General features: G+C 72.3%; 50 protein-coding genes and 2 tRNA genes (2 of these 52 running past the window's edge). 23 read left to right on the top strand and 29 right to left on the bottom strand.

The genetic code is table 11. The features are described 5' to 3' along the window. A protein-coding gene (locus DS079_RS10145; RefSeq protein ID WP_126987138.1) for a hypothetical protein crosses the window boundary here: on the top strand, positions 1-547 show its 3' portion. Its footprint begins 440 nt before the window's first position; the window shows 547 of its 987 coding nt (coding positions 441-987); the start codon falls outside the window, past its left edge; the stop codon is at positions 545-547. A 51-nt stretch (positions 548-598) separates the two neighbouring features. Further along, the gene (locus tag DS079_RS10140) at positions 599-1,735 is read left to right on the top strand and encodes a WD40 repeat domain-containing protein (RefSeq protein ID WP_126987135.1); all 1,137 of its coding nucleotides are present in this window, start codon (positions 599-601) and stop codon (positions 1,733-1,735) included. 46 nt (positions 1,736-1,781) lie between these two features. Here the strand turns inward: DS079_RS10140 and DS079_RS10135 are convergent, their stop codons facing one another. Then, a complete protein-coding gene (locus DS079_RS10135; RefSeq protein WP_241237623.1) occupies positions 1,782-3,464 on the bottom strand; it encodes an HNH endonuclease in 1,683 nt (560 codons plus the stop codon). A gap of 336 nt (positions 3,465-3,800) precedes the next feature. Between DS079_RS10135 and DS079_RS10130 the strand changes: the two genes are divergently transcribed. Next, a tRNA-Met gene (locus DS079_RS10130) sits at positions 3,801-3,874 on the top strand. Positions 3,875-3,928: 54 nt separating this feature from the next. After that, positions 3,929-4,591 carry a pentapeptide repeat-containing protein gene (locus tag DS079_RS10125; protein WP_126987133.1) on the top strand — a complete coding sequence of 221 codons (663 nt, stop codon included), beginning with the start codon at positions 3,929-3,931 and terminating at the stop codon, positions 4,589-4,591. Between the two features lie 136 nt (positions 4,592-4,727). Here DS079_RS10125 and DS079_RS10120 read toward each other — a convergent pair whose 3' ends face one another. From DS079_RS10120 to DS079_RS10090, 7 genes are read right to left on the bottom strand one after another with little or no spacing between them, the layout of a single operon-like run. Beyond that, complete coding sequence (locus DS079_RS10120; RefSeq protein WP_126987130.1) at positions 4,728-5,240, bottom strand: CoA-binding protein; 513 nt, start codon at positions 5,238-5,240, stop codon at positions 4,728-4,730. Beyond that, entirely contained in the window at positions 5,237-6,637 is a 1,401-nt protein-coding gene (locus tag DS079_RS10115; RefSeq protein WP_259813470.1) for an O-acetylhomoserine aminocarboxypropyltransferase/cysteine synthase family protein, read from the bottom strand. The genes DS079_RS10120 and DS079_RS10115 overlap by 4 nt, the downstream gene beginning before the upstream one ends. Then, on the bottom strand, positions 6,634-7,872 hold the full coding sequence (gene sfnG, locus DS079_RS10110; protein WP_126987127.1) for a dimethylsulfone monooxygenase SfnG: 1,239 nt from the start codon (positions 7,870-7,872) through the stop codon (positions 6,634-6,636). The genes DS079_RS10115 and sfnG overlap by 4 nt, the downstream gene beginning before the upstream one ends. Positions 7,873-7,925: 53 nt before the next feature. Then, positions 7,926-10,013, bottom strand: a complete 2,088-nt coding sequence (gene acs / locus DS079_RS10105) for an acetate--CoA ligase (RefSeq protein ID WP_126987124.1) — start codon at positions 10,011-10,013, stop codon at positions 7,926-7,928. Next, a complete protein-coding gene (locus DS079_RS10100; RefSeq protein WP_126987121.1) occupies positions 10,010-10,861 on the bottom strand; it encodes an ABC transporter permease in 852 nt (283 codons plus the stop codon). The genes acs and DS079_RS10100 overlap by 4 nt, the downstream gene beginning before the upstream one ends. Next, positions 10,858-11,913, bottom strand: a complete 1,056-nt coding sequence (locus DS079_RS10095; protein ID WP_126987118.1) for an aliphatic sulfonate ABC transporter substrate-binding protein — start codon at positions 11,911-11,913, stop codon at positions 10,858-10,860. The genes DS079_RS10100 and DS079_RS10095 overlap by 4 nt, the downstream gene beginning before the upstream one ends. Beyond that, the gene (locus DS079_RS10090) at positions 11,913-12,809 is read right to left on the bottom strand and encodes an ABC transporter ATP-binding protein (RefSeq protein ID WP_206516158.1); all 897 of its coding nucleotides are present in this window, start codon (positions 12,807-12,809) and stop codon (positions 11,913-11,915) included. Before DS079_RS10090 ends, DS079_RS10095 begins: the two co-directional genes overlap by 1 nt. A gap of 206 nt (positions 12,810-13,015) precedes the next feature. Here DS079_RS10090 and DS079_RS10085 point away from each other — a divergent pair, with 206 nt between their 5' ends. The 3 genes from DS079_RS10085 (at position 13,016) to DS079_RS10075 (ending at position 15,681) form a co-directional block, all read left to right on the top strand. After that, positions 13,016-13,948 carry a WXG100 family type VII secretion target gene (locus DS079_RS10085; protein ID WP_126987115.1) on the top strand — a complete coding sequence of 311 codons (933 nt, stop codon included), beginning with the start codon at positions 13,016-13,018 and terminating at the stop codon, positions 13,946-13,948. 131 nt (positions 13,949-14,079) lie between these two features. Beyond that, complete coding sequence (locus DS079_RS10080; protein WP_010549465.1) at positions 14,080-15,150, top strand: WD40 repeat domain-containing protein; 1,071 nt, start codon at positions 14,080-14,082, stop codon at positions 15,148-15,150. 30 nt (positions 15,151-15,180) lie between these two features. After that, positions 15,181-15,681 carry a hypothetical protein gene (locus DS079_RS10075; RefSeq protein ID WP_126987112.1) on the top strand — a complete coding sequence of 167 codons (501 nt, stop codon included), beginning with the start codon at positions 15,181-15,183 and terminating at the stop codon, positions 15,679-15,681. 87 nt (positions 15,682-15,768) lie between these two features. On the opposite strand, the gene DS079_RS10070 is transcribed toward DS079_RS10075, so the two are convergent. Genes DS079_RS10070 through DS079_RS10045 form a run of 6 tightly spaced genes read right to left on the bottom strand, consistent with a single transcriptional unit; the run spans position 15,769 to position 22,705 of the window. Continuing rightward, entirely contained in the window at positions 15,769-16,761 is a 993-nt protein-coding gene (locus tag DS079_RS10070; protein ID WP_126987110.1) for a GNAT family N-acetyltransferase, read from the bottom strand. Between the two features lie 51 nt (positions 16,762-16,812). Further along, a complete protein-coding gene (locus DS079_RS10065; RefSeq protein WP_126987107.1) occupies positions 16,813-17,847 on the bottom strand; it encodes a LacI family DNA-binding transcriptional regulator in 1,035 nt (344 codons plus the stop codon). Positions 17,848-17,875: 28 nt separating this feature from the next. After that, positions 17,876-18,784, bottom strand: a complete 909-nt coding sequence (locus DS079_RS10060; RefSeq protein WP_126987104.1) for a glycerophosphodiester phosphodiesterase family protein — start codon at positions 18,782-18,784, stop codon at positions 17,876-17,878. Positions 18,785-18,819: 35 nt separating this feature from the next. Beyond that, positions 18,820-20,601 (bottom strand): ABC transporter permease, encoded by a 1,782-nt coding sequence (locus DS079_RS10055; protein ID WP_241237622.1) that lies wholly within the window; start codon positions 20,599-20,601, stop codon positions 18,820-18,822. Then, positions 20,598-21,644 (bottom strand): ABC transporter ATP-binding protein, encoded by a 1,047-nt coding sequence (locus DS079_RS10050; RefSeq protein WP_126987102.1) that lies wholly within the window; start codon positions 21,642-21,644, stop codon positions 20,598-20,600. The genes DS079_RS10055 and DS079_RS10050 overlap by 4 nt, the downstream gene beginning before the upstream one ends. A gap of 2 nt (positions 21,645-21,646) precedes the next feature. Continuing rightward, positions 21,647-22,705, bottom strand: coding sequence for an extracellular solute-binding protein (locus DS079_RS10045; protein ID WP_126987099.1), 1,059 nt, complete (start codon positions 22,703-22,705; stop codon positions 21,647-21,649). Between the two features lie 505 nt (positions 22,706-23,210). On the opposite strand from DS079_RS10045, the gene DS079_RS10040 reads away from it, so the two are divergent. Next, complete coding sequence (locus DS079_RS10040) at positions 23,211-24,443, top strand: glycerophosphodiester phosphodiesterase family protein (RefSeq protein ID WP_164736192.1); 1,233 nt, start codon at positions 23,211-23,213, stop codon at positions 24,441-24,443. Positions 24,444-24,541: 98 nt separating this feature from the next. On the opposite strand, the gene DS079_RS10035 is transcribed toward DS079_RS10040, so the two are convergent. Both DS079_RS10035 and DS079_RS10030 read right to left on the bottom strand, forming a co-directional pair. Further along, positions 24,542-25,204, bottom strand: coding sequence for a GNAT family N-acetyltransferase (locus tag DS079_RS10035; protein WP_126987093.1), 663 nt, complete (start codon positions 25,202-25,204; stop codon positions 24,542-24,544). Continuing rightward, a complete protein-coding gene (locus tag DS079_RS10030) occupies positions 25,197-26,327 on the bottom strand; it encodes a glycosyltransferase (RefSeq protein WP_126987090.1) in 1,131 nt (376 codons plus the stop codon). Before DS079_RS10030 ends, DS079_RS10035 begins: the two co-directional genes overlap by 8 nt. Positions 26,328-26,574: 247 nt before the next feature. Between DS079_RS10030 and DS079_RS10025 the strand changes: the two genes are divergently transcribed. Beyond that, positions 26,575-27,543 carry an amino acid oxidase gene (locus tag DS079_RS10025; RefSeq protein WP_126987087.1) on the top strand — a complete coding sequence of 323 codons (969 nt, stop codon included), beginning with the start codon at positions 26,575-26,577 and terminating at the stop codon, positions 27,541-27,543. A 67-nt stretch (positions 27,544-27,610) separates the two neighbouring features. On the opposite strand, the gene DS079_RS10020 is transcribed toward DS079_RS10025, so the two are convergent. Then, positions 27,611-28,759 (bottom strand): NAD-dependent epimerase/dehydratase family protein, encoded by a 1,149-nt coding sequence (locus DS079_RS10020; RefSeq protein ID WP_126987084.1) that lies wholly within the window; start codon positions 28,757-28,759, stop codon positions 27,611-27,613. 147 nt (positions 28,760-28,906) lie between these two features. On the opposite strand from DS079_RS10020, the gene folP reads away from it, so the two are divergent. Continuing rightward, complete coding sequence (folP, locus tag DS079_RS10015; protein WP_126987081.1) at positions 28,907-29,854, top strand: dihydropteroate synthase; 948 nt, start codon at positions 28,907-28,909, stop codon at positions 29,852-29,854. A gap of 20 nt (positions 29,855-29,874) precedes the next feature. On the opposite strand, the gene DS079_RS10010 is transcribed toward folP, so the two are convergent. From DS079_RS10010 to DS079_RS09995, 4 genes are all read right to left on the bottom strand, one after another. Continuing rightward, on the bottom strand, positions 29,875-30,255 hold the full coding sequence (locus tag DS079_RS10010) for a DUF3817 domain-containing protein (protein WP_126987078.1): 381 nt from the start codon (positions 30,253-30,255) through the stop codon (positions 29,875-29,877). Between the two features lie 136 nt (positions 30,256-30,391). Further along, entirely contained in the window at positions 30,392-33,538 is a 3,147-nt protein-coding gene (locus DS079_RS10005) for an alpha-mannosidase (RefSeq protein WP_126987076.1), read from the bottom strand. Positions 33,539-33,622: 84 nt separating this feature from the next. Next, entirely contained in the window at positions 33,623-34,429 is an 807-nt protein-coding gene (locus DS079_RS10000; RefSeq protein ID WP_126987073.1) for a serine hydrolase domain-containing protein, read from the bottom strand. After that, the gene (locus DS079_RS09995) at positions 34,426-35,259 is read right to left on the bottom strand and encodes a serine hydrolase domain-containing protein (RefSeq protein WP_164736191.1); all 834 of its coding nucleotides are present in this window, start codon (positions 35,257-35,259) and stop codon (positions 34,426-34,428) included. The genes DS079_RS10000 and DS079_RS09995 overlap by 4 nt, the downstream gene beginning before the upstream one ends. Before the next feature lie 316 nt (positions 35,260-35,575). Here DS079_RS09995 and DS079_RS09990 point away from each other — a divergent pair, with 316 nt between their 5' ends. The 9 genes from DS079_RS09990 to DS079_RS09950 all read left to right on the top strand — a co-directional run bounded on the left by DS079_RS09990 (position 35,576) and on the right by DS079_RS09950 (position 46,382). After that, a complete protein-coding gene (locus tag DS079_RS09990) occupies positions 35,576-36,334 on the top strand; it encodes a L,D-transpeptidase family protein (protein WP_126987070.1) in 759 nt (252 codons plus the stop codon). A 232-nt stretch (positions 36,335-36,566) separates the two neighbouring features. After that, positions 36,567-37,280: an FhaA domain-containing protein gene (locus DS079_RS09985; protein ID WP_053916044.1), complete on the top strand. Its 714-nt coding sequence runs from the start codon at positions 36,567-36,569 to the stop codon at positions 37,278-37,280. Positions 37,281-37,287: 7 nt separating this feature from the next. Beyond that, positions 37,288-37,815: an FHA domain-containing protein FhaB/FipA gene (locus DS079_RS09980; protein WP_053916043.1), complete on the top strand. Its 528-nt coding sequence runs from the start codon at positions 37,288-37,290 to the stop codon at positions 37,813-37,815. Next, positions 37,812-39,161, top strand: a complete 1,350-nt coding sequence (locus tag DS079_RS09975; RefSeq protein ID WP_126987067.1) for a PP2C family protein-serine/threonine phosphatase — start codon at positions 37,812-37,814, stop codon at positions 39,159-39,161. The genes DS079_RS09980 and DS079_RS09975 overlap by 4 nt, the downstream gene beginning before the upstream one ends. Next, the gene (locus tag DS079_RS09970; protein WP_126987065.1) at positions 39,161-40,552 is read left to right on the top strand and encodes an FtsW/RodA/SpoVE family cell cycle protein; all 1,392 of its coding nucleotides are present in this window, start codon (positions 39,161-39,163) and stop codon (positions 40,550-40,552) included. The genes DS079_RS09975 and DS079_RS09970 overlap by 1 nt, the downstream gene beginning before the upstream one ends. Then, positions 40,549-41,994, top strand: coding sequence for a peptidoglycan D,D-transpeptidase FtsI family protein (locus DS079_RS09965; protein ID WP_126987062.1), 1,446 nt, complete (start codon positions 40,549-40,551; stop codon positions 41,992-41,994). Before DS079_RS09970 ends, DS079_RS09965 begins: the two co-directional genes overlap by 4 nt. After that, on the top strand, positions 41,991-43,505 hold the full coding sequence (locus tag DS079_RS09960; protein WP_126987059.1) for a serine/threonine-protein kinase: 1,515 nt from the start codon (positions 41,991-41,993) through the stop codon (positions 43,503-43,505). Before DS079_RS09965 ends, DS079_RS09960 begins: the two co-directional genes overlap by 4 nt. Then, entirely contained in the window at positions 43,502-45,733 is a 2,232-nt protein-coding gene (gene pknB / locus DS079_RS09955) for a Stk1 family PASTA domain-containing Ser/Thr kinase (RefSeq protein ID WP_126987056.1), read from the top strand. Before DS079_RS09960 ends, pknB begins: the two co-directional genes overlap by 4 nt. Further along, positions 45,726-46,382 (top strand): anthranilate synthase component II, encoded by a 657-nt coding sequence (locus tag DS079_RS09950; RefSeq protein ID WP_126987053.1) that lies wholly within the window; start codon positions 45,726-45,728, stop codon positions 46,380-46,382. The genes pknB and DS079_RS09950 overlap by 8 nt, the downstream gene beginning before the upstream one ends. A 22-nt stretch (positions 46,383-46,404) precedes the next feature. Here DS079_RS09950 and DS079_RS09945 read toward each other — a convergent pair whose 3' ends face one another. Genes DS079_RS09945 through DS079_RS09935 form a run of 3 tightly spaced genes read right to left on the bottom strand, consistent with a single transcriptional unit; the run spans position 46,405 to position 48,067 of the window. After that, entirely contained in the window at positions 46,405-46,578 is a 174-nt protein-coding gene (locus DS079_RS09945) for a hypothetical protein (protein ID WP_126987050.1), read from the bottom strand. After that, complete coding sequence (locus tag DS079_RS09940; protein WP_126987046.1) at positions 46,578-47,333, bottom strand: class E sortase; 756 nt, start codon at positions 47,331-47,333, stop codon at positions 46,578-46,580. Before DS079_RS09940 ends, DS079_RS09945 begins: the two co-directional genes overlap by 1 nt. Further along, positions 47,330-48,067, bottom strand: coding sequence for a DUF881 domain-containing protein (locus DS079_RS09935; protein ID WP_010549444.1), 738 nt, complete (start codon positions 48,065-48,067; stop codon positions 47,330-47,332). Before DS079_RS09935 ends, DS079_RS09940 begins: the two co-directional genes overlap by 4 nt. 114 nt (positions 48,068-48,181) lie before the next feature. Here DS079_RS09935 and DS079_RS09930 point away from each other — a divergent pair, with 114 nt between their 5' ends. From DS079_RS09930 to DS079_RS09920, 3 genes are all read left to right on the top strand, one after another. Continuing rightward, positions 48,182-48,784 carry a cell division protein CrgA gene (locus tag DS079_RS09930; RefSeq protein WP_241237621.1) on the top strand — a complete coding sequence of 201 codons (603 nt, stop codon included), beginning with the start codon at positions 48,182-48,184 and terminating at the stop codon, positions 48,782-48,784. A 180-nt stretch (positions 48,785-48,964) separates the two neighbouring features. Further along, complete coding sequence (locus tag DS079_RS09925) at positions 48,965-50,026, top strand: LppM family (lipo)protein (protein ID WP_126987044.1); 1,062 nt, start codon at positions 48,965-48,967, stop codon at positions 50,024-50,026. A gap of 104 nt (positions 50,027-50,130) precedes the next feature. After that, positions 50,131-50,203, top strand: a tRNA-Arg gene (locus DS079_RS09920). Between the two features lie 115 nt (positions 50,204-50,318). Here the strand turns inward: DS079_RS09920 and DS079_RS09915 are convergent. Further along, positions 50,319-51,530 (bottom strand): Gfo/Idh/MocA family protein, encoded by a 1,212-nt coding sequence (locus tag DS079_RS09915; RefSeq protein WP_164736190.1) that lies wholly within the window; start codon positions 51,528-51,530, stop codon positions 50,319-50,321. Next, positions 51,520-52,293 (bottom strand): ThuA domain-containing protein, encoded by a 774-nt coding sequence (locus tag DS079_RS09910; protein ID WP_126987041.1) that lies wholly within the window; start codon positions 52,291-52,293, stop codon positions 51,520-51,522. The genes DS079_RS09915 and DS079_RS09910 overlap by 11 nt, the downstream gene beginning before the upstream one ends. A gap of 404 nt (positions 52,294-52,697) precedes the next feature. On the opposite strand from DS079_RS09910, the gene DS079_RS09905 reads away from it, so the two are divergent. Then, positions 52,698-53,783 carry an alpha/beta hydrolase gene (locus DS079_RS09905; RefSeq protein ID WP_126987038.1) on the top strand — a complete coding sequence of 362 codons (1,086 nt, stop codon included), beginning with the start codon at positions 52,698-52,700 and terminating at the stop codon, positions 53,781-53,783. A 96-nt stretch (positions 53,784-53,879) separates the two neighbouring features. Here DS079_RS09905 and DS079_RS09900 read toward each other — a convergent pair whose 3' ends face one another. The 3 genes in view from DS079_RS09900 to DS079_RS09890 are tightly spaced (at most 14 nt apart) and all read right to left on the bottom strand, a layout consistent with a single transcriptional unit that may run on beyond the window. Next, complete coding sequence (locus DS079_RS09900) at positions 53,880-54,275, bottom strand: hypothetical protein (protein ID WP_126987035.1); 396 nt, start codon at positions 54,273-54,275, stop codon at positions 53,880-53,882. Beyond that, a complete protein-coding gene (locus DS079_RS09895; RefSeq protein WP_126987032.1) occupies positions 54,269-54,877 on the bottom strand; it encodes a histidine phosphatase family protein in 609 nt (202 codons plus the stop codon). The genes DS079_RS09900 and DS079_RS09895 overlap by 7 nt, the downstream gene beginning before the upstream one ends. A 14-nt stretch (positions 54,878-54,891) precedes the next feature. Then, a protein-coding gene (locus tag DS079_RS09890; RefSeq protein ID WP_126987029.1) for an FAD-binding oxidoreductase crosses the window boundary here: on the bottom strand, positions 54,892-55,891 show its 3' portion. 707 nt of this gene lie beyond the right edge of the window; 1,000 of the gene's 1,707 nt are visible here — the last part of the coding sequence; its start codon lies off the right edge, out of view; it ends in the stop codon at positions 54,892-54,894.

Here is a 55,891-nt window from a genome sequence, read left to right as displayed (position 1 = left end):
CGCCCAGGAGCTCGAGCGTCAGGGTGTCGACGACGTGCCCGTCTACTTCGACGATCTGTCGCAAGACGGATCGCTCGGCATCTGGTACGAGTTCGACGTCTGGCATCCCCTGCGCGGGGAGCACATCCAGATCGACAGCACGTCCCTCGAGGACCCGGACTCCCTCAACACCGCCGTCCACGAGGCCCGCCATGCCGCACAGGACAACTGGGTCGAGGAGACCGACGGACCTCCCGCATGGCAGTTCTGGCGGAAGGACCACAGCGCCGCGGAGTATGAGCGGATCGAGGAGGAGTACGGGGTCACCAAGGAGGAGATCGAGGCCTGGCGCGAGAACGACAAGGACTACACGGAATTCCCGGAGGACCAGCCGGGCGAGGACGCCCCGCAGTCGGAGAAGGACGCCTGGAACGAGGAGTACGAGGCGTACCGGGAGCAGCCGCTCGAGGAGGATGCCTTCGACGAGGGGGATGAGTTCGCCGAGGACATCACTCTCGAGGAGCTCCGGCAGTACCAGCTCGATGCCGGCGTCCCGGTCATCTCGTGAGCGTCCCTGCGCTGAGACCGCTCCCCGGTTCCCCTTCGAGGCGGTGATGCCATGATCCTCTCCCGTCGCAGGCTCGCGCTGCCGCGACGCCGCTGGCTGCTCGGGGCTGCGGCCCTGCCGGCGGCGCTGCTGCTGCCCGGCTGCGGGAGCAGCCCCGAGGTGGGCAGCTGCCTCGGACCGGACGAGGAGGTGCCGGAGCCGGAGCCGCCCCGCCTGCCACGAGGTGCCCGCGTCCGGCCCAAGATGCCGCGGGAGGGGCGCTATTTCGAGGACCAGAGTCCCGCCGTCTCCCCCGACGGCACGCTGATCGCCGCCTGCGAGGCCCCGGACCGCTACCAGCTCGACCTCGCCGACACCCACGGCGTGCTGCTGTGGGACACGCGCACCGGGGAGATCGTGCGCCGGCTGAAGCCCCGCGCCATCGGGCCGCTGGCCTGGCACCCGAACGGATCGCGCCTCGCGGTCGGCGACGCCCTCCACGTCGCGGAGGTGGATGTCGAAGGCTCGCTGCTGCGGAACCTCGTGGGCAGTGCGGAGCCTCGTGGGACTGCCGCGCGGATCCTCGACGTCGCCTACAGCCCGGACGGATCGCTGCTGGCGGCCTCGGCGAGCGACGGCGCCGTCCGGCTGTACTCGACCTCCGCGGACAGCTGCACCGGCACCCGGGTCCTCACCCCGGGAACTCGTCGACAGAGGACCGTGGAGTTCTCGCCCGACGGCAGCCGCCTTGCCACGGGCGGCGTCGAGCTGACGGACGCCGACGAGGGCGGGGAGCCGACCTGCCTGTGGGTTCCGCACAGCGGCCGGCGGGAGGAGGTCCTCGACAGGGTCGACGGGGTGGTGCTCGGGCTCGGGTACAGCGGGGACGGCGCCCTGATACAGGTGCTCGACGATCCGTCCTCGCTCACCGTGCAAGCGCCCGACGGCGCGACGAGCACGGGCCCGCCGGTGGACGCGGCACGGTTCAGGGACCTGGCCGTCGGTGCGGGATCCCGGGTCGCGGTGCTCAGTGCGTCGGGCACCCTCCAGCTGTGGGATCGGGACAGCGACGAGCAGGAGACGCTCGAGATGTCGCTCCTGGAGAGGATCTGCTGGTCCCCGGACGAGGCGACGCTCTACACGCTGAGCGAGTCGGAAGGGATCTCTGCCTGGGACGGGACGGAGTGGCGGCAGTTCGAGCTGCCGTGAGCACATCCGCCGTGACATGCTGCGGTGGTGTCACTGCGGTGACGAGCTAGCTCCCCGTCGGCTTCCGCGGCGACATCGGCCACGTCGGGTCGGCCGATTCCGGGGAGTCGATCGGTCCCGTCGGCCCGGCCGGTCCCCCAGGGCATGCCGCTCCTGTCGGTCCGTCAGGTTCTCGAGCGCACGCCCGTCCCGGGGCATCGGCCGGCTCCTGCGGTGCTGTCCCGTCCGTCGGCAGCTGCGCAGCCTGTTCCCTCGGCCCTGGATCTGGGGGCTCCACACGATGAGTCAGCGCCGCCGAGCGGGTCCGTCGGGTGGTGCCGAGCCGCGTCGTCCACTCCACCACGTGCCCGTCGACCGCCGGGACCCCGACCCGCTCCACGCTCGCCAGCTGCTGCTCCTTGTCGTTGCAGTAGGCGCAGACCCCCTGCCCGTTCTCCAGGCAGGTGCATCCCCCGGCAGCGTGGGGCCGGATGTGGTCGATGTGGCGGATCGGGGCATCGCAGTGCGGGCCGCGGCAGGTCCGGTCGCGCAGGCGGATGAAGCGGGCGAGCGCAGGCGGGAAGGCCCGCGCCCGGGATTCGACGGCGACCAGCTCCTCGGCCCTCGGATGCTCGTACAGGCGTCGCAGCACGGCGCGCAGCGCCGGACCGTCGGGGCCGAGCGGGTCCTCGTCCGTGCCCGCGATCGCGTCGAGCGGGTCCCGCAGGCTCTCCCGCACCGCCTCGGCGGGAACCGTGCCGTAGCCCTCGATCTGGGCGAGGTCGCCCGTGCCGGGATCGAGCAGCACGTGGTCGGTGATGATCACGCCGATGTCCAGCGTCACCGGCTCCATGCTCCCGCTGCGGCCGATCAGGGTGTCCACGAAGGTGTCGGCCTGGATGGCCTGGTGCCTGCGGCGATCACCGGAGGCGCGCAGGCGCTCGGCCTCGAGGGAGAGACGCTTGCGGATCAGAGCCGCGTCCAGCGCGGTGACGTGCGCCGTCACCGTGGCCATGCCGTGCTCGCCGCGGCGCACCGTCACGTGCCGGTCGTGCTTCGCGTGCTGGTGGCGGCGGGCCTCGCCGTCCGGGTCTGCGAGGGAGATCGCGGCGGCGCGGGCGTCAGACCATTCCTCGGAGCCGGCGCCGTCGAGATAGGGCAGGCGCTCCCCGAGCAGCCGGTCCGCCTCGCGCCGCTGGGCGGGGGTGAGCGGGGCGAAGGAGCGGGCGGTGCGATAGGCATCCTCCGTCGTGACCCGGGAGTCCGCAAGGGCGGAGAGCATCACCGGCATGTCCGCGACGAGCCGTCGCCGGGCGGCGAGCGAGTGGGAGGCGGACGCCGGGGAGCGGCGGGTGAGCATCGAGACCTCACGGGCCGCCTCACGGGACGCCGCGCGCAGCAGCTGTGCGGGCGGGGTCTCCTCCCCCGCCTCCTGCGCGGCGTGCGCCCGCGCCTCGGCCTGCCTGCGCAGGGTGAGGGAGTCGGCGAGCGCGACGACGGCGCGGGTCTCGAGCGCGTCGATCGCGCTGCGCAGGGAATGCAGGCTGCCGATCACGTCGCGGAACGCCTCGGCCGACGGATCCGCGGGGGCGAACAGCTCCTGCGGGAACCCGGTGAGGGCGCTCAGCACATGAGCGCGGTCGCCGAGCTCCTCGGCGAGCGCTCCGGGACCTCCCGCACGCACGGCCTCGATCAGCTGCTGGTGGGGATCACCAGCAGCCGCGCCGAGGTCCTGCACTGCGAGAGTCATGGCCCTATTCTTCCGGCCGCCACCGACAAAGGAAAGGCCCGCAGAAGAATGTGGATAACGCCGAGCAGGGAGAAGCCGTCACACACACACCTGCCCGCCGATCCGAACATATGTGCAGGCCAAAGACATTCCACTCGGACCCGAGCGTCACGTCCTGAAATGCATCCACACACCACTCGGACACTCCACCGAATTCGACACGAAAATGTGGATAACCACCCTCTGTGGAGGAAAGGTCGCGGGTGCCGCACCTCGAATGCGACGGCAGATGACAGCGCGCTCGACACCGCCGGACCGGTCCCGCAGGCTGGGCCCACAGCACCCGTTCGACACCACCGCTTCGTAGCTCAGCCCGGAAGAGCAGCTCCCTCATGAGGAGTGGGTCGCAGGTTCGAATCCTGCCGGAGCGTCTCCCCCTCCCCGTACCCTCGAGGACGACCTCACGCCGCCGACCCGAGGACCCCATGCGCCGTCGCACCACCACCCGCCCGTCCGTCCTCGAGCGCCTGGTCCTTCCCGACCTCGAGGAGGCGGACGCCGCACAGCTGAACGCCCAGGACCGGCACGACGGCCTGCGCCTCGTCGGCGCCGATCTCACCGGGGCGGACCTCACCGGCGCGACCTTCACCGAGTGCGAGCTGGTCGACGTCACCGCGCACACCACCGTGCTCCAGCACGCCCGGCTGCTCGAGACCCGGATCGAGCGCCTGAACGCCCCGGTGCTGGATGCGACCCGCTCCATCTGGCGCGACGTCGAGCTGGCCGGCTCGCGGATCGGGGCGCTGGACGTCTACGACGCCGAGATCCGCTCCACCCGCATCACCGGCACGAAGTTCGACTGGATCAACCTGCGCTCCTCGACGCTGGAGGACGTGCTCTTCGAGGACTGCACGATCGACGAGCTCGACCTCGGCGCCGTCACCGCCGCCCGCGTCGCCTTCGTGAACTGCCGCGCCGGCTCCGTCGCCCTGCCCCACGCCCGGCTCGAGGACGTGGACCTGCGCGGGCTGGAGATGGGGTCGATCGCGAACCTCGAGGGCCTGTCGGGCGCGACGCTCGACGCCGCGCAGGTCACCGCGCTCGCGCCCCTCCTCGCCGCGCATCTGGGACTCCGCATCGAGGGGTGAGCGGTGCCGGTGCGCCCCGGATCACCGGACCCGCAGGACCGGCCCGAGCGGCGCCGGGCCCCAGTGCTCATACCCCCGGACAGCAGAACGCGGGCCGAGGTGCTCCCCGGCCCGCGCCTGATCTCCGAGCGTACGCTCAGCGCCGCGCGCTGACCCTCTGCTTGCGGGAGGTGATCTCGCCGGTGTTGAACCCGGCCAGGTGCAGCCCGCCGTGGAAGCGGGCGTGCTCGATCTTCACGCAGCGGTCCATCACCACGTCAAGGCCGCCGGCCTCGGCGATCGCGGCGGCCTCCTCGTTCCAGGAGCCGAGCTGCAGCCACAGCGCCTTCGCGCCGACCTCGACGGCTTCGCGGGCGACGCCCGGCAGGTCGGCGTCCCGGCGGAAGACGTCGACGATGTCGGGCACGACGGGCAGGTCCGCGAGCGAGGCGTAGGCCGGCTGCCCGAGGATCGTCGTCGCGCGGGGGTTGACGAAATAGACCTCGTAGGGCGCGCTCGAGAGCAGGTAGGTGCTCACGAAGTAGCTGGCCCGGGCGGGGTTCGTCGAGGCGCCGACGATCGCGATCGCGCGCGCCTGGCGCAGGATCGCGAGCCGCTCGGGGGCCGACGGCCCCTGCCACGTCCGTGCGGTGAGCGTCTGCTCGCTCATGCCTGCTCCTCCCTGCTGCGGCCGGTCGCCGCGGTGATCGCCTGGTCGAGGTCCCAGAGGATGTCCTCCACGTCCTCGAGGCCCACCGAGATGCGGATGAGGTCGGGCCGGACGCCGCCGGCGACGAGCTGCTCCGCGGTGAGCTGGCGGTGCGTGGTCGAGGCCGGGTGCAGGACGAGGGTGCGCGCGTCCCCGATGTTCGCCAGGTGCGAGGCGAGCTGCAGGTTCTCGATCACCCGCTCGCCCGCGGCGCGGGCCGCGGCCGCCTCGTCCTCGGCGCTCGCGTGCTCCCCCGTCGGCCGGACGCCGAAGGCGAAGACGGAGCCGGGGCCGAGCGGCAGGTACTTCGAAGCGCGCTCGTGGTGCGGATGGGACTCGAGCCCCGCCCAGGTCACGAACGAGACCCGCGGATCCGCGTCGAGCCACTCGGCGACCGCGCGCGCTCCGGCCAGGTGCGCATCGATCCGCTGCGGGAGCGTCTCCACGCCCTGCAGCAGCTGGAACGCCGCCTGCGCGGAGAGGGAGGGGCCGATGTCGCGCAGCTGCTCGGAGCGCAGCTTGGTGAGGAAGCCGTACTCGCCGAAGTTGTCCCACCAGCGCAGCCCGCCGTAGGACTCGACCGGCTCGGTCATCGAGGGGAACTTCCCGTTGCCCCAGTCGAAGCGGCCCGACTCGACGACGACGCCGCCGAGGGTGGTGCCGTGCCCGCCGAGGAACTTCGTGGCCGAGTGGATGACGATGTCCGCGCCGTGCTCGAGCGGCCGCACCAGGTACGGGGTGGCGAGGGTCGCGTCGACCACCAGCGGGACGCCGTGCTCGTGGGCGAGCTCGGCCAGGCCCTCGAGATCGGCGATCTCGCCGGAGGGGTTGCCGATCATCTCGACGTACAGCACCTTCGTCTCCGGCCGGAACGCGGCGCGGTAGTCCTCCGGGTCGGAGGAGGCGACGAAGGTGGTCTCCACGCCGAAGCGGCGGAGGGTGACGTCGAGCTGGGTGACGGTGCCGCCGTAGAGCTGCGCGGAGGAGACCACGTGGTCCCCGGCGCCGACGAGCGCCGCGAAGGTGATGAACTCGGCGCTCATCCCCGAGGCGGTCGCGACCGCCCCGATCCCGCCCTCGAGCGAGGCGATGCGCTCCTCGAAGGCGGCGACGGTGGGGTTGCCGATGCGGGAGTAGATGTTGCCGTACTTCTGCAGCGCGAACAGGGTCCCGGCGTCGTCCGCGTCGTCGAAGACGAACGAGGTCGTCTGGTAGATCGGGACGGCGCGCGCGCCGTGCTGGGCGTCGGGGGTGCCGCCGGCGTGCAGCGCACGGGTGCGGAACCCGAAGCCGCCCTCCGGGGCCGACGGGGACTCCGGGGCCGACGGGACCTGGTTCTCGAGGGTCTCCTGGCTCACGCGGCGGCCCCAGCCTTCGCCGGGTGGTCGGCGGGGAGGGTCTCGGCGGTCGCGGCGGCGGCCTCCTCGGCGGAGACGCCGGGGGCGACCGGCAGCAGGTCGGTGTTCAGCTCGGTGCCGTGGGCGCGGGCGAGGTCCTTCTCCTTCTCGCGCACGATCGGCATCACGTCCCGGCCGAAGGCGGCGACCTCCTCCTGGAAGTGGAGGTAGCAGGTCAGCAGGAGGTTCACGCCGATCTTCTTGTACTCGATGATGCGGTCGGCGATCTCCTCGGGCGTGCCGATGAGACGGGTCTTGAAACCGTCGTTGTACTGGACGAGGTCCTCGAAGGAGGAGTCCGCCCACATGCCCTTGCCGTCCTTGGTGGAGGCGCCGGCCTCCTGCACGGACTGCCTGAAGCCCTCGACGGCGGGGCGGTGCGCCTTGGAGACGATCTCGCGCAGCGTGTCCTCGGCCTCCTGGCGGGACTCGCGGGCGATGACGAAGCCGTTCAGCCCGAATCTCGGGGAGCGGCCGGCCTCGGCGGCGGAGGCGAGGACGCCGGCGACGTTCTCCTCGTAGCCCTCGAGGGTGCGGCCGTTGGAGAAGTACCAGTCGGCGACGCGGCCGGCGGTGGCCTGCGCGGCGGTGGAGTTGCCGCCGAAGAAGATCTCGGGGTGGGGGCGGCCGGGGACGTCGACGGGCTTCGGGTTCAGGGTGAAGCCGTCGATCGAGTAGTACTTCCCGTCCTGGGTGTACCCGTCCTCGGTGAGCAGGCCGCGCAGCGCGCGGATGAACTCCTCGGTGCGCACGTAGCGCTCGTCGTGCTCGAGCCACTCGAGGCCGAAGTTCACGAACTCGTCCTTCAGCCAGCCGGAGACGATGTTGACCGCGGCGCGGCCGCCGGAGAGGTGGTCGGCGGTGATCAGCCACTTGGCGAGCACGCCCGGGTGCCACATGCCGGGGTGGAAGGCGGCGATGACGCGCAGTCGCTCGGTCGCGCCCAGCAGGGCGAGGGAGAAGGCGGAGGCCTCGTGCTGCTTGTCCGCGCCGTAGCTGGCGGCGTAGCGGGTCTGGGTCAGCGCGTACTCGAAGCCGGAGTCCTCGGCGATCTTCGCCAGGCGTGAGTTGTAGGGCAGCTGCCAGTCGGTGCGCTGCTCGATCGTGGAGACGACGAGGCCGCCGGACACGTTCGGCACCCAGTACGCGAACTTCAGCGGCGTCTCGAAGCTCGAGGCGGGGACGGTGGTGGTCATGGGTCCTCCTTGGTCGGCGGGGCCGACGGTCGGTGCGGGCGGTGGGAAGTGTGTCAGTCCTGCGGTGAGACGGTCGGGTCGTCCGCGGGGAGGGCCGCGAGCACGTCCGCGACCGAGGCGACGGCCTCCGGGTTCTGCAGGGAGGTGACGTCCCCGAGCGGGCCCGGGGTGCGGCCGGCGCGGCGTGCCCGCTCGGTGTGGACGAGCTGGGCGAGCAGGCGGCGCATGATCTTCCCCGAGCGGGTGCGGGGCAGGTCCGGCACCTCGATCACGTGGCGGGGCTTCGCGATCGGGCCGATCTCGCGGGCCACCCGGTCGCGCAGGGCCGCGGCGTCGGGGCTGCGGTCCCCGCGAGGGATGACGAACACGGCGACGGCCTGGCCGGTCAGCGCGTCGTCGATGCCGGCGGCGCCCGCCTCCTGCACGCTGCCCTCGGCGACCAGCGCCGACTCGATCTCGATCGTGGACAGGCGGTGCCCGGAGACGTTCACGACGTCATCGAGGCGGCCGAGGATCCAGAAGCATCCGTCGGCGTCGACCGTGGCGGAGTCCCCGGCGACGTAGTAGCCGCCGTGCTCGCCGCATCCGGCGTAGTCCCGCCAGTAGGAGTCACGGTAGCGCTCCGGATCGCCCCACACGGTGCGGGCCATCCCGGGCCAGGGCCGACGGGCCACCAGCGTGCCGGCGACCCCGGCGGGGACCTCCCGGCCGGCCTCGTCGACCACGGCCATGTCGATGCCGGGCAGCGGGCCGGTCGCGGAGCCGGGCTTCAGCGTGGTCACCCCCGGCAGGGGCACGAGCATCGACGCGCCCGTCTCGGACTGCCACCAGGTGTCGATGATCGGCAGCTCGCCGCGGCCGAAGGTGCGGTGGAACCAGATCCAGGCCTCGGGGTTGATCGCCTCGCCGACGGTGCCGAGCAGGCGCAGCGTGGACAGGTCGTGGCCGGACGGGAGCTCCTCGCCGAACCAGGACATGAGGGTGCGGATCAAGGTGGGCGCCGTGTAGTAGACGGTCACGCCGTAGCGCTCGATGATCTCGAGGTGCCGCTCGCGGTGCGGCTCCCCGGGGGTGCCCTCGTAGATGACCTGGGTGAGACCGTTGCTGAGCGGGCCGTAGATCTCGTAGGTGTGCGCGGTGACCCAGGCGAGGTCCGCGGTGCACCAGTGGACGTCGCTCTCCTTCGCGTCGAAGTGCGCCCAGTGCGACCAGGAGGCGTGCGTGAGATAGCCGCCCGAGGTGTGGACCAGGCCCTTCGGCTTCCCGGTGGTGCCGGAGGTGTAGATGATGAACAGCGGGTGCTCGGCATCGAAGGGCTCGGGCGTGTGCTCCTCGCTCGCGCGGTCCACGCTCTCGTGCCACCACACGTCGCGGCCCTCGGTCCAGGCCACGTCCTGGCCGGTGCGGCGCACGACGAGGACGTGCTCGAGGTCGGGCAGGTCGCGGGCGGCCTCGTCGGCGGCGGACTTCACCTCGACGGCCTTCCCGCGGCGGAACTGGCCGTCGGAGGTGACCAGCAGCTTCGCGCGGGTGTCCTGGAGGCGGAAGCGGACCGCCTCGGCGCTGAAGCCGCCGAAGACGAGGGAGTGCACCGCGCCGATCCGGGCGCAGGCGAGCGCGATGACGACGGTCTCGACGAGCACCGGCAGGTAGACGACGACGCGGTCGCCGGGGCCGATGCCGAGGTCCGTCAGGGCGTTCGCGGCGCGGGAGACGCGGACCTGGAGGTCCGCGTAGGTGACCGCCTCGCGATCCCCCGGCTCGCCCTCGAAGAACAGCGCGACCTTCTCGCCGCGGCCGGCGGCGACATGGCGGTCCACGCAGTTCTCGGCGACGTTCAGCCGCCCGCCGACGAACCAGCGCGCGGCGGGGACGGAGAGCTCCGCGGTCGCGGGGTCGGTCGTCGGCGGCTCCCACTCGAGCGCCGTGTGCCAGGGCTCGGCCCAGTCCACGCGCCGGGCGGCGTCCTCCCAGAAGGCGATCGGATCCGCCTCGGCCTGCGCGTGGATCCCGGGGCCGACGTTCCAGGTGCCCGCGAGCGCCGGGTCGGGCGCGAAGGTGCGCTTCTCGACCAGGCGGGACTCGGCGGCGGTCGGGGCGGCGGTGTTCGTGTCGGTGGTGTTCGTGTCGGTGGCGGTCATGCCCACTTCCTCAGGAGCTTCTTCTCGACGAGGCCCAGCAGGGCGTTGGTGAGGCTGCCCAGCAGGGCGAGCAGCACGATGGTCAGCAGGATCCGGTCCACGCGGCCGTTCTGCTGGGAGTCGTTGAGCAGGAAGCCGAGGCCCATCGAGGAGGCGATCAGCTCCGCGGCGACGAGGAACAGCCACGCCTGGGCGAGCGCGAGGCGCAGGCCGGAGACGACCGAGGGCACCACGGCAGGCAGCTGCACGGTGCGGAACAGGGACCAGCCGCGCAGGCCGAAGCAGCGCCCCGCCTCGACGAGGTGCGGGTCGATGTGCCGCAGCGCGGCGGCGACGGTGGTGAAGACGGGGAAGAAGGCGCCGATCGCGATCAGGGTCACCTTGGACTCCTCGCCGATCTGCAGCCACAGGATCAGCAGCGGCACCCAGGCCAGCGAGGGCACGGCCCGCAGCGCGGCGAGGGTGGGGCTCAGCAGCGCGTCGCCGGCGCGGGAGAGGCCGACGACCGCGGCGACGGCGAGGCCGATCACGGACCCGATCGCGAAGCCGAGCAGCACGCGCTGCACGGAGATCGCGATGTGCAGGCCGAGCTCGCCGCGGGAGACGAGGTCGGTGCCGGCCTGCAGCACCGTCAGCGGCGCGGGCAGGCGGTAGACGGGCACGATCCCGGTCGCGGTGACGAGCTGCCAGGCCGTGAGGACGATCAGCGGCAGCGCCGCACCGGCGGTGAGGCGCACCCCGGGACGGTCCCAGAGGGAGCGCGCCTCGGAGGAGGGGGCCGACGGGGCGGGCTCCGCCGTCGCGGGTCCGGTCGAGGAGGGCAGCGGGATCTCGGTCGGGATGCTCACTTCGCCTCCACCGCGGCGGTCGCGAAGTCCGCGTGCACGATCGATTCGAGCGCGTCCTTCACCGCGTCGGCGCCGCCGGCAACGTCGCCCGAGTCGGCCAGGACCGGCGAGATCGCCTCGAGCACCGCGAGCTGGTCCTCGCCCGGCACGCCGGAGACGTCGAGGTTGGAGCGCTCGGTGATCACGGTGCTCGCGACCTCGGAGCCGATGCCGGCGACCTCGGCGAGCAGCGCCGCGGTCTCCTCGAGGTGCTCGAGCGCCCAGGTGCGCGCCTCCTCGTAGGCGTCGACGACCACCTGGGCGACGTCGGCGTGCTGGTCGATGAACTCCTCGGTGGCGTTGAGGAAGCCGTAGGTGTTGAAGTCGACGTTGCGGAAGACGAGCTGCGCCCCGGACTCGACCTCGGCCGCGGCCATGATCGGGTCGAGCCCCGACCAGGCGTCGACGCTGCCGCCCTCGAGGGCGGAGCGGCCGTCGGCGTGCTGCAGGGGCTGCAGGTCGACGTCCCCGATGGACAGCCCCGCCTCGGCGAGCGCCTGGACCAGGAAGAAGTACGGGTCGGTGCCGGGGGTCGCGGCGACGGGGCGGCCGGCGAGGTCGGCGGGACCGGTCACGTCGCTGCCCTCCGGCACGACGAGCGCGGACCACTCGGGCTGGGAGTAGATGTCGATGACTTTGATCGGGGAGCCGTTGGCGCGGGCGAGCAGTGCGGCGGAGCCGGCGGTCGAGGCGACGTCCGCCGAGCCCGAGCGCAGCAGCTCGTTGGCCTTGTTGGAGCCGGCCGACTGCACCCACTCGACGGTGACGGACTCGCCGAGGGCCTTCTCGATCAGCTGCTGGTCGCGGACGACGAGGCTGAGCGGGTTGTAGGTCGCGAAGTCGATGGTGAGCGAGTCGGTGCTCCACTCCCCTGCCCCGCCGGAGCCGCCGGCGGCGGTGTCGTTCGAGCCCTCGCCGGCGACGCAGCCGGCGGCGCCGAGAGCGGCGGCCGCGGTCAGGCCGAGGGCGGCGACGGAGCGGCGGGTCAGGGTGCGGGCGGTGCGGTGGCTCATCAGCGGTCCTCGGAGGAAGTCGTGGTGGACGGGGTGGTGTGCGCGTGGACGCCGAGTCCCTCGAGGAGCTCCATGCGGAGCCCGGCGAGGGCGGCGTCGGCGCGGTCGCGGGGGCGGGCGCCGGGCACCTCGACGGTGCGGGCGAGGGAGGGCAGGCCCGGCTCGACCTGGTCGGCGGTGCGCAGGGAGCGCAGCAGCAGCACCCGGTCGGAGAGGTACAGCGCCTCCTCGACGTCATGGGTGACGACGAGGACGGTGGTGGGCTCGGCGGCGTGGATCTCCAGCAGCAGGTCCTGCATGCGCAGGCGGGTCAGGGCGTCGAGCGCCCCGAAGGGCTCGTCGAGCAGCAGCACCTGGGGGCTGCGGGCGAGAGCGCGGGCGAGGGAGGCGCGCTGGGCCATGCCGCCTGAGACCTCGCGGGGTCGCAGGTCCGCGGCGTGCTCGAGGCCGACCAGCTGCAGCAGGTGGCGCACCCGCTCGCGGCCCGCCTTCGCGGGGGTGGTGCGGGGCAGGCCCAGGGCGACGTTCTTCTCGAGCGTGCGCCAGGGCAGCAGGCGCGGCTCCTGGAAGGCGACCGCGGTGCGCTCGTCGGTGCCGACGAGGGCCGTGCCGCCGAGGCTCAGCGCACCGGCGCTCGGTCGGTCCAGGCCCGCGATGAGCCGCAGCAGGGTCGACTTCCCGCAGCCGGAGGGGCCGACGACGGCGAGGATCTCGCCGGAGCGGAGCTCGAGGTCGAGGCCGCGCAGCACGTCATGGCGGCCCTGCGGGGTGTCGAAGGAGCGGGCCACGCCGTCCAGCCGCACGCCGTCGGGCGCGCTGCGCCGGGCGGCGGCTGCCGCGGGCTCCGGGACGGTGCTGCCCGTGCGCGTGCCGGGCTCGGTGGCGGTGCTGGTCATGACTCCGACTATGACGGCGCGGGTCGGGAGCGCGCCAGAATCGCGTCATAAGCCGTCATAGTCGGGGTGCGAAGAGGACACGTGGGGCATCGTGGTGCGACCTGTGCCACAGCCGGGGCGGAGCCGTTGCTACCCTGACGGGGTCGACGCGCGGGGGCGCGGCGGCGGCGACATCGACGTGCAGGGGACGGGGACAGGGGACGAGGATGGCCTTCCAGGGGATGGATCCCGAGCAGGTGCGGGCGACCGCGGAGCGGATGCGCTCCTCCGGCCGGCTCCTCGCCGAGCAGCACGCCGCACTCCAGGGACGGATCCTCGGCAGCGCGGAGATCTGGCGCGGCGAGGACGCGGAGCGCTTCCGCGAGACGTGGTCCTCCGCCGTCGGACCGCAGTGGAGCCGTGCGCTCGAGCGCCTCCAGCAGCTGGCGGAGACCGCCGAGCAGGACGCCGAGGAGCAGGACGCCGCCTCCGAGGGCGAGGGCGGTGCGGGCGGCGGCGCGGACGACGGCACGGGGGACGGCAGCGCCTCCGTCCGCATGCTCGACGACGACGCTGGAGACGTGCCGCTGGATCCCGAGGTGCAGGACGCCTGGCGGGTGATGACCCCGGAGCAGAAGCAGGCGGTCCTCCAGGAGATGGTGGACCAGGAGTTCGAGCGCTACGGCATGGAACCGGTGGACATCACCTTCTTCTACGAGGAGCCGGACGAGGACGGCATGGTCACCTACGGGAGCTGGAGCGATGACAGCGGCGAGCTGAGGATGAACGAGTACATGCTCTACTCCCCCGACCTGGCGCTCACCACGGTGCACGAGGTGCGTCACGCCGCCCAGCACGAGTTCGTCGAGCAGACCGAGGGCGGCATGTGGGACTGGCTGCCCTGGGTGGACGGGCCGGAGGCGGACTACGAGCGCATCGAGGAGGAGCACGGCATCACCCGGGAGGAGATCGAGACCTGGCGCGAGAACAGCGAGCCCGGCAACTACATCGATCCCGACGACGACTACGAGGGATACCGTGCTCAGCCGGTCGAGGTCGACGCGCGCGAGCGGGAGGACGAGTTCGCCGGAGACCTGACCCTCGAGGACCTCCAGCAGTACCAGCGGGATGCCGGCATCCCGGTCAGCGAGGGACCATGACACACCGAGGGACCGAGAGCCCGGGAGAGCGCGGGGCAGGTCCGGATCGGCGGCGCGTCCTGGGGCTCGCAGGGCTCGGCTCCGCACTCGCGCTGCTCGGCGCCTGCGGCCGGGAGGAGGAAGGACCGGGGATGGACGGGACGACGACGCCCGAGGCCGGCGCCTGTCAGGAGGGCGCCACCGCCCGGCAGCGGAGCTCCGGCGCGAGCGACGGCGGCGGCGCCGCGAAGACGGCGATCGACCCCTCGGTCGTGGCTCACGGGGCCCTCGCCCTCTCTCCCGACGGGACGCAGCTGGCCGCGGCCGCGGGCCTCGGCGCGGCACGCTCCGGGACGACGAGCACCGCCGGCACCGCGCTCTGGTCCACGGCCGACGGGACCGTCTCCGCACGCTTCGACAACGCGCTCACCGGGGCCCTGGCCTGGCATCCGGACGGCACGCTCCTCGCCGTCGGCGGCGCGGAGCACATCGAGCTGACCACCCCGGAGGGCGAGGTGCGCTGGACCCTCACCGGGCACGGCGAGCCGCTCCAGGACAGCGGCCGGCACCTCATCCAAGACCTCGTCTTCTCTGCGGACGGCGAGCTCCTCGTCTCCCTCGGAGCCGACGGGACGGTGCGGCTGTGGACCGGGATCGGCGAGGCGGGCTGCACGCCCGGTCAGGTGCTGGACACCACCGCCGTGCGCCCCCTGTCGATCGCGCTCTCCCCGGACGGCAGGACCCTCGCCGTCTGCGGCACCGCGGGCGCTCCCCAGCTGTGGGACGTCGAGACGTCGACACTCTCCTCCGAGGTCGAGGGCGTGGAGTTCGCGCCGCGAGCCGTGGCGTACGCGGCCGACAGCACGCTGCTGATCGGCAGCGGCATCCCCGAGACCAGCACCACCAGCTCCCCGGAGCGCGCGCGGCTGTACGCCCTGGGGGCCGACGGGACGCTGGAGGAGGGACCGGTTCCGGAGGGCCTGGACGTCAGCAGCATCGCCGTGGACTCCGAGGGCACGCGCATCGCGGTCACCGGCCGCAACGAGCGACGGGTGATGATCTGGGATCGTGGGACGGGCGACCGCGAGGACCTGCCCGACGCCCCGGGCGGCCTCGACCGCCTGGCCTGGGCCCCGGACTGCACGACCCTCCACGGCATCTCCGCCCTGCACGGCGTCGTCTCCTTCGACGGCACCGCGTGGACCACCTTCGACCTGCCCTGACCCGCACCGATCCACCCGAGACGAGGCATCGTGGAGTTCCCCGACATCATGGAGGCGTTCCTCCTGGACCCGACCCCCGAGACGCGCCGTCCGCTGCGCGCCGCGATCCTGGGCGATCGGACCTTCGACCCCCGCATCGCGCTGCGCGAGCAGCTCGGGGAGGCTCCGTCCCCGCAGGCCGTCCTGGGGACGATCGGTGCACGCATGCCGGGGCTCTTCCTCTCCCCGCAGGCGCACGGCCTGCTCGCCCGCGCCCACCAGGCGCTCGGACAGGAGTCCGACGCCGAGCGTGAGCGGAAGCTCAGCCTCCTCGCTCTGCACGAGATCGAGGACTCGGGCACCGGCACCGTGGACTCCCCCCTTGAGGTGCTCCGGGTCCAGGACGAGTACGACCACCTGCAGGCCACACGCCGCCGTTCCACCGCGCAGCGTCTCCACCGCACCGACGAGGGCGAGGTCGACGTGCACACCCTCGAGGACGGGACCGAGCTGTGGTTCTGCCTGCTGTGGAGGTCTCCGGCTTTCGTCTGAGCGACGGCAGGGGCCGGGAGCGCTCAGACACACCCGCAGCCCCTGCTGCTCGAGATGCTCGCGCAGCCGGCGGGGCCGCTCGGTCTGTCAGGCTCGGCCGTCCAGCTCCCCCTCGAGGATGCTCAGCACGTCCGCCTCGCGGAAGCCGAGCGCCCGGTTCAGGGCGAGCATCGGCGCATTGTCGAGCTCGGTGTACGTCTGGATCCAGCGGGCCTGCGCGGCCTCGGGCACGGCGCGGAGGTTCTCGAGGTTCGCGAGCTTGAGCGCCCTGCCGATGCCGCGGCCGCGGTGGGCGCGGTCCACGAGGGTGTCGTCCTGGGTGAGGATCTCGGGGTCGTGGCGGTTCACGAGGATCTCGGTGTAGCCGACCGCGACCCCTTCGTGCCGCGCGAGGCCGCGCACGAGGGTCCAGCCCTGGTCGTCCATGCGCTGCTCGCTGCGACGCAGCTCCCCGACTTCGCCGCGGGAGGCGGGGCGGGTGAGGTCGCCCATGGGCACGTCGGCGTCCATCTGCGTGGTCAGCCGTGCCCAGTCCTCCACGAGCTCCTCGGGGCAGGCGCCATGCCAGGTGCGGATCTCGATGCCGGACGACGGGGAGGCGCCGGCAAGGGGCCCCGGTTCCAGCGGCATCGCGCGCAGCAGACGATGCTCCTGGTTCCCGAGCCGCATCCCCTGGTCCAGGGCGAAGCCGACCCCGGCCTCGGAGTAGGTCTCGGCCTGGACGACCTCGGCGTGCCCGGCGAGCGCCTCGCGGACGGCGCCGGCGAGCGCGCGCCCCACGCCGCGGCGGCGATGCCCCGGCAGCACGGAGATCTCGACCTCGGCGGGGTCCCCGGGATCGACCTCGGCCCCGGCCGCGCCAACGGGGGTGCCGTCGAGGCGCGCGACGAGCAGCACGCTGGTGCGCCCGGGCTTCGGGTCCTGGTGCTGGGCGAGGACGGACTCGCCGTCGGCCCACCAGGCGGCCTCGCGCCAGGCGTTGAAGCCGTCTCGCAGCAGGGCGTTCCAGGCCAGCAGCGCCTCACGGTCGGCGGGGTCGACGGGGGTGATCGTCAGGGACGGATCGGCATGAGCGGTCATGCACGCCACATCAGCACATCGACTGCCCGGAGGCCATGGTTTTTCCCGTGCTCAGGGGCCCAGACTCGCCCCGGGCAGCAGCTGCCCGGTGTACGTCTCGTGGCGGATCCCGACGCTCTCGCGGTCCGCCATCATCTGCGCGATCACCTCGACGGAGCGGCGCGCGACCTCCTCGACGGGGACGCGGAGGCTCGCCAGTCCCATGTACTCCAGGCCGTGCATCACCCCGTCGCAGCCGATCACCGCGAGATCCCGGGGAACCTCGACGCCGACCCCCCGGGCCCGCGAGACGAAGTCGAGCATCCGCAGGTCGCTCGAGAACATCGCCGCCGTCACCACACCGTCCCGGGCCAGGTCGATCACGCGATCGGTGCCGTCGGCGGCGGTGCCGAACTGCGTCGTCGGGACCTCGACGACCTCGCAGCCGAGCTCGCGCAGGACCGCGGTCACCGTGCGGCCGCGCAGGCTCTCGGCCAGGGAGTGCTCCGTGGGGGGACAGACCACGGCCACCCGGCGGTGGCCATGATCGTGGAGCGCCCGCGCGATCGCGTGCCCGTTGCCGGTCTCGTCGTAGCTCACGCCGTAGACGGCCGGGTCGTCCTCGGGGCGACCCACCGACACCACGGGGAGCACCGGCGCGAACTGTGTCAGGTCGGCCGTGCGGACCACCCCGGTCGCGACCAGGAGGCCGCCGACGCGCAGCGCGAGCAGTCGCCGCAATGCGTCCATCTCGTGCGGGGCGCCCCGGTACGAGGTGGGCATCGCGGTGATCACCTCGAGCCCGGCCTCGTCGGCGCGCCTCTGCACCTCGGAGTGGAGGAGACCATAGGTGGGGTTCCGGGAGTCGCGGATCAGCAGGCCGATGGACCGGCTGCGGCCGCCGGCCAGCTGCTGCGCCCCGGCGGACGGGATGTAACCGAGCGCGTCGATCGCGGCGAGGATGCGGTCCCGGCGCTCGGGCGCCACCTCGGCGCTGCCCGAGAGCACGCGGGAGACCGTCGCCCGCGAGACCCCCGCCTCACGGGCGACCTCCGCCATGGTGACGGCCCCGGCGCTCAGCGGGTCTCGGGGGCGGCGGGAAGGCATGTCCCTGTTCCTATCACAGCTGTGCTCGTCACAGACCTGGGGCGCTCAGGCCCGTCCGCAGCCCCTGCTGCGCGAGATGCTCGCGCAGCAGGTGCGGCCAGTCCGTCTGGATCGCCGTGGCCCCGCTGCGCACGAGCGGCCCCCATCCCGCCTCGGGCCCCTCGAGCAGCGCCTTCTCGTCGTCGTGGCCGAGGTAGAGCCGCGCCCCGTTCTCGAGGTTCAGGGCGTTGACCTGGACCAGCGGGTACTCCGCGGCGAGCGCGGCGACCGCGGAGGGGCTGGCGTAGGGATCTTCGGAGGTGGCGGCGAGGATCTCGGCACCGACGAGGTTCAGCCCCGGCACCGAGCGGACCTGCGCGAACTGCTCCGGCGTGGTGACGATCGGGTAGTACAGGAACGGGGTGGGATGAGCAGCGAGCGCGGCCAGGGCCTCGGGCTCCGGCGGGGACTTCAGCAGCACGCGGCGGGCGGCTCCGGCCTCGGCGAGCAGGTCCAGCAGCTCCGGCCAGTAGAACCAGGAGCGGTCGATGTTCAGCCATGCCTCCGGCAGGGCGCGCAGCAGATCGAGGAGGCGGGTGGGGCGTACCGTCCCCCGCTCCCCCTGCCAGCAGAAGCTGAGCTCATCGATCTCGGCGGCGGCGAGCGTGCGCAGGTCCTCGGCCCCGGCGAAGTGCTTGCCCTCGTAGCCGTTGTGGAAGAGGTAGTACTCGCCGTCGGTCGAGCGGATCACGTCCACCTCGACCACGTCGGTGCCGCTGCGCAGAGCCGCGATCGCCGCGCGCACGGTGTTGTCGGGGAAGCTGCCCAGCGTGGTCCCGCGATGCGTGATCACGAGCGGGCGGCCGACGCGCTCGAACAGGGCGTCGAGCTCGGCGCGGAGCTCCTCCGCGGTGGGAACGGCGGTGGTCGCGGCGAGCGCTGCAGCGGAGTCTGTCATGAGGGGTCTCCTGCGGTGGTGGGGGAAGGTGTACGTCAGGCCTGGTCGGCGGGGTCGAGCGGGAGGGCGTCGCCGGATCGCCGGCGGGCCCGTCGCGGGGAGAGCAGGCGGAGGATCCTCGCGGCGCCCCCGCCGTAGATCAGCCACAGCGTGATCGTCGCGATCACCATGAGGATCACCGAGTAGACGAACACGAGCGCGCTCGCGTCGGCATTGGTCTCCCCGCTGGTGGCATTGCGGATGAAGATCCCCAGCGGCTGGTAGAAGGGATGGGCGAGGAACACCGCGGTGTCGTAGTCGTCGAGCATGCTGTTGAAGTTCAGCGCGGTGATCGCCGCGGCAGTGGGCAGCACGAGCGGCAGGATCACCCGACGGAAGGTATACAGCTGGCTCGCGCCGAGCAGGGAAGCAGCCTCCTCGACGTTCCGGTTGATCCCCAGGAACGCCGCCTTCAGCAGGCGGAACGTGAAGGGGATCTTCCCGACGACGTAGGCGACGGCGAGGATCCCGACGGTGCCGGAGAGCACCCTGCCGCCCACGACGCCCTGCGGGGTCGAGAAGAGCAGCAGCAGGCCCAGCACCATCATCGTCCCGGGCATCACCCAGGGGATGTGGAGCACGTACTCGACGATCGTGCTCATCCGGCTGCGAGGGAACCTGGTCACGAGCCGCACCACGAACAGCAGCCCGAGGATCACGACCAGTGCGGCGACGGCCGAGTAGCTGATGGAGACCACGAAGGGCCATCGCGCCGTCGGCTCCAGGAGGGCGGTGGCGTAGTTCTCGAGGGTGAAGCTGTCGGCCCGGAGGGTGCCCGTGCTGATCGAGCGAGCGTCGGTGAAGGAGAACAGGACGATCAGCGCAGGCGGGAGCACGTAGACCACCAGCAGCGCATAGGCGATCACGTGCATCACGGCGTTCGCGACGGGATTGCCGATCTTCTGCGGCGTGAGCTGGGTGGAGACCTTCGCGACGGAGAAGTACGTGCCACCGCGCTCGAGCCGGTTCAGGATCAGGAGCATCGCAATGGTGAACAGCGCCAGGATGATCGCGAGCGCCGCGGCGAGGTCCCGTGAGCTCGGGGTGTTCGCGAAGGTCAGCATCATCGGAGCGATGGTCTGGAAGTCCCGTCCGCCCAGCACCTCGGGGACGGCGAGGGCCCCGAGACCGCCGAGGAAGGTGAGGACCGTGACGGCGAAGATCGTGGGCAGCAGGGTCGGCAGCACCACACGGCGGAGCACCGTCCACTGGGAGGCCCCCATCTGCCGCGCCGACTCGACGGTCTGCTGGTCGATCCGCGCCATGGAGGCGTTCAGGAACAGCAGATGGTTCCCCGTGGAGGCGAAGGTCATCACGAACACCACCGCCGGATAGCCCACGAACCAGTCCTCCGGCACGAAGGGCAGCACCGTGGTCAGGAGCCGGGTGAGGATGCCGCTGCTGCCGTAGACGAAGTCGTAGCCGGCGACCATCACGATGCCGCCGTAGATCAGGCTCGTCGCGTAGCCGAGCCAGAGGATCCTCCGCCCTCGCAGAGCGAAGTACCGCGTGGCGAGCACGACGAACACGCCGACGACGTTCACGGTGACCGAGAGGGTCAGGGCGAGCAGCACGCTGTTGCGCAGCGAGCTCATGGCCCGCTCGGAGCCCAGCAGGCGACCCCAGGCTCGGGTCGAGAGGCCGCCGTCGGCGAGGAAAACCTCTGCCAGCAGCTGCAGATTGGGCAGGACCAGGAAGGCGAGGGAGAACCACGCGGTGACGGCGAGAGTGATCACCGCCATCGGGGAGCGCGCCCAGGCGGGGAGCCGGCGGATCATGCGCCGGCCTCCGGGCCCGATCTCTCGTACTGCAGGACGTCCTCGGGAGCCACGCCGATGGCGACCTCGTCCCCCGCGGCGAAGGCGGACTCCGTCGCCGACCACGGCACCCGCACGCTCACGCTGCGATCGCCGAGGCGGACCGCGTACTGGGTGAAGTAGCCGTGGTAGTCGGCACGGTCCACGACGCCATCCACGACGAGGCGACCATCGTTGGGGCGATGACGCTCCCGGAGCGTCAGGCGCTCGACCCGGACGTAGCTGCGGAGCCCTTCGGCGACCGGGGATCCCGGCAGCTGCGAGAGACGGCTCACCGCCTGCTCCCCGAGCCGGTGCACGGAGCCGATGAAGGTGCAGACGAACTCGGTGGCCGAGCGCTCGTAGACCTCCCGCGGCGTGCCGACCTGCTCGATGCGACCGTGGTCGAGGACGGCGATGCGGTCGCTCATCGACATCGCCTCGTCCTGGTCGTGGGTGACGTAGATGCTCGTGATCCCGAACTGCTGCTGGAGCTCCTTGAGCTGGACCCGCAGCTGGTTGCGGAGCTTCGCGTCGAGGTTCGACAGCGGCTCGTCCAGCAGCAGGATCCGCGGGCGCAGGACCAGGGCACGGGCGATCGCGACCCGCTGCTGCTGGCCGCCGGAGAGCTCCGCCACGCCCTTGTCCAGCTGGGCGGGCGTGAGGGCGACCTGCTCGGCGATCTCGTGCACCCGCTCGTGGACCTCGTCCTTGGGCCGCTTGGCGACCTTGAGCCCGAAGGCGATGTTCTCGCGCACGGACATGCTGGGGAACAGGGCGTAGTTCTGGAAGACCATGCCGATCCCCCGGCGGTCGCTGGGCAGCGCGGTGACGTCCCGGCCGTCGACCAGGAGGCGGCCGGAGGCCGGGTCGTTGAATCCGGCGAGGGTGCGCAGGGCGGTGGACTTCCCGCAGCCCGACGGGCCGAGCAGGGTGAAGAACTCCCCCTCCTCGACGTGGAGGGACAGGTCGGGGAGGGCGGTGAAGTCCCCGAAGCGGACGGTGACGTTCTCGAAGGTGATCATGGTCAGCCCAGGACGTCCAGCTCGATCTTCTCGATCCAGCCGTCCAGGTTCTCGGCCACGAACGTCCAGTCGATGTCCTGCGGGGTGAAGGAGTCGGTCAGCTCGACCGCGTCCTGGTCGGCGTCCTGGAGCGCGACCTCGTTCGTGGGCGCGGTGAAGAACTCGTTCGACCAGGCGGCCTGGAGCTCGGCGCCGCCGAACCAGTCGATGAACGCCTCGGCGGCCTCGGCGTTCTTCGTCCCGGCGACCTTCGCGACGTGCTGGACGGCGTAGGGGACGCCGATCTCGGGCGAGATCGCGGTGGTGGTGATGCCGTACTCCTCCTCGCGGGAGAACTTCCCGGCCAGCCACATCTGCCCCATGTCGACCTCCCCCTCGGCCATCCGCGCGAAGAGGTCGGTGCCCTCGACGGCGGGGCTGCCCTTGGCGAAGAACTCGCCGATCTGGGCCCAGCCGTCCGCGCTGATGCCGTGCTCGCCGGCGTCGTCCCGGAAGCGGGCGAGGATCCCGCTGAGCACCATCTGCGTGGTGGCGCCGCCCAGAGCGGTGGGGACCTCGTAGCGGCCCTCGAACTCCGGGACCGTCCACAGCTCGGGCCAGTCGGCCGGGGCACCCTCCCCGCCGGGGAAGACCTCGTCGTTGGTGATCAGCATGATCGGCTCGCGCACGATGGGCCAGAACTGCTCGCCGTCGCCGAGGGAGGCGTCGACCTCGCCGGACCAGGACGGGGAATAGGCCTCGAGCACCTCGGCAGCCCGCAGCTTCTCGAAGTAGACGTTGTTCAGACCGAAGACGACGTCGGCGATCGGGTTCGCGGCCTCGGCGAGCAGGCGGTTCTGGATGTCGCCGCCGCCGAGGTCGACGAACTGCAGGGTGAAGCCGGCCTCCGCCGCCTTCTCCTGCAGCCATTCGCCGCGGCCGTCGGAGACGGAGTTCGAGTAGATGGTGAGCGTCTCGGAGTCGCCGTCGCCGCTGCCGGACTGGGGCGGGGTGCAGGCGGCGAGGGCGCCGAGACCGGCGACGGCGGGGACGGAGGCGAGCAGCGAGCGGCGAGTGATCATGGTGGGGTTCCTTCACTGGGTCGAGGGGCGCGCGGTGGTGGTGACGCGGGGCTGTGAACGCGCGTTCATCGGGTGGCGAGGCAAGTATGAACACGCGTGCATTGCTGCCGTGGGGCCACTTGATGAACACCCGGTGACAGGTTCCCGCGCGACACGAGATTCCCTGCGTGGCCTGGAGGGGAGGGTGCGGGAGGCCTTGACGCGCGCCATGCGCCGCACCACGATGAACGCGCGTACACACCGTGGGCGTCCACGCCGATCTCATCACCGAGGCGTGCTCACCACGGCCACCACGCCCCACCCCTCAGAACCCTGTCCTCCGGGAGAACCCATGCTGTCCTCGACCAGACTGTCGACCTCGCTTCTGCTCGCCCTCTCACTCCTCGGCGGCGCCGCAACGGCCTCGGCCGAGCCCCCCGCTCCACCGATGTCCTCGACCGGCAGCACGGAGGAGGCTGCGCCGAGGAACTCCCTCAGGCTCCCCCACGGCGACGAGCCGGAGGTCATGATCGTCGCGCACCGAGGTCAGTGGCGCAGCCACCCGGAGAACTCCGTCCCCGGAATCGTCCGGGCGATCCAGGACGCGGCCGACATCGTCGAGATCGACCTCGCCCGCACGAAGGACGGCCACCTGGTCCTGATGCACGACGCCACCGTCGACCGCACCACCGACGGCAGCGGCCGCGTCGAGGACATGACCCTGGCCGAGCTCCGTGCGCTCCATCTCCGGGAGGGGCAGGGCAACGGACCGGCCCCGCTCACCGACCTCACGGTCCCGACCTTCGCCGAGGCGCTCCAGGCGGTCTCTGGGCGCAACGCCCTGCTGAACATCGACAAGGGGTGGGAGCATCGCGATCAGCTCGCCGCCGAGGTCGAGGCCGCAGGCATGGAGTCCCACATCCTGATGAAGGGGGCGCCCACCGCCGACCACGCCAATGCCTTCATGGCCGAGCACCCGGACATCCAGCTGATGCACGCGCTGAGCGGCGATCAGGCCGCCGAGTACGCGAAGTTCACGGCCCGCGTGCCGGCGGTCGTCGCGGCCCCGGAGGGAATGCGGGACGAGGTCGGCGCCGAGACGGACCTCTGGGGCAACTCCCTCGCCTACGCGATCGGCGGACCGTACACCGACGAGGCCTCGCTGCGAGACCCCGGCCTCGGCTGGCAGCACCTGGCGGACGACGGGATCGACGTGATCCAGACCGACAACGTGCGGATGATGGCGGCATGGCGGGACGGCGTGGACGTCACGAGGGTCGGCATGACCTCGCAGTCCCTCCGCGTCCAGGCGGAGGACTTCCTCGACGCTCCCGGCCTGTACCGGGAGTCCACCCCGGAGAATCTCTGCGGCGACCGTGCGATTCGCGACGTCGCGAGCCCTGTCGACGCCTGTGATCTCGACGGCGCCCACGTCGTCCAGTACATCCACGACGGCGAGTACTTCACTCTCGAGGTCGAGGTCGAGCGTCCGGGCACCTACTTCCTGACGATGCGCCACTCCTCCGACACCGAGCCGGGCGGGACGGTCACAGCCACGGCAGGTGACGGCCCCGCCCGCACCACCTCGCTGCGGAACACGACCCACAACCGTGCGTTCACCGTGTCGGACCTCGGCAGGTACCGGCTCGACAGGGGCACGCACAGGATCCGACTGGAGTTCGAGCACCCGGACTACATGAGCGTCGACTGGATCCAGCTCGATCGCGGCCCGCTGCGCGACGGCGGCCTGCTGCGATAGGGCGTGGTTCAGGGGGTGAAGCCCGGCTCCGTGTCCGGGTGCTCGGCGAGGACCGGCTCGCCGCCGCCCACCGGTGCTGTCACGAGCTTTTCCCGGACTCAGCCCTCGCGCCGGCGACCGATCCGCTGCTCCAGCATCGCCCGGATCCCCGGCCACTCCGGCGCGAGGATCGAGTACACCACCGTGTGGCGCACCGAGCCGTCGGGCAGGATGCGGTGCGATCGCAGGATTCCGTCCTGCTGCGCGCCGAGGGCCTCGACGGCGCGGCGCGAGGCGACGTTCAGGTGGTGCACGCGGAACTCGAGGCGCAGCATCTCGAGCTCGTCGAAGGCGTGGGTGAGCAGCAGGTGCTTCATCGCCGTGTTCACCCCGGTGCGGTGCACGGAGCCGGCGAGATAGGTGTTGCCGATCTCGAGGCCGCGGTCGGCGAGGGCGAGGTTCATGAAGGTGGTCAGCCCCACCACCTGCTCGTCCGCCGCGCGCACGACGGCCCAGGCGAGACGGGTGCCCGCCTCGACGTCGGCCAGGAGACCGCGGACGGAGCCCTCGACCGCCTCCGGCGCGGGCACGTGCGGGGCGAAGGGCAGGCGGTGGATCTCCCCATCGGCGACCACGCCCTGCAGGCCCGGGACGTGCGCCGCGGAGAGGGGCTCGAGGCGGATCCCGTGGCCGGCGAGGGTCACCGGCTCCAGGCGAGGCAGCGGTGCGGTGGGGACGGCGCGGGTGCGCTCCTCGCGCCCGCCCGCCGCCGCCTCAGTCATGGCTCCGGCCGTGCTTCTCGATCGCCATCTCGTAGTAGCGCAGCAGGTCGTCGGAGGCGTTCTCCCAGGAGAACCTCTCCGCCTCGGCGCGGGCGGCCTTCCGGATCCTCCCGCGCAGCTCCGCGTCGCCGAGCCGGGTCAGCGCCGCGTCCAGGCTCGCCTGGTCGCCGGAGTCGTAGAGCAGGCCGTCGACCCCGTCGGTGACCTGCTCCATCGTCGGCCCCGAGCGGGCGGCGACCACGGGCAGCCCGGAGGCCATGCCCTCGAGGATCACCAGTCCCAGGGTCTCGGTGACCGAGGGGAAGACGAAGGCGTCGGAGCTCGCGAAGGCGCTCGCGAGCTCCTCCCCCTCCAGGAAGCCGGGGAACACGGTCCGGGTGCCGGCGAAGAGCTCCTCGAGCTCGCCCCGGTAGGGGCCGTCGCCCACGATCGCGAGGGCCACGTCGTCGCGGCGCTCCATCATGGGGCGCAGCGTGTGGATCTCCTTCTCCGCGGCGAGCCGGCCCACGAACACCAGCAGCTTCTTCTCCGGGTGCCCGCCGGTGAGCCGCGAGCGCATCTCCTCGTCCGCGAAGCGGGGGTGGAAGGTCTCGGTGTCCACGCCGCGGCGCACCGCGTGGAGGTCCTCGATCCCGTGCTGGGCGAGCTCCTGCTTCATGGTCTCGGAGGTGGCGATGTTGATGTCGGCCATCGCGTGGTTGCGCTTGATCTGCCACCACACCGCGGGCTTGCCCCAGGTCCAGGCCCGGTAGAGGTCCAGATAGCGGGGGATGTGGGTGTGATAGCTGGCGACCAGCGGGATCCGCTGCCGGCGTGCAGCGAAGGCTCCCGAGGACGCGAGCAACAGGGGCTGCGCGGCGTGGACGACGTCCGGGTGGAAGCCGCGGATGATCCCGTCGACGTTGGGGCTGGGGAGGGTGAAGCGCCGATGCTTGTAGAACGGCAGCGTCACCGGGCGGATGCCCACCACCCGTGCCCCGTGGTGCTCGGTGACCCCGAGGTCGGGGGCGATCACCATGACCTCGTGGCCGAGGCCCACGAACCGTTCGACGGCGTGACGCAGACGAGTAACCACCCCGTCGACGGAGGGGACGAAGGTCTCGGTGACGAGAGCGATGCGCACGGGGGTCCTTTCTTGGGGCCTCAGGGCCGTCGCCACCCTACGTCGTCCTCACTCAGCGCGCGGAACCGGCGGCGCCGGAGAGCACGGGGAGAACGAACTGCGGGCGACCCTGCAGTCACATGTATAACCCTCCTCACCCCACCCCGCCGTTTTCCGCATCGAAGAATATGTTTGAATAGGCCGAGTCGCCCGATTCGTCCCGGGACGCGCGGGGCGCCGATTTTTTGATACCTTCCTGGAGGACCCCGTGTCGACCCCCACCCAGCCCAACCGCCGCGCGCTCCTGCGCGGCGTGTCGTGGACCGCCCCCGCCGCCGCCGTAGTCATCGCGACCCCCGCCCTCGCCTCCTCGCCACCCCCCGCCACCGCCGGGGGCGAGTACGGGCTGTTCGTGACGACCGGCCAGAACGGCAGCCAGCTCGGGTACAACGGCAACGACAACACCGGCACCATCCGCCCCACCTCCCCCACCGCCTACTTCAGCGCCGTGAAAGCCGGGAACAACCCCGAGTCCGACATCAACTGGAACGACGCCTCGCAGTGCCGCACCAACAGCAGCCTCTTCCGCAACGGCGAGGGGTCCTTCACGCCGGTGGCGAACTCGGCCTCCGGCGTTGACGGTTCCTACGTCACCCCGTCCGGTTTCTGGTGGTCCGTGCCGACGACGGCCGCCTACACCGGGTCCGGCTACGTAGCCGGCTCCACAGCGACGCTAGAGACCGGTGCCACGTTCACCACTGAGATGGAGGTGCTCATCCCCGCCGGCACGAATGCCCTGTACACAGCGGAAAACATCAAGATCAACGGGCAGACGTGGACCAAGTCCACCAGTGGCCGCCGCACCACCATTAACCGCTCCAGCGCCACCTACCTTGCGTTCCAGGCCCTCGCCGGCAACTGGTCCATCACCGCGCCGACCATCACTACCCTCTCGGACGGCTCGGTAAAGGTCACCGGCACCATCACCTTCACGACGACGGCGACCCGGGCCGCTTCAACGGTCACCCAGCGAGGCACCATCTACTACGGGCAGACGGAGATCATGCCGGCCACCATCGACGTGTATCCGGGCTACGGATGGACGTCCTTCTCGCTCACCAGCTACGTGCAGTCGGCGACCATCACCTACACCGGGCAGCCGGCGGGGATGGCCTCCTCCACCACGCTGACGAACCAGCTGCTGACGACCTCTACGGTCTACCCCCAGGCCTGCTGAGACCCTCGCCTCGTCACCTCAGAGTAGCGCCCCCGGCCGATCAGCCGGGGGCGCTGTCGTCAGCGGGTCACTTCCACGTGACCGTCGGCATCACCAGCTCGCGCTTGACGCGATCAGTGTTGTTCTGGGCGATCTTCAGCACCTCGGTGAGGTGCTCGTCGGTCAGCAGGTGCGGCTCCAGGCCCAGGTCCAGCAGGTTGGTGTTGACCGCGTTGTAGTAGTGGTCGTACTTCTCCACACGCGGGTTCTCGAGGTGGTCGATCGCCACCTCGGTGCCCAGGTCCTTGGCGACCTTCTGCACCTTCTCGGCCAGCTCCTGCACGGAGAACTGCTCGGTGAACTGGTTGAACACCCGGAACTCACCGCGGTCGGCGGGGTTCTCGCAGGCGATCTCGATGCAGCGCACGGTGTCCTGGATGTTCAGGTAGCCGCGGGTCTGGGAGCCGTTGCCGTACACGGTGAGGTCGTGGCCGATGGCCGCCTGAATGATGAACCGGTTCAGGGCGGTGCCGAACACGGCGTCGTAGTCGAAGCGGTTGACCAGGCGGGGGTCCAGCCGCGTCTCCTCGGTCTCCAGGCCGTACACCACGCCCTGGTTGAGGTCGGTGGCGCGGATGCCCCAGATGCGGCAGGCGAACATGATGTTGTCGCTGTCGTGCACCTTGGTGAGGTGGTAGAACGAGCCGGGCTGCTTGGGGAACGGCAGGCGGTCCTTGCGGCCCTTGTGCTCGATCTCGATCCAGCCCTCTTCGATGTCGATGTTGGGCTGGCCGTACTCGCCCATGGTGCCCAGCTTCACCAGGTGGCAGTCCGGGGCGTAGTCCTTGATCGCCCACAGGACGTTCAGGGTGCCCTCGACGTTGTTGCGGTGGTTCTCGATCGCGTGCTCGCGGTCGATCATCGAGTACGGGGCGGACCGGTGCTCGGCGAAGTGCACGAACGCCTCGGGCTCGATGTCCTGGAAGACCGACGCCACCGCGTCGTAGTCGGTGAGGTCCGCGATGCGCACCTCGATGTCCTTGCCGGACACCTCCTTCCACGCCGCGACCCGCTCCTCGAGCGGCAGGATGGGGGTGACGGAGTTCGAGCCGAGCTCCACGTCGATCTCGCGTCGCACCAGGTTGTCCACGATCGTCACGTCGTGGCCCTTCTGCGAGAGGTACAGGGCGGTGGGCCAGCCGCAGAACCCATCTCCACCGGCGACGACGATCTTCATGGGGCAAGTCCTCCAATAGTCCAGGTCCCCGGATCCCGTGAGGCACGGGCGCCGGGTGGTGCAATACCGTGTGCAGTCTTAACGTAGTGCAGGTCAGGCGACGCTCAAAGATGTGGGACGACCGCCCGAACAGCAGAGGAACGGACCATGAACACCGTGCATGACGAGGGTCCGACGGACCGTCCTCCGAGCCGTCTCGCCACTGTATCCCCCGAGCCCGGGACCGGGCTGGGCGCTCCGACGCCGCGCCCCCTGCCCGACACCTCCCGGCGCGTGCTGGTGATGGGGATCGTCAACCGCACCCAGGACTCCTTCTTCGACGAGGGACGCACCTGGGAGCTCGAGCAGGCGGTGTCCGCAGGGCTCCGCGCCGCGGAGGAGGGCGCCGACATCGTCGACGTGGGCGGGGTGAAGTTCGCACCCGGCGACCCGCTGGACCCCGCGGAGGAGGCCGCACGGGTGGTCCCCGTGATCGAGCAGCTGCGCCGCGAGCTGCAGGGCGAGGTGCTGCTCTCGGTGGACACCTTCCACGCCTCGGTCGCCCGCGCCGCGCTCGAGGTCGGGGCGGACCTGATCAACGACACCACGGGCCTGTCCGATCCGCGGATGGCCGAGGAGGTCGCCCGCGCCGGCGCCTCGCTCGTGCTCACGCACTCGGTCGCGGAGCCGCGCCGCCCCTTCCCCCGGCCCCGCTACGAGGACGTGGTCGAGGAGGTCCGGGACTTCCTCGCCGCACGCCTGGAGCGGGCGCTCGAGGCGGGCATCGCGCGGGAGCGGATCGTGCTGGACCCGGGCCCGGACCTCAACAAGAGCACGCAGCAGACCCTCGAGGTGCTGCGCGACTGGGGCGAGTACGCCGCGCTCGGCCTGCCGCTGCTCGCGGCGCTCTCGCGGAAGGACTTCGTGGGCGAGTCGCTGGGCCTGCCGAAGGAGGAGCGGCTCGCCGGCTCCCTCGCCGCGGCGGCCTGGACGATTCGTCTGGGCGCCCGGATCCTGCGGGTCCACGACGTGCGGGAGACGGTGCGGATGGTCCGGATGCTCGAGGTTCTCGCCGGCTGGCGCGAGCCGGCGGGACCGCTGGTCCACAACGTCTGAGGGTCCGGACCCCGGGGCGTTCAGGCCCGCGGGCGCCGTGCGAGCCGGCCGGTGCGGCGCAGCCAGATCTCCAGCGGCAGGGTGACCAGCGGCGGGACCGAGGCGAGCAGGGCCAGCAGCGCCACCCACCACCTCCAGCGCAGCGACACGGCGGCGACCAGGGTCATCACGACGTAGACCATGAACATCCCGCCGTGCAGGCGGCCGAACAGCCACACCCCGGCCTCCGTCGTACCGGTGACGTACTTCAGGAACATGCCGACCAGCAGCCCCGCCCAGGTGAGGGCCTCCAGCAGCGCGATCACGGCGAAGACCCGGCCGACGGGCGAGATCCCGGCGGAGCCGGCGCCCTCCTCCTGCACGGGGGTCGCGGCGGAGGCGTCGGCGGGGGCGGGGATCATCGGGCGGCTCCTGGCACGGGGTCGGCGGGACGTGGCCGACGAGATGACGCCGGTGAGGTGAGCCTTACCGTATCCCTCGAGCCGGGAGGGCGCCGCCGTGCTGTGAGCGGCGCCTCCCCCGTCGGCCGATCGCCCCTCAGCCGCGGGCGATCCGCAGCGTCTTGATCTCGAAGGGACGGAAGGAGAGCTCGACCGTGCCGTCCTCGCCGCGCGCGAGCGCGGAGCGGAACGCCGGGGTGCCCTCCCCGAAGGGTCGCTCGAGCAGGTCCGTGGCCGTCACCTCGCCGCCCGCGAGGACCGGGTCGAGGGCGAGGGTCGCCGCGGCGCGGGCACCGGAGGACTCGTACAGCCGCAGCACCAGGTCCCCGGAGCGGTCCTCGGCGAGCTTCACGGTCTCGACGACCACGCTCGAGACGCCCTCCCCGTCGGCCGGCGCGACCGTGACCGGCGGCGCGGCGAGCAGGGACGCGGCCGCGGCGGGCGCGGTGCGCTCGGGCAGGTTCAGCCGGTAGCCCTCCTCGATCGCCTCGGCGATCCCCGCGCCCGGTCGCACGGCGATGCGCAGGGCGTACCGGCCGTGGTCGGCGGCGGGGTCGGGGTACTCCGGGGAGCGCACCAGGGTCAGGCGGGTCGTGGTGGTGGTGCCGCCGTCGTCCTCGCGCACGGTGCGCAGCACGTCGTGGCCGTAGGTGGAGTCGTTCGCGATCGCCACCCCGTGCTCGCCCTCGGCCGCGTGGACCCAGCGGTGCGCGCAGGTCTCGAAGCGGGCGAAGTCCCAGGAGGTGTTCACCGGGACCGGCCGGTCCACGTGCCCGAACTGGATCTCGCTGGAGAGGTGGGAGGCACGCAGGTCCAGCGGGAAGGCGAGCTTGAGCGCCTTCTTGCGCTCGCGCCAGTCGAGGTCCACCTCGATCCCGAGGGAGGTGTCGTCGGGGCGCAGCACGAAGGTCTTCACGATCGTGGAGCCCGCGCCGGTGACGCCGGAGGTCTCCTCGCCGTCGGCGAGCGCGGTCGTGTACGTGAAGGAGACGCGGACCCCGCCGTCCTCCTCCTCGACCTCGGCGGCGGTCGGGGTCTCGAGGTCGCGGACCACGCGGCGGTAGAACTCGTCGATGTCCCAGGCGTCCCAGGCGTTCGGGGTGTCGCGGTGCAGCTGCAGCAGCGCGCCGCGGGCGCCGGGGGCGATGGTCTCGCGTCCGTCGGCCCGGCCGACGAGGGAGACCAGCGCGCCGGAGGCGTCGAGCACCGCGCGCACGGCCTGGTTCTCGAGGCGGACCTCGCCGCCCGCGCGGGTCACGACCACGGCCTCCTGGACCGGCTCGGGGCGGCCCGCGCCGTAGGCGGGCACGCCGCGGCGCGGCACCGGGGCGGTGTTCAGCAGCACCGTGCCGTGTCCGTCGGCCGCACCCGCCGCATCGCCCTCGCCCTGCCCGCCGGCCGCGGCGAGCGCGGCGAGGGAGCTGCCGATGATCCGCTCGGCCCGTTCGGCGAGCGCGGCGTGCTGGGCCTCGGCCTGGCGGTGCACCCAGGCGATCGAGGAGCCGGGGAGGATGTCGTGGAACTGGTTCAGCAGCGTGTCCTCCCACAGCGCGGCGAGTTCGTCGTGGGGGTAGGGGTGCTGGGCGCGGAGCGCGGCGAGGGTCGCGAGCAGCTCGGCCTCGTGCAGGAGGTGCTCGCTGCGGCGGTTGCCCTGCTTGGTGCCGAGCTGCGCGGAGTAGGTGCCGCGGTGCAGCTCGAGGTAGAGCTCCCCGTTCCACACGGGCGCGTCGGGGTACTCGGCGCGGGCCCGCTCGAAGAAGTCCTCGGCGGTGCCGAACTCGACCTTCGGGGAGCCCTCGAGGTCGGCGGCGCGGCGCCCGGCGGCCATCATCTCGCGGGTGGGTCCGCCGCCGCCGTCGCCCCAGCCGAACAGGTCGATGCCGATCGAGGAGCGGCCCTTCTCCTTGAAGTTCCGCTCGAAGTAGGCGAGCTCGGATCCGGTGAGGGAGCCGTTGTAGGTGTCGGCGGGCGGGAAGTGGGTGAACACGCTGGTGCCGTCGAGGCCCTCCCAGCGGAAGGTGTGGTGGGGGAAGGTGTTGATCTGGTTCCAGGAGACCTTCTGGGTCAGGAAGAACTCCTGGCCGGCGAGCGCGGCGATCTGCGGCAGCGCGGCGGAGTAGCCGAAGGAGTCCGGCAGCCAGGTCTCGCGCGTCTCGACCCCGAGCTCCTCGAGGAAGAACCGCTTGCCGGCGACGAACTGCCGCGCCATCGCCTCGGAGCCGGGCATGTTGGTGTCGGACTCGACCCACATCCCGCCCACGGGCACGAAGCGGCCGCCGGCGACGTGCTCGCGGATCCGCGCGAACAGCTCCGGGTAGCGGTCCCGGATCCAGCGGTACTGCTGGGCGGAGGAGGCGGAGAAGGTGATGTCGGGGTCGTCCTCGATCAGGGTGCAGGCGTTGGAGAAGGTGCGGGCGACCTTGCGCACCGTCTCCCGCACGGGCCACAGCCAGGCCGAGTCGATGTGGGCGTGGCCGGTGGCGAGCACGGTCAGGGCGGAGGAGCCGGCCGTCGCGGCCAGCGCCGGGGCGAGCGCCTCGCGGGCGGCCCGGGCGGTGCCGGGCATGTCGTCGGGGTCGGCGACGTCGCAGGCGGCCTCGAGCGCGCGGAGGATCTCGTGGCGGCGCGGGCTGGTCCCGGGCAGCTCGTGCATCAGCCCGGACAGGGCCCGGACGTCCTCGTGCAGCTCCCAGATCCGCACGTCACGGCGGGCGAGGTGGAGCTCCTCGATCGAGTAGAGCTCCTCCTCGGGCACGGTCGCCAGGTCGCCGAGCGGGGTCGGCGCGAAGGTCCAGCCGCCGGCGACCATCGGGTTCGCGGCGCACTCGAGGTAGTAGTCGAGCTCCTCGCCCGGCCGGACGGGGAGGTGCCGGTTGCAGGGGTTGATCGCCTTGACGGGCACGCCGTCGGGCGTGAACACGAGCGCCTCGGCCTGGAAGCCGGGCTGGCCGGTGAAGGCGAGGTCGACGATCAGCTCGGGGACGGAGTGCTCGTCGGCGGCCCAGTCGGCGGGGACGGTGCCGGTCACGTGCAGCCAGGTGGTGGACCAGGCGCGCCCCAGCGGCGCCCCGACCTCGACGGGGCCGTACTCCCGGGCGATCGCCTCGCGCGGCGGGATCGGCTCGCCCTCGAGCCGGTGCGCGGTGATCGTGACCTCGGCCCGCTCCTGGTGGATCCGCGGGACCAGGTGGTCCTGCGTGAACCGGCGGATGCGGGCCTCGGCCAGCTCCCGGTCGTCGAACATGTGGCGGCTCCTTCGGCGCGTGGGGCGGGTCGCGGGGGCTCGTCGGCCCTCCGGTGTACCGGGGTCGTCCTGGACGCTATCGCGTCAGCGGTGCGCGGCGAGCACGGCGTCGCCGAGGCGCGGCATGATCTCGCGGTGCGCGTCGCAGAAGTCGTGGGAGGTTCCGACGACGAGGGCGAGGTCCGCCTCCGGGTCGATCCAGAAGGCGGTGCCGCGCATGCCGAAGTGGCCGTAGGTCCGCTCGCTGCCGGTGGTCGCGGTCCAGTGCGGCGACTTGGTGCCGCGCACCTCGATGCCGAGCCCGAAGGGATTGGGGTCCTGCTTGCCGAATCCCGGCATGATGCCCACCAGCTCCGGGAAGTGGACGCCGACGAGCTGGGCGTGGACCTCCTGGTCCAGGAGCGTGGGGTGCTGCAGCTCGGCGGCGAGCAGGGCGAGGTCGACGAGGGCGCCGGAGGCGCCGACGGAGGCGGAGCCCTCCCACTCCAGGCCCGTCATCCCCAGCGGGTCCGCGATCCGCTCCTGGACCCAGTCGCCGAAGTCCCTGCCGACGGCGCGCTCGACGTGGCGGGCGGCCTCGTCGATGCCGTAGTTCGAGTAGTGGCGGCGCAGGCCCGGCGCCTGGAGGGTCGCGTCGGACTCGTAGAAGTAGCCGGAGGCGTGGGCGAGGAGGTGGCGGAGCGTGGCGCCGGGCGGGCCGGCCTCGTCGTCGAGGGACACGCGCCCCTCCTGGAGGGCGAGCGCGGCGCCGAGGCCGGTGAGGGCCTTGGTGACCGAGCGCCAGGGGCGGATCCGCTCGACGTCGCCGCGCCGCTCCCGCTCCCCCTCGGGGCCGAGCACGATCGCGGCGGTCTCGAAGCCGAACTCGTCCAGCAGTGCGAGGGCGCTCATCGGCCGGTCCCGCCCCCGGCGAAGCGCTCGAGGATCGCGTCGGTGATCCCGGGCCAGATCCGCACGTGGTCGGGGCCGAAGCGCCGCTCGCCGAGGAAGGCGGCGGCGAGGCCCGCCTCGGGGTCGACCCAGAGGAAGGAGCCGGACTGGCCGAAGTGGCCGAAGGTCCGCGGGGAGGAGTGCGCGCCGGTCCAGTGCGGGTCCTTGTGCCCGCGGATCTCCATGCCGAGGCCCCAGTCGTTCGGCGTCTGGCGACCGTAGCCGGGGAGGATCCCGGCGAGCCCCGGGAACTGCACCGTGCGCATCTCCTCGTGGAGGACGTCGGAGATCAGGGTGGGCGCGAGCAGCTCGCGGCCGACGACCAGCAGGTCGGCCACGGTGCCGCGGTAGCCGGCGGCCGGGGAGCCGTCCACCTCGAGGTCCACGAGGTCCAGGCCCTGGATCACGGTCTGCTCCATCCACTCGGGGAAGTCGTAGCCGGTGGACTCCTCGACGTGGGCGGCGAGCACCTCGAAGCCGGTGTTGGAGTAGATGCGGCGGGCGCCGACCGCGCCGACCGTCTCCTCCCCCTCGAAGGGGTAGCCGGCGGTGTGCGCGATCAGGTGGCGCACGGTCGCGCCCTCGGGCCCGGCGGGCTCGTCGAGGTCGACCAGGCCCCGCTCGACGGCGACGAGCACGCCGAGGGCGGCCAGGGGCTTGGAGACGCTCGCGAGGTCGAGGACCCGCCCGGTCTCGCCCTGGAGGTGGACGGTCCCGCCCGCGTCCGTGACGCCGAGGGCGTGGGCGGCGTCGAGGTCGACGGGGATCACGGGCGCGGTGGAGGGCTGCACGCGCTCCACTATGGCACGGGCGGGAGGGCGCGGGCGGGCCGCTCCCGACGGTCCGCCGGGCCGCGTCCGAGATCCGTCCAGGAGCCCTGGAGGCCCGCTTCGGGCGGTTCGTGACAGAATCGTGACTTGCCCGTTTCGCCCGACTGCCTGCGGCGTCACATTTCCTTCACATCACCCGGCGCGACCTGGACACTTTTCCTCTTGTTTACCATCTCTTGACCCAGCAGTCTGTCCGTCGACGGGCCCGAACCCGGGTGCCGCACGATCGCCCGCTCCACAGAGCACCGGGCGAGAGGACTCGAAGGGGAGACCACCGATGGACCTGACGATCAGACCGAGAGCCGACCGACCGCCGGAGGCCGGGGAGGCCGGGGCGCTCCCGCCCCTCGCGCTCCCGAGCCGACGACTCCTGCTGCTGGGCGTGGGCACGCTCGGCGCCGGGCTCGCGCTCGGCACCGGGGCCGCCGACGCCGCCGGACCGACGCTCCGCAAGGGGGACCGCGGCAGCGCGGTGACCACCCTGCAGAAGCGGCTGAACGCCCTGCGCTACTGGTGCCGCACTCCCGACGGCAGCTTCGGGCACCTCACCCAGCAGGCCGTCTTCGCCGTGCAGAAGGCCGCCGGCCTCGGCCGGGACGGCGTGGTCGGGGCGAGGACCTGGGGCGCGCTCGATGCGGGGAAGCAGCCGAGCCGCCGGATCACCAGCGGCAGCGGATTCGAGGTCGACCTCTCCCGGCAGCTGCTGATCCTCACCGGGGGCGGCCGCATCGCCTGCATCCTGAACACCTCCACCGGCAGCGGGGAGCGCTACTACTCCGGCGGCCGCTGGAAGACGGCGACCACGCCGAAGGGCGACTTCCGGATGTACCGCCTGTACTCCGGGGGCTGGCAGAACGGGCCGCTGGGGAACCTGTACCGGCCCGGCTACTACGACCGCGGCTGGGCGATCCACGGCTCCACCTCGATCCCCACCTATCCCGCCTCGCACGGCTGCAGCCGCATCTCCGTGGGCGCGTCGGACTACCTGTGGGCGCGCGGCTGGTTCCGCACCGGCCAGCGGGTGCTGATCCGCTGAGGCACGGACCGGACCACGGGTCGTCCGACCCGCCCGCTGCGCCCCGGCGTGCTGCCGGGGCGCAGCGACGTCCCGGGACCGCCGCCTTCACCTCTCCTGCACGATTCCCTCGCCGCCTCCGCGCCCTGCGCGCCCGGTCGGCGCCCTGCCACGCGCTACGATCGGGGGGCGCGCAGCACCGTCGACGGGTCGCTGCCCGCACCTGGCAGCCCAGCGAGAGCGAAGGACCACCGTGGGGATCTTGGATCGGATCGAGCGCAGCCTCGACCGCGGCGTGACGAGCGTGTTCTCGCCCGGTCGCGGGCAGCTGAAGCCCCTCGACCTGGCGCAGGGCCTCAAGCGCGAGTGCGACGACCAGATCCAGGTGCTCGACCGCACCCGGACCCTGGCCCCGAACGTGTACACCGTCTACCTGCACCCGCAGGACTTCGAGCGCTTCTCCTCCTGGCAGGACACCCTCCTCGACGAGCTCCAGCGCGTGCTCATGGAGCATGCGGACAAGCAGCGCTACATGTTCGTCGGCGCCGTCTCCGTCGCCCTCGAGCAGGACGAGGAGGTCCGTCAGGGCCGCTTCGAGACCGAGTCCCGCACCGAGCGCGGCAGCGTCGCCCCGGCGACCGGCGCCGCCCAGGACAGCCCCGGCGGCAGCCCCATCGTCGAGATCGACGGGCAGCAGTACCTGCTCACCGGCCCCGTCACGGTGATCGGCCGCGGCGGCGACGCGGACATCATCCTGGAGGACACGGGCGTCTCCCGGCACCACCTCGAGCTGCGCGCCGAGCCGGACTCGTCCCTGGTCGCCACCGACCTCGGCTCGACCAACGGCACCTTCGTCGACGGCGAGCGCATCCGCACGCCCGTCCCGCTGCACGACCGCTCCCTGATCAAGATCGGGCGGACGCGCCTGACCGTCCTGCTGCCGGGCTCGACCCCGGCGGCCTGGTGAGCGCCCCATGAGCGAACTGACCCTCGTCGCCCTGCGTCTGGGCCTCGTCCTGGCGCTGTGGATCTTCGTGGTGGTCGTGGTGCTCGTGCTGCGCAACGACCTCTTCGGCACCACCGTCGTCACCCGCTCCAGCCGCGACCCGCGCCGCGAGCAGCGACCGGCCTCCGGCCCGATCGGCGGCGCCGCCTCCGAGGCGGGCGCCGATCCGGCCTCGCTGCGCACCGATCCGGAGGTCACCCAGGCCGCGATGGTCGTCACCGCCGGGCCGCTGCGCGGCACCTCGCTGACGCTCGGCTCGACCCCGATCCTCATCGGCCGGGCCCCCGAGTGCACGCTCGTGCTCGACGACGACTACGCCTCCAACCGACACGCCCGCGTCTTCCAGCGCGAGGACGAGTGGATGGTGGAGGATCTCGGCTCGACCAACGGAACCCTGGTCTCCGGGCGGCGCATCGAGGGCGCGGTGCCCTTCCGGCCCGGGGCGCAGGTGCGGATCGGCCGCACCGAGATCGAGCTGAGACGAGGTCCGCGATGAGCATCGCCCTGCGCTATGCCGCCCGCTCCGACGTGGGCCTGGTCCGCTCGAACAACCAGGACTCCGCCTACGCGGGCAGCCACCTGCTGGTGGTCGCCGACGGCATGGGCGGCCACGCCGGCGGCGACGTCGCCTCCTCGGTCGCGATCGGGCGCCTGGCCGCCCTGGACTCCGAGACCCCGGCCTCCGACATCGTCGCGACCCTCGAGGAGAGCGTGCTCGAGGCGAACCAGGAGATCCTGCGCCGCGCACGGGACGAGCCGCAGCTGCGGGGCCTGGGCACCACGATCACCGCGCTGCTGCGCGCCGAGGGCAAGTTCGCCCTCGCCCACATCGGCGACTCCCGCGCCTATCTCCTGCGCGACGAGGAGACCGTCCAGATCACGAAGGACCACACCTTCGTCCAGCGCCTGCTGGACGAGGGCCGACTCACGGAGGACGAGGCCGAGCGGCATCCGCAGCGCTCGGTGCTCATGCGCGTGCTCGGCGACGTCGACGCGGATCCCGAGCTGGACCTCTCGCTGCGCGCAGCCCATGTGGGCGACCGCTGGCTGCTGTGCTCCGACGGCCTCTCCGGGCTCGTCTCCCTCGACACGATCGACGCGACCCTGAAGGACATCGAGGACCCCGGCGAGTGCGCCGACGCGCTCGTGCAGCTCGCCCTGAAGGGCGGCGGCCCCGACAACATCACCTGCATCGTCGCCGACGTCGTGGACCTCGACGCCCTCCCCCGCGGGGTCGAGGCGCCGTCCACGACCCCGCAGATCGTCGGCTCCGCGGCGCGGAACCGACACCGGCCCACCACCGCCTCCGGCCCCGCCGCGAAGGCCGCCGCGCTCACCCGCGAGGAGCCGGAGATCCCCTACGAGGACGAGGACTTCTCCGAGGAGGAGCCGCCGCGGCGCAGCCCCTGGCCCGCCGTCGTCGTGCTGGCGCTGCTGGTCGCGCTGCTCGGCGGGCTGCTGTGGGGCGGCTACGCCTGGTCCCAGCGGCAGTACTACGTCGGCACCGACGGCACCCGGGTGGTGCTCTACCAGGGACTCGCCCAGGATCTCGGCCCCGTCTCCCTGTCCGAGCCGCTCGAGGTCACCGACATCGAGATCGAGGACCTCCCCGAGATCACGCGTCAGCAGGTCGAGAGCACGATCAGCGCCTCGGACCGCGAGGGCGCCGACCAGATCATCGACCGTCTCGAGCAGGCGGCGGCCGCGAACCGGCCGCCCACGGCGGTCTCCCCCTCCGACGGGGGCGGCGCCTCCGACGTCGGCGGCGCCGAGGAGGGGGCCGCGGACGGCATGGCGCCCCTGCCGACGGCCGGCTCCCCCGACGAGGGCGAGGCGACGTAGTGGCCACCATCGTCTCCTACACCGCACGGCCGCGCCGCCTGATCCAGGCCCTGCTGCTGCTCCTCGCGGTGGCGGTGGGCGTGGGGGCCTACGCCCTGGTGGGGCTGGGCCGCTTCGACGAGCTGCCCGCGAAGCTGCTCCAGGTCGGCATCGGCGCGCTGGTGCTCGTCGCCGTGCTCCAGATCGCCGTGATGTGGCGCGCCCCCTACGCCGATCCCGTGATCCTGCCGATCGTGGTGCTGCTGAACCTCCTGGGCGTGACGATGATCGAGTCCGTCCACGCCGCCAACGAGATCTACGGGCTGCGCAGCTCCGCGAGCGCGGACCGCCAGATGCTGTGGGCCGTGATCGGGGTGGTGCTGTGCGTGGCGCTGCTGGTGCTGCTGCGCGACCACCGCTGGCTGCGCCGCTACACCTGGATCAGCGCCGTGGCGGGCGGCGTGCTGCTGCTCCTCCCGCTGGTGCCCGTGATCGGCTCGGCCCGCAACGGCTCGAAGATCTGGATCTCCGTCGCGGGCTTCAGCTTCCAGCCCGCGGAGCTCGCGAAGATCGCCTTCGCGGTCTTCTTCGCCGGCTATCTCGTCGCCCGGCGCGACACCCTCGCGCTCGCGGGCCCGAAGGTGCTGGGCATCCATCTGCCGCGCTGGTCGGACTTCGGCCCGATCCTGGTGGCCTGGGGCTTCGCGATGGCGGTGCTCGTCTTCGAGACGGACCTGGGGACCTCGCTGATGTTCTTCGGCCTGTTCGTGGTGATGCTCTACGTCGCCACCGACCGGCTGAGCTGGCTCGTGATCGGGGCGGTGATGTTCCTGCCGCCGGCGGTCTTCGCCGCGACCCAGATGAGCCATGTCCGCACCCGCATCACCTGCTGGCTGGACCCGCTCTCGGGCGAGAACTACTCCTCCTGCGAGCAGATCAGCCAGGGCCTGTTCGGGCTCGCCAACGGCGGCCTGGTCGGCACCGGCCTCGGGGAGGGGCGGCCCGACATGGTGCCGCACGCCGAGTCCGACTTCATCTTCTCCTCCTTCGCGGAGGAGATGGGCATGGTCGGCGCCTTCGCGCTGCTGCTGCTCTACCTGCTGCTGGTCCAGCGCGCCATCCGCGCGGCCGTCGGCATCTCCGACGGCTTCGGCACCCTGCTCGCCGGGGGCCTCGGCTTCGTGATGGCGCTGCAGGTGTTCGTCGTCGTCGGCGGCGTGACCAGGGTGATCCCGCTGACGGGCCTGACCCTCCCCTTCCTCGCCGCGGGCGGCAGCTCGCTGGTGTGCAACTGGATCATCGCGGGGATCCTGGTGCGGCTGTCCGACGCGGCCCGGCGCCCCGCCGCCCGCCAGGTGGAGGGGACCCTGCCCGGCTCCCCCGCCCGCTCCGGCCAGGAGGCGATCGCGTGAACAAGCCCCTGCGCCATGTGTGGCTGGTGGTCGGCGTGCTCTTCGTGCTGCTGTTCACCTCCACCACCTACTTCCAGGTCGTCGCCCAGGGCCGGCTCGCCGCCCACGGGCAGAACCAGCGGACCCTCCAGAGCGAGTACGGCCGCCATCGCGGGCCGATCGTGGTGGACGGGCACGCGATCGCGACCTCGCAGGAGTCCGGGGACACCTACGGCTACCTGCGCACCTACGACCCCGGCGCGATGTACGCCCCGATCACCGGCTACTACTCGGTGGTCTACGGCTTCACCGGCATCGAGCGCTCGCTGAACGACACCCTCTCGGGCGAGGCGGACTCGCTGTTCTACCACCGCCTGGCCGATGTCGTCTCGGGCCGCGAGAACCAGGGCGCGAGCGTCGAGCTCACCCTCGACTCCGCCGCCCAGCAGGCGGCCTGGGACGCGCTGGACGGCCGGCGCGGCGCCGTGGTGGCGCTGGACCCGGAGACCGGCGCGATCCTCGCGATGGTCTCCGCACCGAGCTTCGACCCCAACGAGCTCGCCTCCCACGACACCGGCGCGGTCTCGGCCGCCTGGTCCTCGCTGAACGAGGACCCCGAGCGGCCGCTGACCAACCGTGCGATCGGCGGGGACCTCTACCCGCCCGGCTCGGCCTTCAAGCTCGTCACGGCCTCCGCGGCGCTCGAGACCGGCGACTACACCGCCGAGTCGGTGATCCCCGGCCCCGGGAAGTACGAGCTGCCGAACTCCTCCTCGGTGATGAACAACTTCTCCGAGGGGCGCCAGGAGCCGTGCGGCCCGGACGACGAGTCCACGCTCGCCGAGGCGCTGCGCCAGTCGTGCAACACCTCCTTCGGCATGCTCGGGGTCGAGATCGGACAGGACCAGCTGCGCAGCACCGCCGAGGAGTTCGGCTTCGGCCAGGACCTCTCGATCCCGATGGGCGTGACGCCCTCCCGGATCGGCGAGGACCTCGACGACGCACAGCTGGCGACCACCTCGATCGGGCAGTACGAGACCCGGGTGACCCCGCTGCAGATGGCGATGGTCGGCGGGGCGTTCGCGAACGACGGCGTGGTCATGCAGCCGCAGCTCGTCCAGGCCGTGCGCACGGGCGACCTCTCCACAGTCTCCGAGCTGACCCCGAAGGAGGTCGGCCAGCCGCTGTCCGCCGCGAACGCCGCGCAGATGCGGCAGATGATGGTGGGCGTGGTCAAGGACGGCACCGGCTCGGCGGCGGCGATCGACGGCGTCGAGGTGGGCGGCAAGACCGGCACCGCCGAGTGGGGCGAGGACCGCTCCCCCCACTCCTGGTACGTCGGGTACGGACAGACGGACGAGCAGAAGATCGCGGTCGCGGTCGTGGTCGAGGAGGGCGGATACGGGTCGCGCACCGCGGCGCCGATCGCCCGTGACGTGATGGAGGCGGTGATCCAGCGATGAGGACCGAACCGGGGCTCGTGCTCGAAGGACGGTACGAGCTCGCCTCGCTCATCGCCACGGGCGGAATGGGGCAGGTCTGGAAGGGCCGCGACCAGGAGCTCGAGCGCGATGTCGCGATCAAGGTGCTGCGCGAGGAGTACGCCGGCGACGAGGGCTTCCTCAAGCGCTTCCGGGCCGAGGCGAGACACACGGCCGCCCTCTCCCACGAGGGCATCGCCGCGCTGTACGACTACGGCGAGCTCGACGGCCGCGCCTACATCGTGATGGAGCTGTGCCCCGGCCGGCCCCTCTCGGACATCATCGAGGAGAACCCCGGCGGACTGCCCGAGAAGCGCGTTGTCCAGCTGATGATCGAGCTCGCCCGGGCGCTGGACGCCGCCCATTCCAAGGGCGTCGTGCACCGCGACGTGAAGCCCGAGAACGTGCTGGTCGACGAGAAGGACGGATGGTCCATGAAGATCACCGACTTCGGGATCGCGCGCAGCAAGGACCAGGCACGGCTGACGAAGACTGGCCTGGTCATGGGCACCGCCCAGTACCTCTCCCCCGAGCAGGCGATGGGCAAGCAGGCCACCTCCCTCTCGGACATCTACGCCCTGGGCATCGTCGCCTACGAGATGCTCGTGGGCAGCCGCCCCTTCACCGGCTCCAGCCAGGTGGAGATCGCGATGGCGCAGGTCAAGCAGCAGCCGCCGGAGCTCCCGGAGGCGATCGGCGCGGACCTGCGGCGACTGGTGATGATGATGCTGGCCAAGGCGCCCGCGAACCGTCCCCGCTCCGCGGCGGCGGTCGCGCGGATCCTCGAGGCGATCCAGCGCGGGGTCGAGCCGCGCTTCACGACCGGGGCGATCCCGGTGACGCGGGTCGAGGACCACGACTGGACGGGCGAGAACCGGGTGCGGCCCGCCGGCTCCGGGACCGGGGAGCAGGCTCAGCGCCCCGGCGCCTCCCCCACGGGAACGCGCACCGCGGCGATGCCGCTGCCGCTGTCGGGCCGCAGCCGCGGCATCCGCCATCGCTCGGGGGCCTCGGGCCCCTCGGCGCTGTCGGCGGCCTCGGCCGGCTCCGCCCCGCGACGCGGCTCGGCGCGCTCGGCCCCGTCGGCGAGCTCGGCCCGCTCCGCGGCCTCGCCCGCCCCGGCCCCGCGCGGCGACCGCGCCCCCTCCCCGCTGCATGCGGCCTCGGCGGCGAGCACCGCCGACGGCGCCGATCGCGCCTTCTCGGGCGGCGCCTTCGACGACGTGGACACCGCGGCCTCCTCGCGCACGGTGCGCGGGACGAGCACGGGGCGGCGGGTCGGCGGGATGTCGGTGCCGGGCCTGGTGCTGCTGATCCTGGTGGTCGTCGCGATCGCGGTCGCCGTCGCGGGCGGCCTGGGACTGCTGCCCCTCGGCGCGATCGACGCCTCGGCGCCGGCGGGCCTGGGCACGACGTCGGGCGAGGCGATGTCAGCAACTACGATGGTCGGATCGATCGGTGTCGGCCACGGCACGAGGACGGGTGTGGAGTGAGCGGAGAGACGGTGATCCTGGGTGGTCGGTACCACCTGGGAAGGATCCTCGGGACCGGGGGCATGGCGGAGGTGTTCCTCGCGGAGGACACGCGCCTGCACCGCACGGTCGCGGTGAAGGTGCTGCGCTCCGACCTGGCCCGGGACGCGAACTTCCAGGAGCGCTTCCGGCGTGAGGCGCACAGCGCCGCGTCCCTGAACCACCCCTCGATCGTCGCCGTGTACGACACCGGCGAGGAGCAGCAGACCACGATCACCGGCTCCGAGGTGACGATCCCGTACATCGTGATGGAGTACGTCGAGGGACGCACCCTGCGCGAGTACATCGACCCCGAGCACCCGATGGACGTCATCCAGGCCGGGGAGATCATGGCCGCGCTGCTCAGCGCGCTGGAGTACTCCCACCGCGCCGGGATCGTGCACCGCGACATCAAGCCCGGCAACATCATGATCAACTCCGCGGGCGCCGTGAAGGTGATGGACTTCGGGATCGCCCGCGCGGTCGCAGACGCGACCAGCGCCATGACCGCGACCCAGGCCGTGATGGGCACCGCCCAGTACCTCTCCCCCGAGCAGGCGCGCGGCCAGCTGGTCGATGCGCGCTCGGACATCTACTCCGCCGCCTGCGTCATGTTCGAGATGCTGACCGGGCGCCCGCCGTTCACCGGCGACACCCCGGTCTCGATCGCCTACCAGCACGTGCGCGAGGACCCGCAGCCGCCCTCGGCCTACAACCCGGCCGTGACCCCTGCGCTGGACGCGGTGATCCTCACGGGCCTGGCCAAGGACCGCGAGCAGCGCTACCCCAGCGCCGTCGCCTTCTCCCGGGACATCGCCGCCGTCGTCGCCGGGCGCGCCCCGGCGCTGGTCGCCGGCGCGCTGCCGGGACACGACGACCCCGAGGCCACGACCGTGCTCAGCCCGCTCGACGACGCGACCGAGGCGCTGCCGGCGACCGCCGGCAGCGCCTCGGTCGCGGGCGCGGCGGGCACCGCCGCGATGCGGCCCCAGGACTGGCGCACCGGCTCCGCGCCCTCCCCCGCGACCGGGCCCCTCGCCCTGCGCTCGGGGGACGAGGTGGAGCCCGAGGAGAAGCGCAGGCGGCCGTGGTGGCTGATCGTCCTGGTGACCCTCGTGGCCCTGGGCCTGATCGCCGCGGCGCTGGCCTACTTCCGGCCGTGGGACCGGGGGCCGGAGACGGTCGCGGTCCCGAACGTGGTGGGGCAGACGGAGGACCAGGCGCGCAGCGCGCTCACCGAGGCCGGGCTCGACCCGACCTTCGAGCCGACCCCCTCCCAGGACGTCGACAAGGGCGAGGTCATGGAGACGGACCCGCCCGCCGGCCAGGAGGTCGAGGTGGGCAGCCCCATCACTGTCACGGTCTCCGGCGGCCCCGACGCGGTGACGGTGCCCGAGGACCTGCAGGGCAAGAGCCGCGAGGACGCCCGGGCGGCCCTCGAGGCCGTCGGACTCACCATGACCGAGGGCGAGGCGGAGGACGTCCCGCAGGAGGCGGGGACGGTGGCGAGCACGTCTCCCCAGGGCGGGCAGTCCGTGGACCGGGGCACCGAGGTCGAGGTGCGCTTCGCCTCGGGCAACGTCGAGGTCCCGAACGTCGAGGGCGTCCAGTTCGACAAGGCCAAGGAGACCCTCGAGGCCCGCGGTTTCGAGGTCCCGGATCCCGCGGAGCGCGAGGAGGCGGGCGAGGACCCCGGCACCGTGCTCTCGCAGACGCCCTCGGCCGGCGGCAGCCCCGCCCGCTACGGCTCCACCGTCGACCTCGTGATCGCGGCCGCACCGGGTCCCGTGGCGGTCCCGAACGTCGCCGGGCAGACCCTCGAGAACGCGCAGAAGACCCTGTCCGACGCCGGCTTCACGGGTACCACCCCGACCTCGGAGTTCTCGGACTCGGTGCCCGAGGGACAGGTCATCCGCACCGAGCCCGCAGCGAACGAGCAGGTCGACCGCGGCACCACGATCACGATCGTGGTCTCCAAGGGCCCGGAGCCGACGCCCACCCCGACGCCGACGCCCACGCCGACGCCGACCCCCACCCCGACCGAGGAGCCGAGCCCGACCGAGGAGCCGAGCGACAGCCCCTCTCCGACCACGGACCCGCCGGAGGACGAGGGCGACGACGCCGCGCAGGGCGGCGGGAACAACGGACGCGGCGCGGGCGCCGGGAACGGGAACGGGAACGGGAACGGGAACGGGAACGGCGATGGCTGAGCAGTCCGCGGCACGGATCCTCGTGATCGACAACTACGACAGCTTCGTCTACACGATCGTCGGCTACCTCCAGCAGATGGGGGCCGAGACGACGGTGGTCCGCAACGACGAGGTGCCCGCCGACGACACGGGCGCCGTCGACCTCACCGGGTTCGACGGGGTGCTGGTCTCCCCCGGCCCCGGCAATCCGTCCACCGCCGGTCGCTCCCTGGACGTGATCGGCCGCTGCGCCGAGCAGCGGGTGCCGATGCTCGGGGTGTGCCTCGGGCACCAGGCGCTGGGCCAGCACTTCGGGGCGCGCGTGGACCACGCCCCGCAGCTGATGCACGGCCGCACCAGCGAGCTCACGCACGAGGGCAGGAGCGTCTTCGCCGGCGCCCCCTCCCCCATGACCGCGACCCGCTACCACTCCCTCACCGTGGTGCCGGAGACGATCCCGGCGGAGCTCGAGGTCACCGCCCGCACCGCAGACGGGATGGTGATGGGCCTGGCCCATCGGGAGCTGCCCCTGCACGGGGTGCAGTTCCATCCCGAGTCGGTGCTCACGGAGAACGGGCACCTGATGCTGGCGCGCTTCCTCGAGCTGTGCGACGGCCGTGACGCCCTCGAGCGCTCGGAGGGGCTGAAGCCCCTGATGACCGCGGGCTGAGCCCGTCGGCCGGCTCCTCCGGTCAGCCCGTGGCGGCCACCGCCCCCACGAGTCCGTCGTTGAAGGGCATGAAGGGCGCGATCGCGGGGAACACCCACCCGAACAGGGCCACGATGATCGCGGCGAGCACCAGCACGGTCAGCAGGATCCGCACCCAGAGCGGTCCGGGCAGGAGTCGGAACAGCCAGGCGTACATCAGCCCTCCTCGGCGGCGTCGGGGGCGGGCGCGAGAGCCTCGGGGATCCCGTCGGCCCGGTCCGTCCAGTACGAGAACTCCGCGTGGACGATGTAGCGCTCCCGCGCGGAGTACATCGGATGGCAGGCGGTCAGGGTGAGCATCCGCTCGGTGGGCTCCGCCCCGCTCTCGCCGGGCGTCGGGGCGATCACCCAGGCGTCGTCCGGCATCACCACGAGCGACTCGGTGACCTCGTAGACGTAGAAGGCCTCGTCGGTCTCCACCACGATCGGATCACCCTTCTCGAGGCCGGCGATGTCCTCGAGGACGCGGCCGTAGGTGTTGCGGTGGCCGGCGACGGAGAAGTTCCCGACCTGGCCGGGCAGCGCGGTCTCCGGGTAGTGGCCGGCTCCCTTGACGTTGAGGACCTGCTCGAGGTCCACGCCCTCGGCGAGCGGGAAGCGGTCGCGGTCGAAGGCGGGCACGTGCATCGTGCCGAAGACCATGGTGTCCTCGGGCGTCGCGGGGACGGGCGGCGGACCGTCCTGCCGCGGGGCGATCCGCTCCTCGTCCACGGCGCCCCATTCCTGCTCGAGCCCGTCGAGGATCCCGGCCTGCTCGCGGTCGGCCATCACGTCGGTCCACCACAGCTGCCACACCAGGAACAGGCCCAGCAGCACCCCGGCGGTCAGCAGCAGCTCGCCGAGGACCCCGAGCACGCCCGGCCCGCGGGGCCGGCCGCGGTGGGAGGCGCCGGCCCGCCGGGCGGCGTTCACCGGCTCACCGCGGCGTCGACGGCGAGGGGGCCGACATAGGCGGGCAGGGTGGTGTCCTGGAGCGTCTCGACCTTCTCGCCGAGGCCGACGTGATCGACCCATTCGCGGTAGAGCTGCACGTTCTGGGAGGAGTCGAGCGCCTCGGTCATCTCCTCGACGGGGCCGATCACGGTGATGACGAAGGGCGGGGAGTAGACGCGGCCCTCGAGCAGCAGGGTGTTGCCGGCGCAGCGGAAGGCGCTGCCGTTGACCACGCGCTGGTCCTGCAGCATCATCGCCTCCGCGCCGCCGGCCCACAGGGCGTTGATGAAGGACTCGAGGTCCTGCTGGTGGACGACGAGGTCGTCGGGCTCGGTGCCCGGGATCGCGCCGAGCGCGCTCGAGGGCGCATCGGTCAGCGTGATCCGCAGTCCCGGTCCGGAGACCTCGCTGAGGCCGACGGCGTCCTCGACCTCGGCGGTGCGCTCTGCGGTCGCCGCGCCCGCGCCCTGGCCGCGCAGCTCCTCGATCTCGGCGCGCTTGTCGGCGTTGTCCTCGGTGAGCTCCTCGATGGTGCGGCCTCGATCGGCGAGGACCCCGGCGACGTCGCTGCTCTCGTCACGGATCGAGCCGCCGGCGGCGAGGCGGGAGGTGGTCGCGAAGAGCACGCCGCACAGCACCATCACCAGGGCCACGCCGACGCGCCCCCGGGCACGGCCGCGACGGCGCCCGGACGGGGCGTCCTGTGCTTCCATCGTCACTCCTCGCTTCGCGCGCGTCCCGGACGCCCATTACCCTAGGCCACGGTCCGCACCCGCGGATCCGCGCGGCACGGTCGCGCGACGGCCGCGTCGAGGGAGCATCGTTCCATGGCCAGGAGCAGGAAGAAGTCGTCCGCCCGGGCGACGTCGAGCGCGAAGGCCGCGAGCACGGACCCGCAGGACGTGACGCCGGACGCCGAGGACCCGACCGCGGAGGCCGAGGACGCCGCGACGGACCTCGAGGACACGATGGCGGACGCGGAGGACGCGACCGCGGAGGCCGAGGACTCGAAGCCCGCCGGGGGCTCCGCGAAGGGCCCCGTGCGCCGCAGGGGCGCCGCCGGCAAGGACCCCGTCGGTCGCGGCGCGACGAAGGGCGCGTCCGGGAAGAAGAAGAGCAAGGGCGAGACCGGCAGGACCGCCGGCGGCGAGGTGCCCGAGAAGGCGAAGGACTCCACGCGCGCCACATCGGTGCGCCGGGCCGCCGCGGCCGAGACCTCCCGCACCACCGGACGCCGCGTCGCGGCCGCCGGGCAGAACCCGCAGTGGCTCGCCCCCGCCGCCGTGGTCTTCCTGATCCTGGGCCTCGCCTACCTGGTGACCTACTACATCACCGCCGGGCAGCTGCCCCTGCCGATCGGCGACTGGAACCTCGCCGTCGGCTTCGGCGTGCTGATGGTCGGCGGCGGCATGCTGATGTTCTGGAAGTAGCCGGTTGTTCTGGAAGCAGCCGGTCGCCCCGGCTCCGATCGATCGGAGCCGTGCGACCGGACCGCGCGCGATGGGGAGTTCTCCCCACCGCGCGCTCCCTCCTGCGCAGGTACGCTGACCGGGAAGCGCGTCACACCCGGTGGCGCCACGCACCTCGGTGCGCGACCCGACGGGGGACCCATGACCAGCATCTCCAGACGGCGCAGACTCCTCGCGCTCCTCCTCGTTCCCTTCATGATGGTCCTCGCGGGCTGCGGCAAGTTCGACGCGACCTTCGACATCAAGGATGCCGAGACCATCGACGTGACGATGGACATCGGCCTGGACACCTCCCTCATCGGGTCCGAGTACTCCTCCGCCGAGGAGATGTGCGCCGAGATGGAGGGCGAGGAGTCGGGCGTGGCCGGCGAGATCGCCCCGACCGTCGAGCCGTACGAGGCCGACGGCATGTACGGCTGCAAGATCACCGGCGTGGTCGACAACGAGGAGTTCGGCAACGGGCTGGACCTCGTCGAGGAGGACGGCGAGTACCACTTCACCCTCGACCCGGCGCAGGCCGGGCTGGGCGACCTCGCCGACCCGACCCTGGCGGACTACGGCTTCGAGTTCTCGATGACCTTCATCTTCCCCGGTGAGATCATCGAGTCCTCCGGCGGCCAGATCGACGGCAGCACCGTCGTCTTCACGGATGCGGCTGAGATCGCGAACGGGATCGACATCCGCGCCGAGGCGAACAGCTTCCGCTGGGTCATCGTGATCATCGCCGTCGTCGTGATCGGCTTCCTCCTCCTGCTCGCGGCCGCCGTGGCGGTCTTCCTCGTGGTCCGCTCGCGGAAGAACAAGGCCGGCGCCTCCTCGGGCGTGCCCGGCGGCTACGGCGCCGGTGCGTCCGTCGGCGCCGCGTCCGGGGCGTCCCCGGCCGCTCCGCCGAGCGCGCAGTGGGGCCAGAGCTCGCCGCCGCCCGCACCTCAGGGCGGTCAGGGCGTGCAGAGCGGCCAGGGCGGCCAGCAGTGGGGCCAGGCCTCTCCCCCGCCCGCACCCCAGTCCGGTCAGCAGTGGGGGCAGGGCTCGCCGCCCGCGGCCCCGCAGGGCGATCAGCAGTGGGGCGCCCCTCAGCAGGGCGGCCATGGCTCCCCGCAGGGCCAGCAGCAGCCTCCGTGGGCCCATCCCGACAGCGGCCAGAACCCCGGCGGGCCGCAGGGCCCCGGCTCCCCGCAGCCCCCTCAGCAGTCGGGCTGGTGACCGCCGCGGGCCATGGCCCCGCTCCTGTGAGCAGGGTCATGGCCCATCGATTGGCGCCGGCCGCGAGGGCCCGCTAGAGTAGTCCAGGTCAGCGCAGCTGGCGAGCGCCCGTAGCTTAACGGATAGAGCATCTGACTACGGATCAGAAGGTTGGGGGTTCGAATCCCTCCGGGCGCGCAGAAGGAAAGGCCCCTCATCAGCGAGAACATCGCGATGAGGGGCCTTTTGCATGTCCGCGTGCGGTCACCTCGCCGCCGCGCCCCGGTGACTTCTCGGGGCGCGGCGGCTCGGCTCAGGAGCCGGCGACGAGCGCCTCGCGCACGCTGCTCCAGGAGCGCATGATCTCGCGAGCCTGCTCGTCGGCCTCTGCGGCGATCGCCTCGACGCGCGCCTGCTCGAGCAGCTCGTCGATCTCGACCCGCTCCCCGCGCTCGACGGCGGCGACGGCCGCCTCGACCATGGCGAAGCTGAGCACGTTCTCGTGGATCTCGCACATCGGGGTGCGGCCCTCGCGCAGCGCGGAGACGCACTCGACCAGCGAGGCGGCGATCTGGTCGGGCTCGGGCGCGGTCTCGGCGTCGATCGCGGCCTGCAGGCGCGCGGTCTCCTCCTCGTCCTCGGTGCCGACGACCGGGGCACCGGTGCCGTCCCAGGTGGCGGAGCCGTGCTGGGCGCCGATCCGCCATTCGCTGTTCCACCAGGTCGGACGGCCGCGGGCGTTCCAGGTGCCGTGGTAGGCGAACAGGGACCCGTCGGACATCTCGAAGGTCGCGCTGACGGTCGCGTCGTGGTGGTAGACGCTCCACTCGGGGCGCGTCCCGCGAGCGGTGACCGCGACCGGGTCCGCGTCCAGGATGTAGCGCGCGGTGTCGAAGGCGTGGATGCCCATGTCGCGCAGCAGCGGGTGGTCCTGGGTGCGGCGGAATCCCTCCATCTCCGTGAACAGGGAGAAGAAGGCGCTGGTCATCACCGTCGGCCCGTGGGCGGCGACGAAGCTGCGCAGCTGGCGCACCTGGCGGAAGAAGCGTCGGGACTGGGAGACCATGAACGGCACGCCGGTGAGCTCGGCGTGCGCGAGCAGGCTGATCGCCTCGGGCAGCGTCTCGGTGACGGGCTTCTCGCCGAGCACCGGGATCCCCGCGTGCAGCGCCTTCACGGTGACGGGATGATGGGCGACCGGCACGGTCGGGTTCACGATCAGGTCAGCGCCGAGCTCGAGGGCGAGGTCGACCCCGTCGGCGCCGACGGCGACCGCCGCCGGGTCCTCCGCGCCGGACTGGTCGATCACGCGCTGCGGCGCGCCCTCGACCAGGTCGGCGACGCCGACGAGCTCCGCGACCCCGCTCGCGACGACCTCCCGGGCCCACCAGCTGCCCATCGAGCCGGCGCCGACGACGACCACGCGCGCGGGACGCTCCGCGGACAGGCGGGGGAAGCCGGTCAGGGAGGCCGACGGCGTCGGGGCGGCGGAGGTGTCGGTGAGCGTCCTGGTCTCAGATGACACGCGCGACCCCGTCCTCGTCGTCCCCGCGGAACCAATCGCGCGGGGCGTTGGCGATCTTCACCGGGGCGGCCTCGCGCCCCTCGGGCCGGGCCCAGACCACGGCGTTGGCGAGGACGCGCTGGATCTCCGCCTGGCGGTAGACGGGGTACTCCTGGTCGCCGGGGCTGAAGTAGAAGACCTTGCCCTTGCCTCGGCGGAACACGGCGCCGGAGCGGAACACCTCGCCGCCGGCGAAGGAGGAGACGAAGACGAGCTCGTCGGGGGCGGGGATGTCGAACATCTCCCCGTACATCTCCTGCTCGGGGACGACGATCGGGTGCGGCACGCCGCGGGCGATCGGGTGGGAGCCGTTGACGGTCCAGACCCGCTCCTCCTCGCCCTCGTTGCGCCACAGCAGGTTGCAGGTGGTGCCCATCAGCTTCTTGAAGGGCTTGGAGTAGTGGGCCGAGTGCAGCGGGATCAGCCCCATGCCCTCGTGGACGCGGCGCACCACGCGCTCGGCGATCTCGTCGGGAACGTCCTCGTGCGCCATGTGGCCCCACCAGGTGAGCACGTCGGTCTCGGCGAGCGCCTCCTCGGAGAGGGACTCCTCGATGTCGTCGAGCAGGGCGATGCGCACCTCGGCCTCGACGCCGTCGGCCGCGAGGAGGGTCCGCAGGGCCTCCGCGATCACGGCGTGCATGCCCTCGGGATAGATCTCCTGGACCTTCGGGTCGACCTTCTCGTGCCGGTTCTCGCCGAAGACGGCGATGCGCAGTGTCATGACTTCCCTCGTCCTGTCGTTGATGGTTCGCGGGCCGCCCCTCCTCGGGCGACCCGGTCCATCGTAGGGGCGTACGGCCCCCGTCACCTCGGCGGACCCGCCGCGAGGCCGTTTCCCGGATCGGGACGGCCCCTGACGCAACCGTGACCCGCCTGTGACCCATTCCTCACGAGTAACTGCCTATGGTCGACGTCAGGCTCCTTCAACGGCGAGGGAGCCTGCCCTCCATCCCGCCGGCGACCGGCCGGTCGGGTATCGGCGCCCCGTCGCCCACCAGGCCTGACGGACGACCGTCGGGTAACTTGACGCGCCGTGACGACCTGCACTTCTTGCGGGCCGTGATCGTTCCGTGATCGTGTGGTCGTGGACACACGCCCATCCCGGACTCCTCGGAGGTCACGACCTTGTCCCCTCGCAGCATCGTCCCGCCCTCGCGCCGCTCCCTCCTCCTCGGCGCAGCGGCCGTCGCCCCTCTCGTCGCCCTCGGCGCCGGCAGCGCGAGCGCCGCCGGCCTCGGCGGGTTCAGGAACGCCGCCGGCCTGCGCATGATCGACGGCAGCCCGTGGGTGCACGACGACATCCGCTCGGTCGACTTCCGCTTCGACACCGGCGGGCAGGTGAGGACCTTCCCGCCGTCGGTCCGCGTGACCGTTCCGCCCAGCTATGCCGACAACCCCGACAAGCGCTACCCCGTGCTGCTGCTCCTGCACGGCGGCACCGGGATGTTCCTGGACTGGACCAGCTGGGGCAACGTCGTCGAGGAGACCGAGAAGCACGAGGTCATCGTCGTCATGCCCGACGGCGGCGCCGGCTCCTTCTACTCCAACGCGAACTTCCCGCTCCCCGGCCGCACGGCGAACTGGGAGTCGTTCATCATGACGCAGGTCCTCCCCTTCGTGCACGAGAACTTCCGCACCGACTCAGCGCGGATGGCGATCGCCGGACTGTCGATGGGCGGCTGGGGCGCTCTCGCCCTCGGCCAGCGCTACTACGGCCACTTCCGCTCCGTCAGCTCCTACTCCGGGCCCGCGGACTGCGGACTGACTCCCGCAGGCTTCCTGGTGAACGCCGTGATCTGGGGCGGACCGGCCGCGGACGCGCTGAAGTACTTCGGCACCGCCAACCCGATGGGCGCGACCTGGGGCCACACGCTGTACCCGGAGGTCGCCAAGGGCTACAACCCGCTCGCGAACATCGACAAGTACAAGGGCAAGCGGCTCTTCCTCCGCACCGGCGACGGCTGGTGGCTGGACGGCTTCGACAAGTACCCGGACATCGCCCAGCGCATCAAGGACAAGGCCCTCTCGTTCGGCGCCGACCTCCAGGAGAGCGTCGTCATGGCCACCCAGACGGACTTCAGCCGGGAGCTGGACCGCGCCGGGGTCGAGCACGAGTTCGAGGTCATCAACGGCGCCACCCACACCCCCGACCTCTGGACGGCGTCCCTCACCGAGGACCTCCCCGGGATGATGAAGGCGCTCAACGCCTGAGGGAGCATCCCGCACGACGGCCCCTCCCCTCCGCGCCGTGAGCGCGGGGAGGAGGGGCCGTCGACGTGCTGGCGACCAGCGGCCGGTCGTCCCCGCTCAGCGGTCGGGCGCGGCCTCGAGCAGGATGCCCCGCTCGCGCAGCTGCGCGGTGAGCAGCTCGGCCGTCTCGGCATGGCGCCTGCTCGCCCGCGTCCATCCGGCGACACCGCCCAGCGCGCGGCCGACGGTCGCTCCCCACCGGTAGCGGACGCGCGTCCCGCCGGGGACCTCGGCCAGCTCGAGCCGGGCCCGGAGGTGGAAGCGGCTCCCGGCGAGGGCGCCGAGCAGCACCGTGCGGCGCAGGCTCCCGGTCTCCACGTCCAGGCGCGCGGGCGTGGTCTCGTGGACGCGCCAGCCCCGGGCGGTGAAGAACTCGGCGAGCAGCGCCCGGGTCTCCTCGAGGTCCCCGCGCACGATCAGGCGCACCCCGCCGCCGCGGTCCGCGCTCAGCACGGCGCTCCCGCCGCGGCAGTGCGGTGCGGTCCGAGCGCGCGCAGCTCGGCGTTGCCCAGGTGCGGCACCTCGCGATGGTCGTGCGGGTCTCGGCGCGCGGCCAGCGCGAGCGCGATCTGCAGCACGTCCCCGTGGGCGACGAGCACCACGGGCGCGTCGGCGGCGAGCGCGTCGGCCGCCCGGAGCGCCCCGAGCACGCGCGAGGCGACCTCGGCGACGGGCTCGACCCCGTCCTCGTGCGACTCCCGGGCGCGGTCCCGCGCCCAGATGCCCTCGTAGGCGGTCGCGGGGCCCTCGTCGTGCGCGCCGAAGCAGCGCTCGCGCAGGCGCTCGTCGACCCGCGGCGCCCCTGCGCCGAGACCGGCGGCGAACTCCTCGGCGGTCTGGCGTGCGCGGGCGAAGTCGCTCGTGACGACGACCGTGCCCGGACCGAGGCCCTGCGCGGCCGCATCCGTCGCCGCGGCGCGCGCCTGCTCCCGGCCGCGACCGGTCAGCCCCACCGTCTCGAGCGCCCGCGGGCCGGGGACGGAGACGATCCGTCCCTCGACGTTCGCGGTCGATTCCCCGTGCCGCAGCACGAGGACGGGATGCGCGGCCTGCATCGTCGCTCCCCCGCTCAGGAGGGGACGACCTTGCCGGGGTTGAGGTTCCGGCCCGGGTCGGTGTCGGCGAAGAGCCCCTGCACCATGCGGGTGCCGACCTCGCCGATGTCCTCGGTGATCCAGGGCTGGTGCTCGGTGCCCACCGCGTGATGGTGGGAGACCGTCGAGCCGAGGTCCACGAAGGTCTGCTGCACGGCGCTCTTGGCGGCGTAGTACTGCTCGAGCGCCTGCTCGTCGGTCGAGTAGGGGAAGGCGAAGGTGAAGTAGAGGCACGCCCCGGCGTGGTAGCTGTGCGACATGTGGCAGAACATGAAGCCGGGCAGGCCCTGCTCCTCCTGCACCGCGTAGAAGGCCTCGAACGCCTTGGCATGGACCTCGTTGATCTTCGACCAGGTCGCACCGGTGTCGCAGACGTCGCCGAAGACCTGGTAGTTCATCAGGAAGTCGCGCAGGTAGGGGGTGTCGAACTTCTTCTGGTCGTAGATCGCGCCGGGGCCCGCGCCGAGCGTGATGCCCCCGGCGTTCTTCACGATCTTCTTCACGATCGACTTCTGCTGCTCGACGGATTCCTTCGAGCCCTCGAAGCAGACGTAGGAGATCGACATCTCGTTCGTCGTGTCCCAGCCCTTGGAGCGCAGGTACGAGAACAGCCCGTCCTGCACCTTCGCGGCGACCTTCCCCTTGGTGGAGGTGGGCGCCTTGACCATGGCGAGGCTGAACTCGGTCTCCGGCCCGTCGGAGAGGCGGGTGAAGGTCGGGGAGACGTCGGTGGAGCGGGCGATCGCGTGCATGCCGCGGATGCCGTGCTCCCAGTCGGGGTACATGTAGGCGATGACCTGACGGACCGGGGCGACGCGGTGCACCTGCACCGTGACCTCGGTGATCACGCCGAGGCGTCCCTCGCTGCCCAGGATCACCTCGTGCACGCTCGGCCCGGAGTCGCGGCCCGGGATCGGCTTGGTGACGGCCGTGCCTGCGGGATGGACCATCCGCAGGCCGCGGACGATGTCCTCG

Source organism: Brachybacterium paraconglomeratum, assembly GCF_003994255.1.
GTDB lineage: Bacteria > Actinomycetota > Actinomycetes > Actinomycetales > Dermabacteraceae > Brachybacterium > Brachybacterium conglomeratum.
Note: the sequence above shows the minus strand (reverse complement) of the source record. Positions and strands in the feature narration are given on the sequence as shown.

What these genes read in the sequence shown, in the direction of transcription:
- DS079_RS10140 (WP_126987135.1), top strand. Translation starts at nt 599, where the DNA reads ATGATCCTCTCCCGTCGCAGGCTCGCGCTGCCGCGACGCCGCTGGCTG.
- DS079_RS10135 (WP_241237623.1), bottom strand. Translation starts at nt 3,464, where the DNA reads ATGACTCTCGCAGTGCAGGACCTCGGCGCGGCTGCTGGTGATCCCCAC.
- DS079_RS10125 (WP_126987133.1), top strand. Translation starts at nt 3,929, where the DNA reads ATGCGCCGTCGCACCACCACCCGCCCGTCCGTCCTCGAGCGCCTGGTC.
- DS079_RS10120 (WP_126987130.1), bottom strand. Translation starts at nt 5,240, where the DNA reads ATGAGCGAGCAGACGCTCACCGCACGGACGTGGCAGGGGCCGTCGGCC.
- sfnG (WP_126987127.1), bottom strand. Translation starts at nt 7,872, where the DNA reads ATGACCACCACCGTCCCCGCCTCGAGCTTCGAGACGCCGCTGAAGTTC.
- acs (WP_126987124.1), bottom strand. Translation starts at nt 10,013, where the DNA reads ATGACCGCCACCGACACGAACACCACCGACACGAACACCGCCGCCCCG.
- DS079_RS10095 (WP_126987118.1), bottom strand. Translation starts at nt 11,913, where the DNA reads ATGAGCCACCGCACCGCCCGCACCCTGACCCGCCGCTCCGTCGCCGCC.
- DS079_RS10090 (WP_206516158.1), bottom strand. Translation starts at nt 12,809, where the DNA reads ATGACCAGCACCGCCACCGAGCCCGGCACGCGCACGGGCAGCACCGTC.
- DS079_RS10085 (WP_126987115.1), top strand. Translation starts at nt 13,016, where the DNA reads ATGGCCTTCCAGGGGATGGATCCCGAGCAGGTGCGGGCGACCGCGGAG.
- DS079_RS10080 (WP_010549465.1), top strand. Translation starts at nt 14,080, where the DNA reads ATGGACGGGACGACGACGCCCGAGGCCGGCGCCTGTCAGGAGGGCGCC.
- DS079_RS10070 (WP_126987110.1), bottom strand. Translation starts at nt 16,761, where the DNA reads ATGACCGCTCATGCCGATCCGTCCCTGACGATCACCCCCGTCGACCCC.
- DS079_RS10065 (WP_126987107.1), bottom strand. Translation starts at nt 17,847, where the DNA reads ATGCCTTCCCGCCGCCCCCGAGACCCGCTGAGCGCCGGGGCCGTCACC.
- DS079_RS10060 (WP_126987104.1), bottom strand. Translation starts at nt 18,784, where the DNA reads ATGACAGACTCCGCTGCAGCGCTCGCCGCGACCACCGCCGTTCCCACC.
- DS079_RS10055 (WP_241237622.1), bottom strand. Translation starts at nt 20,601, where the DNA reads ATGATCCGCCGGCTCCCCGCCTGGGCGCGCTCCCCGATGGCGGTGATC.
- DS079_RS10050 (WP_126987102.1), bottom strand. Translation starts at nt 21,644, where the DNA reads ATGATCACCTTCGAGAACGTCACCGTCCGCTTCGGGGACTTCACCGCC.
- DS079_RS10045 (WP_126987099.1), bottom strand. Translation starts at nt 22,705, where the DNA reads ATGATCACTCGCCGCTCGCTGCTCGCCTCCGTCCCCGCCGTCGCCGGT.
- DS079_RS10040 (WP_164736192.1), top strand. Translation starts at nt 23,211, where the DNA reads ATGATCGTCGCGCACCGAGGTCAGTGGCGCAGCCACCCGGAGAACTCC.
- DS079_RS10035 (WP_126987093.1), bottom strand. Translation starts at nt 25,204, where the DNA reads ATGACTGAGGCGGCGGCGGGCGGGCGCGAGGAGCGCACCCGCGCCGTC.
- DS079_RS10020 (WP_126987084.1), bottom strand. Translation starts at nt 28,759, where the DNA reads ATGAAGATCGTCGTCGCCGGTGGAGATGGGTTCTGCGGCTGGCCCACC.
- folP (WP_126987081.1), top strand. Translation starts at nt 28,907, where the DNA reads ATGAACACCGTGCATGACGAGGGTCCGACGGACCGTCCTCCGAGCCGT.
- DS079_RS10010 (WP_126987078.1), bottom strand. Translation starts at nt 30,255, where the DNA reads ATGATCCCCGCCCCCGCCGACGCCTCCGCCGCGACCCCCGTGCAGGAG.
- DS079_RS10005 (WP_126987076.1), bottom strand. Translation starts at nt 33,538, where the DNA reads ATGTTCGACGACCGGGAGCTGGCCGAGGCCCGCATCCGCCGGTTCACG.
- DS079_RS10000 (WP_126987073.1), bottom strand. Translation starts at nt 34,429, where the DNA reads ATGAGCGCCCTCGCACTGCTGGACGAGTTCGGCTTCGAGACCGCCGCG.
- DS079_RS09990 (WP_126987070.1), top strand. Translation starts at nt 35,576, where the DNA reads ATGGACCTGACGATCAGACCGAGAGCCGACCGACCGCCGGAGGCCGGG.
- DS079_RS09980 (WP_053916043.1), top strand. Translation starts at nt 37,288, where the DNA reads ATGAGCGAACTGACCCTCGTCGCCCTGCGTCTGGGCCTCGTCCTGGCG.
- DS079_RS09975 (WP_126987067.1), top strand. Translation starts at nt 37,812, where the DNA reads ATGAGCATCGCCCTGCGCTATGCCGCCCGCTCCGACGTGGGCCTGGTC.
- DS079_RS09960 (WP_126987059.1), top strand. Translation starts at nt 41,991, where the DNA reads ATGAGGACCGAACCGGGGCTCGTGCTCGAAGGACGGTACGAGCTCGCC.
- DS079_RS09950 (WP_126987053.1), top strand. Translation starts at nt 45,726, where the DNA reads ATGGCTGAGCAGTCCGCGGCACGGATCCTCGTGATCGACAACTACGAC.
- DS079_RS09945 (WP_126987050.1), bottom strand. Translation starts at nt 46,578, where the DNA reads ATGTACGCCTGGCTGTTCCGACTCCTGCCCGGACCGCTCTGGGTGCGG.
- DS079_RS09935 (WP_010549444.1), bottom strand. Translation starts at nt 48,067, where the DNA reads ATGGAAGCACAGGACGCCCCGTCCGGGCGCCGTCGCGGCCGTGCCCGG.
- DS079_RS09930 (WP_241237621.1), top strand. Translation starts at nt 48,182, where the DNA reads ATGGCCAGGAGCAGGAAGAAGTCGTCCGCCCGGGCGACGTCGAGCGCG.
- DS079_RS09925 (WP_126987044.1), top strand. Translation starts at nt 48,965, where the DNA reads ATGACCAGCATCTCCAGACGGCGCAGACTCCTCGCGCTCCTCCTCGTT.
- DS079_RS09910 (WP_126987041.1), bottom strand. Translation starts at nt 52,293, where the DNA reads ATGACACTGCGCATCGCCGTCTTCGGCGAGAACCGGCACGAGAAGGTC.
- DS079_RS09895 (WP_126987032.1), bottom strand. Translation starts at nt 54,877, where the DNA reads ATGCAGGCCGCGCATCCCGTCCTCGTGCTGCGGCACGGGGAATCGACC.